The sequence below is a fragment of the Streptomyces sp. NPDC020780 genome, from assembly GCF_044334475.1.
Lineage (GTDB): Bacteria > Actinomycetota > Actinomycetes > Streptomycetales > Streptomycetaceae > Streptomyces.
The window spans coordinates 286,614-342,912 of sequence record NZ_JBIRTB010000006.1; the positions used below are offsets into that span (position 1 = coordinate 286,614).

The following is a 56,299-nucleotide window of genomic DNA, read 5'->3' on the forward strand; positions in this document are numbered from 1 at the left end:
CGTAGGGGCGTTGGGGCTGATGAGGAAGTGAGGGCACGAAACCCAGCATGCCTTGTCCTGCCTTCGTCAGTCCCGTGGAACCCGGTGGTGGCCGGCGGCGGCCAGGAGCCGGCGGGGGTCGCCCGCCCGCCCGATCGCCGCCTCGACCGCCGCGATCCGGTCCGCGAGCAGACCGAGCGCCGCGACCGCGCGGGTCATGGGGTCACCGTCGGGGCCGCCGAGGGCCTGGCCGCGGACGTACGAGGCGGTGATCTCACCCCAGCGGCGCGCCTGTTCGGGGGTGAGTGTGCCGCGCAGGGCGGCCAGCTTGAGCAGGTTGGACTCGGCGCCGGTGGTGAGGGTCTGCGCCTCGCCCGCGTAGTGGTCGGCGATGACGGCGGCCAGTTCGGCCTCGTTCATGACGGGCACGATCCGCTCCGCGATCTTGTTCATGTTGCGGTAGGAGCCCTGCAGCCGGAACGGCGGCTCGGTGCGCGTGTCGTCCGTCCGGGCCGCCGACGCGATGTACGCCGCGTTCACCGCGAGCACCGTGTCCCGGGCGGTGAGCAGATGGCGCAGGACCGCGAGGATCCGGTCGAGCTCGGCCGGGGTGTACGGATGCTCCGGCCGCTCCGTGCGGGCGGTGGTGCCCGGGCCGGAGGCCATCCGCAGGAGCAGGTCGAGGTCGTTCCGTGAGCGGCCCGCGAGCGGGGCCAGGACCGGGTTGGCGGTGAGGGCGTTCTCCACGAAGCTCAGCGCGAAGACGTCGTCCCGGCCGCTCAGGACCTCGCCGAGATTCCATACGTCGGCCCGGTTGGCGAGCATGTCGGGGACGCGGAACACCTCTCCGGACTCGGTGTACGGATTGCCCGCCATGACCACCGCGAACCGCTTCCCCCGCAGGTCGTAGCTGCGCGCCTCGCCGTCCCGTACGCCTTCCACACGGCGGGTGGCGTCACAGAGGGGGATGAACTTCTGGAGCAGCTCGGGCGAGGTGTGCTGGATGTCGTCCAGGTGGAGGAGGACGTTGTTGCCCGCCTCCAGAGCGAAGTTGATCTTCTCGACCTCCTGCCGGGCGGTCACGCCGGGCGCCTGGGCCGGGTCGAGGGAGGTCACCTCGCGCCCGAGGTTGGGGCCGCTGACCTTGACCAGGACCATGCCGAGCCGGTCGGCGACGTACTCCATGAGCGTGGTCTTGCCGTAACCGGGCGGCGAGACGAGCAGCAGGAGGCCCTGCGAGTCGGTGCGCCGGTCCGCGTCGGCGGTCCCGAGCTGCTTGGCGAGGCTGTCCCCGATGAGCGGGAGGTAGACCTCGTCCAGCAGCCGGTTGCGGACGAACGCGGGCATGACGCGCGGCCGGTGGTCCTCCAGCCGGAGCCGGGTCCGCTCCGCGTCGGCCAGGGCCGTACGCATGCGCTGGTAGGCCCGGAATCCGGGTACGGTCCTCGCCCGGAACTCGGCTGTGCGGGCCAGGAGTTCGTCGAGGCGGACGGTGAGCCGCCCCCGGTCGGTGCGCGGGTGGCCGCCGAGGAGTCCCTCCACCGTCGCGGTGAGCGGGGCGTCGCACGCGTACCGCTCGAGACCGGGGCACAGCTCCACGGCGACGGCCTCCGCCAGGTCGCCGTCGTCCGTCCCCCTGCCGCTCGCCGCCGCGTAGGAGGCGAGCCAGCCCTCCACCAGCTGGCGCCGGGCAGGGAGGTCGTCGCTCAGGGCGGCCAGGTCCTCGTCGTACGCCGACGGGCCCGTGGCCCGGCGGAACGCGTCCAGGAACGCGCGGGCCGCCGTGCTCGTGACGAAGCCGGCCGGCCCGCCGGTCAGCTCCTCGAACAGGTACTCCGCCACCGCGTCCCCCGAGCCCATCGCCGCCGCCCACTCCGCCTGGAGGGCGGCGACGGCGGGGGCGGGACCGAACGTGTCACGGGCCCGCGCCAGCGACACCGCCCGCCGTGACCAGGACGCGCGCAGGCCGTCATCGGCGGTGTGCGCCCAGAAGAGCTGGGCCTCGGCGCGTACGGCGGGCGGGAAGCGCAGCAGGCCGGCGCCCGCGTGCAGCCGCAGGAGCACCGCCAGGACGGCGGTGGCGTCCTCGTCGTGCACCCCCCGCTCGTACCCCTCGTCGTACGCCGCCGCGGCGGCCTCCCGGACGAAAGCGGCCAGGTCCTCCACGCCGCTCAGGGTCTCCGCGCCGTGCTCCTCCAGGAGGCGGGCAGCCAGGTGTTCCGCGCGGGCGACGTCCCGCGACTCGGAGGGCAAAACCTGGTCCCAGTACGGGCGGGTCGCGGCGAACGCCGGGTCGGTGACCGGGGCCCGGTAGTCCGTGCCGGTCAACGCGAACGCGAGCCCGTCGCCGTGCGGGACGAGGGTCAGGTCGAACGGCTGGGTGTTCACCGCGAACCGGTGGCGGCCCAGCCGGATGACCGAGCCGCCGTCCGTGTACAGCTCACCCCGGTCCCGCAGCGCCCGCCCCGCCTCCTGCCGGGCCGCCTTGAGCCGGCCGTCGAGCTCCTCGGCGCGTACCGGGTCACCGAGTTCGCGGAGCTCGTCGGCGGTGCGGCGGACCTTGGCGACCATGGGATCGGAGGCGAAGTAGGTGTGGACCGCGTCCAGGTCCTCCAGGGCGGTCAGCCGCCGGGCGACCGTCTCCAGGACCCGGACGGCGGAGTCCGCGAGCCGCTCCGCGCGCCGGGCGCGGGCGTCCTGGAGCGTCTGCTTGCGGGACGAGAAGGCCTCGTACACCTCGGTGCGGCGCTCGGCCAGCCGGCCCAGGAAGTCGTCGTACTCGGCGAACCGCGACTCCAGGTTCTCCAGCTGGAGCAGCACCCGCGCCAGCTGTTCGTCGCAGGCGCCGGGGGAGTCCGCGACGGCCAGGGCACCGGTGACGGCCTGCCCCAGCAGGGCGAACTCGGCGGCGAACTCGGCCCGGCCCTCGGCGGCGAGCAGCTCCGCACGGCGGGCGTCGAGCGTCGCCCTGGCCCGGTTGGCGCTGCCCAGGACCTCGGCGACGCGCTCCAGGACCGACGTACGGACGGTGGTGTCCGCGATGTCGAGCCCGGCGACGACATCGGTGACGGTCCCCAGACCCTCCGTGATCTCCGCGAGCCGCTCCCGGACCGCCGTGGCACCGGCGGTGGTGGTGAGCGCGCCGGCGTCCTCGGTGAGCCGGGCGAGGTCCTCCCGGTACCCGGTGAAGGCGTCCTCGCGGGCGAGGAAGGCGACGGCCCGCCGGGCGGTGGACGCGAGGTCACGCCCGGCCTGCGCGGACAGGGCGGCGACGCGGTCGGTGTCGGCGTACCGTATCTCGCCCAGCGTGGCCAGGTGGCCCCGTTCACGCCGGAGTTCGGTGAGCCGGCCGACCCACTCGGCGGCGGAGCGCGGGGCCTCACCGCGGATGCGGCGCACCAGGGCGGTGAGCCGGTCCTGTGCCGCGTCCAGGGCGTCGGCGGCCTGCCGGGTCAGCTCCCGCACGGTACCGAATTCGGCCAGCACCGCGTCGGCGGTGGCCCGGAGCTTCGCCAACGGCTCCGCGAGCGCGCCCAGTTCGGGGTCGGTGAGCCAGTGGTAGCGGTCGGCCACGCGGGCGCAGTCCGCGACGAGCCGGCCGTACACGGCGGTCGTCGGCGTCATCTCCCGCGCCCCCTGCGCCAGGGCGAGGCAGTCGGAGATGCCGCGTACCAGGTCGGCGTTGCCGGTCCGGGCCAGCGGTCCCGTTCCGGCGGGTCGGGAGGCTGCGTACGTGTCGGAGACGTACGGGGTCTGCCAGCGCTGCAGCGGGTGGACCCGGCCGGGCCCGTCGTCGCCCTTGAGCAGGACCAGGGTGCCGTCGTCGAGGAGTGCGTGCCCCCGGCCGAGCAGCGGCGTGGTGACCTCCTGGCGGATCAGGTTGTACGGGAGGAGCAGGGTGCGGCTGTCGTCCCTGGACCGGAAGACGTACAGGACGTCCTCGCCGTTGGGGGAGCGGACCGCGCCCTCGAAGACCGGTTCGGTGAGCTCCTCGGCGGTGTCGAAGGTCTTCACGGTCCCGGTGGTGAGGTAGTAGCCACCGGGGAAGACGATGCCCTGGTCCTCGGGGAGCCGGTGGCAGGACGGGCCGACGGCGTCGAGGCGCCGCACGTCCGCGAGCAGCGTGTTGTGGACCAGGTACCGCCAGTGCTCCTCCTTGTACGGGCGCACCCGCAGCAGGATCAGCGGCCCGGCCTCGGCGTACTCGACGTCGGCGTCGGCGAGGGACTGGAGCGGTTCGTCGACGGGCTCCTCGTAGATCCCGTCGGGGGACTCGGTGTCGTCGGTGGTCCTGACGGTGAGGGTGCCGCCCAGGGTGTCCACGTACAGGGTGTCCAGGACGGCGATGTGCGGGTGCCGTCCGGGGACGTACGCCTCGCGTCCGACCGGGATCCACTCGAAGTCGTGCGAGGGCGGGAGCACATGGTCCCGGTCACCCCTGGCGTCCAGGAACGCCCCGGGCGCACCGTCCGGGCCGAGCGCCCAGCGCAGTACGCGGATGTCCTCGGCGGTCTCGCCGGTACGGAACACGGCGAGCAGACGGCCGTTGACGCGGCGCAGCCGGATCAGCCGGGCGTCGCGGTAGTACCGGTGCACCCCCGCGAACTCCCGGGCGAAGGCCTCGTCGCCGAGGAAGCCGCCGTCCACCGGCTCCAGGCAGGGCTCCCGCAGGACGAGTACGTCGCCGACCCCCGCGTCACCGCGTGCTCCGGGCCCGCGCTCGAAGCCGAACAGCAGCTGCCCGCCGACGGCCACCAGGTCACGGGCGACGGAGGCGTGCTCAGTGCGCACCTGCTCGGTGGCGAGGAGCCGCAGCCCGGTGGCCCCGAACTCCGCGGTCCGCCGCGTGTTGAGCGCCTCGGCCCGCCGGACCAGCTCATCGGCCTGCGCACCGAGCCGCCGCCGGAGCACCTCGTAGGCGCCGGCGTCGGCGTCGGCGTGAGCCCCGGGACCGGTCCCGTGGCCGAGTCCGCTCCCCGTCTCGGCACCGGAGTCGGCCTCGGTCCCGGGTCCGGCCTCGGTCCCGGCGTCGGTGTGTGTGCTGTCGCGGTCCATGCGTACGGCTCCCTACGAGATCAACAACCAACAACGCGCGGGTGGGTTGGCGGCCACCGGCCCTCCCCGGACTCCGGGCCGAGCCCAGGCCTTCCCGCTTTCCGGCGGGCGGGGAGGGCGCCGGGTGCAGGGCACCCCCGTCCGTCCGCACGGCCGGGGCGGGGTGAGCGGCCCGCGGCCACGCGACGGCCGTGGTGGCAGGGCGAGCGGCCCGCCTGGGTCCAGGACGGAACCCCACCCCCAGGGGCCTGGGTCGAGGGGCGCGCCCCCGGACGGGATCCGGCGGCCCGGACCCGCATCCGGCCACCGGGACCGGGATCCGGCCGCGAGCTGCCCACCCGGCGCCAGGACGGAAACCCCGCCCCCAGGGGCGCAGCCCCCCGGTCCGGGGATCGGCCCCCCCGCCCCCAGGGGATCGGCCCCCCCCGCCCCCAGGGGATCGGCCCCCCGGTCCGGGGACCGGCCACCCGGACCGTCCGGCACCCGGGGGCGGACGGCCGTCCCCGCTATCCGACGACCGCCCCGTTCCGCACGGCCGCGCCCGAGCCGGAAGCCGTACCCGAGCCCGTACCGATGCCCGAGCCCGTACCCACGCCGGAGCCCGCACCCGGGCCCGAGGCCTCCGCCGGCGCCCCGGACGACGCCGCGCCCGCCCCGCCCGCACCGCCTGCGCCCGCCCCGCCCGTGCCCGCCCCGCCCGTCAGCGAGGACACCGTCATCCCGGCGAGCCCCAGCTTCTCTGCCGCCGCGAGCAGCTGCCCGACCTGCCCCGACGCCGTCCCGGAGGACGCCCGCATCAGCTGCGTGAGCAGCGCCGAGACCGTCAGGTTCCGTACATCCCCCGAGGTGACGGACCCCAGGACCCGGGTCAGGTCCTCCGTGAACGATCCGCTCCCGTCCAGCCACGGCCCGGCCAGCGCCCGCGCGGTCCGCGAGTTGTCCACGAATCCGTCCACGCTCCGCCCCAGCGAGACCGACGAGACGAGGCGGTCGAAGAAGACCGAGTCGCCGCCGACGATGTCGATGTCCGCGTGCTCCAGCCCCGTGGCCAGCACCGTCGCCTGCGCCTCGGCGACCTGCCGCTGGACGTCGAACTCCGCCAGCCGGATCTCCTTCTCCGCGGCCAGCCGCAGCCGGTACTCCTCGTGTCCGCGCGACGCGTCGTCCAGCGCCGCCATCGCCGCGGCCTTCTGCGTGAGGCCCTCGGCCTCCGCCTTCAGCTTCTCGCCGATCACCGCCGCGTCGGCGGTGGCCTGGGCCCGTGTACCTTCCGCGACCGCCAGCGCCTTCAGACGGGAGCCCTCCGCCTCCGCCTTGAGCCGGGCCTCCGTGGCCTGCGCCTCGGCGCGGCCGGCCTTCTCCGTGACGCCCGCCTCCGCCTCGCGGACCCGGACCTCCGCCAGCCCTGCCGCGGCGCTCTCCGCCTGGACGCCCTCCGCCAGCCGCAGCTTCGCCCGCGCGTCCAGGTCGGCGGTCTTCAGACGGGCGTCCGCGAGGGTCAGCTGCTCCGCCGCCCGGTGTGTCGCGGCGGCCTCCGCGGCCTCCGCGGCCTTGATGTCCTTGACCAGCTTCTCCTGCGCCTCGGCCTCGGCCGCGATGATGACGGACCTGCGGGTGCGCTCCGACTCCTCGACGGCCCGCAGGGTCAGGATCGACTCCTCCTGCTCGGCGACCGTACGGTCCACCGCGATCCGCTCCCGGATCACGTCGGCGACCTCGCGGCGCTCCGCCTCGACCTCCTTCGTCGCGGCGATCCGGTTGAGCTCGGTCTCGCGCTCGCGGCCGATGACCTCCAGCAGGCGGTCCTTCTCGATGCGCTCGTTCTCCACCGCGATGACCCGCTCGCGGTTCTTCTGGGCGACGGCGACCTCCCGGGCCTGGTTCTCCCGCTGGATGCCGAGCTGCTCCTCCGTACGGATGAACGCGCTCTGCGAGCCGAGCCGTTCCTCCTCCTGCACCCGGGCGGTGGCCGCCTCCTCCCGGGCCCGCAGGGTCTCGACCTCGCGGCGCTGCTTGATCTCGGCCTCGGCCTGCCGGCGCTCCAGTTCGAGGATGGTCTCGCGGGCGTCGACGTCCTGCCGGGTGATCTCCTTCTGTTCGGTGCGCTGGAACTCGTTGGTCCGCACGTGTTCGATCGCCGTCAGCTCCGTGATCTTCCGTATGCCCTGCGCGTCGAGGATGTTGGCGCCGTCGAGCTGCGCCATCGGCGTCTGCTCCAGGAAGTCGATGGCGGCGTCGTCGAGGTGATAGCCGTTCAGGTCGGTCCCGATGACCCGGATGATCCGGTCCCGGAACTCCTCTCGCTTGGTGTAGAGATCGACGAAGTCGAGCTGCTTGCCCACCGTCTTGAGGGCCTCGGAGAACTTCGCGGCGAAGAAGTCCTGGATCGCCACCTTGTCGCTCGCCCGCTCCGTACCGATGGCCTGGGCGACCTTGATGACGTCCTCGACGGTCTTGTTGACCCGGACGAAGAACGTGATGTGGATGTCTGCCCGGATGTTGTCCTGGCAGATCAGCCCCTCGCGCCCGGTGCGCCGGATCTCGATCGTCTTCACCGAGATGTCCATGGTCTCGGCCTTGTGCAGCACGGGCAGGACGACCGCACCGGTGAAGGTGACGTCGACCTTCTTCGTCTTGGAGATGATCAGCGCTTTGCCCTGCTCGACCTTGCGGAACAGGCGGGTGACGACGAGGACCAGGGCGAGGGTGATGAGCAGGACGACGGCGACGAGCACGCCGACGCCCAGGGAAATGGCATCCATGTCAGTCCTTGGCGGCTGGAGGGGACGGAAGTCCGGAAGGGGCGCGCCGCGTCAGGGCGCGCGGAACCACGGGCCCGGGTGGCCCGGAAGGCGGTACGGCGGTAGGGCGGGGGTCGGCGGCCCGGCCGGTCAGCGGGCCTCGCGTGGCAGGGGTCCCGGGGCGAGCGCCGCGTCGTATGCCGCGATCCAGAAGAACTCGCCCTCGGCGTCGTACGCGTACAGGAGCCCCGTACTGCCCGCCGCGAGCACGTCGCCCGGACCTGGTGGACCCGGTGGCTGCCGCACCTGCACGATCGCGGTCGATCCGTCGGCCGCCACGACCTCCGCCTGCCCGAAGTCGGAGCTGACGGAGCCGGTGCGGACCGTGCAGACCTGCCCCACGAAGTCCTGACGCGAGGGCGGGGGTTCCGCCGGGAAGCAGCGGCGGAAGCGGTGCACGACCATGCGGACGACCCCCAGGGCGATCAGCAGCGCACCCGTCAGTACGAGGACGTGGAGCGCGGCCCGAGCGGTACCGGTGACACCGCTGCGGAGCACGAGGACCGACCCCGTCAGGCTGGTGAACCAGGAGACGAGGACGACCAGCGACACGGACACGGCGACCGGGGCCCCGCCGAGACCGACCGAGTCGGCGTCGAGGTCGGTGTCGAAGGAGTCGGGGCCGGTGACGCCGGCCAGCACCAGCAGCCAGAAGCAGACGACGACGACCAGGGCGGCACCGAAGAGGACGGCCGGGAAGGCCAGTGCTGCGGAAAGGAATTCGGTCATCGGGTCCACCCCCTGCGGCCTCGGGCTTCTGCTTACGGCTCCCGGGGGCGGCGGTCGGGCGGAGGCGTCGGAGGGGCACCGGTGCCGCGGGACCGCGAACGGTCCCGCGGCAACCGGTTCTGCTCCCCCGTGTCCCCCGTCATCCCCCGTTGTTCCCCCGTGTGTTGCTGCCCTGATGGTGTCAGCCGGGGCGCTCCCACGCACTGCCGGGATACGGCAGACTTCATGAGGTCGTCCTGCCGGGTACCGGCAACGGTCCGTGGGCGTCGGCGGAACGACGGCGCAGCTGTCGGCAAGGAGGAGTGAGTGGTGGCGGAACCGGAGATCCCCGAAAGATTCCTGGGGGACCATGCCCGCGTACTGGCCGAGGTCGCCGAGACGGGCCGCAGGTTGACCCGTGACGAGCTGGAGACCCGGCGCGCCCTGGGCCGTGAGGCCGCCGAGGCCGGGCATCAGTTGCGCGCCCTGGTGAGCCTTCACCTGTCGGCGACCCGAACCGGCTGGCCGCGCGCCGCCCTCGGGACCGGCACCGTCGAGAACGTGCTGGCCGCCATGGAACAGGCGGTCGACGCCTTCGCCGAAGGCTTCGAGCGGGCGCAGCGGCTCACCGTGCGCCGTGAGGAGGCGGCGCGGCGGGAGTTCATCGACGACCTGCTCTACGGGCGCAGCGACCTGGGCCGGCTCGCCGAGCGCGCCACCCGCTTCGGGCTGCGGCTCTCGCGGGCCCACGCTGTCGCGGTGGCGGCGGGCCCCGAGGCGTACACCGAGAGCGACGCCGCACCCCGCAGCGTGGAGGCGGCCCTGCTCGCCCGCTTCGACGGGCGGAAGATCCTGCTGACGACGAAGGACGGGCGCCTCGTCTGCATCGCACCCGGCAGCCAGCCCGACGTCCTGCGGTACTTCGCGAAGCAGGCGCACGCGGCGACGGACGGCGGCCAGGTCGCGGTCGGCCGCCCCCACCGCGGTCCCGGCGGGGTCGTCCACTCGTACGACGAGGCACTCGACGCCCTCGATCTCGCACAGCGGATGGGGCTGGACGATCCGGTGCTGAACGCCGCCGACCTGCTGGTCTACCCGGTGCTGACCCGGGACCGGCAGGCGATGGCCGACCTGGTGCGCAGCGAACTCGGCCCGCTCAAGAACGCGCGGGGTGGCGCGGAGCCGTTGCTGCGGACGCTGTCCGTGTACTTCGACTCCGGCTACGTGGCCGCGGAGACGGCCCGCCGGCTGTCGCTGAGCGTGCGCGCGCTGACGTACCGGCTGGAGCGCATCCACCAGCTGACGGGCTCGGACCCGGCCGACCCGATGCACCGCTACACGCTGCAGACGGCGGTGATCGGCGCCCGGCTGCTGGACTGGCCGGCGAGCGAGCTCTAGCTAGGGCGTGTATCGAAAGTCCCGCCTGCCCGGCGGCGCCCGGCACGCACACTCGCCGCGTTGTCGGGATCGCCCCGATACATCCAGTATCGGGGCGACCCTCCGCCTTGCGATCGCACGCACCGGACACCGCCGAGCCTGCCCTTCGGGCAGACGGCGCTACTTTCGACACACGCCCTAGGCGTGTTCCGGAAGTCCCGTCTGTCCGGCGGCACCTGTCACGCTCACGCGCCGCGTTGCGGGTCGCCGCGATACGTCCGGGATGGGGGCGACGCTCCGCCCGGCGATCGCACGCACCGGTCGCCGACGGGCCTGCCTGCCGGGCGGACGGTGCTACCGAAACACGCCCCTGCGCGGGCGGGGCGGATGGGAACGAAGGGGTGGCCGGGAGCGCGAAGGGGGGTTGGCGCTCCCGGCCTGCCGGGCGCGGACCGGAGGTGGGCCGGTCCGCGGTCGTCCGGCGGTTCGTGGCGTACGACGTGCGGACGCGGGACGCCGTCGTACCGGTGGGGGTGGTGCCGTACCGGGGCCTGCTTCGAAAGTCCCGGCTCTCCGGCGATGCCTGGCACGCCTGCTCCGGTGGCGCCGGACAGGCACGCCCGCCGCGTGGTCGGGACTCCTCCGATACGTCCGGTGCCGGCGCGATGCTCCGGCTCGCGGTCGCCGGACGCCACCAGGCCTGTCTGCCGGGCGGACGACGCTACCCGCGCGACCAGCCTAGAGGTCGAACTCGTGCGGCGGCAGGTCGAGCGCGTAGCAGGCCTCGCGCACGACAGCCTGTTCCGACTTGTCGAAGTCGCCGTCGGCGCCGCCGATGACGATGCCGATCTGGATGACGGCACGCGCCTCTGCGGGCTTCTTCCTCGCCTTGGCGATCTCCTGGAGCACGCTGACCTTGCCGAAGGCGAAGTCTGCGGTCAACTTGTTCACATAGTCGTTGAACCGGCGCTGGAGGTCGTCCGCGGGAAAGTTCCGCAGGACGTCGTTGCTCGCGATCAGGGCGGCCACGCGCTGCCGCTCGGACGGGTCGATGGAACCGTCGGCAGCGGCGACCAGGGCGCACATGGCCATGCTCGCGTCCCGGAACGCCCCGCTCTTCAGGTCGTTCTTCTTCGCCTCCAGCTGCGTCTGCATCGTCGACGCGGATTCCTTGATCCGATCCCAAAGGGCCATGACGTCTCCATACGTTGCGTTGCCTTGTGGTGCGTGCGCCGCGTGCGTACCCGCAGCCGCGACGGGTGGTACCCGCGGCGCGGGAACCAGTCGAACTCTACAGTCGTGTAGAAGTTAGCAGGTATGCCGCCCGCCGGGCCGGGAAACCGGGCACTCAGTAGGATGCGGCGATGGACAGGCCCACAGGCGCGGACAGCCGCGACACGCCGCACAGCCCGCGGCTGCCCAGGCGGGGCCAGGGGCAGCTGGAGTCCCAGGTCCTCACGGTGCTGCGGTCGGCGGACGGCCCCGCGACGGCGGGCTGGGTGCAGGAACACCTCGACGGCGACCTCGCCTACACCACCGTCATCACGATCCTCTCCCGCCTCTACGCGAAGAACGCCGTGACCCGCACCCGCCAGGGCCGCTCCTACGTCTGGACCCCCGCGTCCGACGAGGCGGGCCTCGCCGCCCTGCGGATGCGCCGTGTCCTGGACGGTGAGCGCGACCGGGAGGCCGTCCTCGCCCGCTTCGTGTCGGCGCTCTCGCCCGGCGACGAGGCCCGGCTGCGCGCACTCCTCTCCCGCGCCACCGGGCCGGGCGACGCCGGTGAGCCCGGCCCGGAAGACTGAGGGCGCTGCACACCATGGGTGTCTTCGTCTACCTCCCGCTCGTGCTGCCGCTGACCGCCCTGCCGATGGCCCGCCTCGCCGAACAGCACCTGCATCCCAGGAGCGCCACGAGGCTGCTGGCCGCCGTCGGCACGACGCTGGCGCTGTGCAGCACCCTGTGCCTGGCCCTGCTGATGGTGGTCGGCACGGCCCAGCTCCCCGGCAACCCGCTGCCCGACGGCTGGTCCGACCCGGAGGTGCGCGCCGCCGTCCCCTACGAGGAGAAGGCGGGCCTGGTCGCCATCGGCGTCCTGGGAGCGGTGGTGGCCGCCTGCGGCGCCACTCTGGTCCGGCACGCCCGGACCCGGATCCGCGCAGTCCGCGCCCTGCCGCCGCCGTCCGCGGGGCACACGGCGATGCTGCGGGCGGAACTCCCGGGCAACCCCGCGCCTCCCCGGCACGCGGACGCGGTGGTGGCCGGGGTGGTGGACGCGGCGTCTGGCGTGGCGGTGGACGGGTTGGTGGACGGGGCACCGGACGTGGCGGTGGTCGCGTCCCCGGACCCGTACGCCTACGCCCTGCCCCGTACGCGCGGCCACGGTGGTCGGGTCGTCGTGTCCACCGGGATGCTGACGTGCCTGGACGGCTCCGAACGCCGCGCGCTCGTCGCCCATGAGCGCGCGCACCTGGCGGGCGGCCACCACCGCTACCTGCTGGCGGTCCAACTGGCCGCGCGGGCCAACCCCTTCCTGCTGCCGCTCCGTACGGCCGTGACGTACAGCACCGAACGCTGGGCGGACGAGGAGGCGGCGCACGCGGTCGGCAGCCGCCGGACCGTCGCCACGGCGGTCGGCAAGGCGGCCCTGTTCTCGAACCGCCCGGCGGGGCCCGACGCCGCCCGGGCCCCCCTGCCCGCCTTCGCCGCGGCCGGCCAGGTGCCGCGCAGGGTCGCCGCGCTGCTCAGCCCCGTGCCCTCCACCGGGCTGTGGCCGCCGCCCTCGGCGCACCTGGGAATCGCGGCGATGCTCGCGACCGTGGGGACCGCGGCCTCCGCTCTGTCGTCGCTCAACGCGACGGTGATGCTCGTACGCATCCTGCACGCGGCCACGCCGCTCTGAGTCCGAGCGGTCCGGCCCCCGGCCGGCCTGCCGCTCCACGGAACGGACACCAGCGCGACGAAGGGGATCGAGACACCCGTGGTGCCCCGGGTGACACCGGACGGCCGCCGCCTCATCGCCGACGTCACCGCAGGCCGCCGGAGGGAGATCACCGCGATCGTGGAACGCCTCGCACCCGCGCGGCGCACGGCCTTGGCCGACGCGCTGACGGCCCTCACCGGAGCGGCCGGCGAGGCACCGCACCCGAGATCCACTCCCTCGTGCGGACGTAGGCCCGGCCGGGGACCAGTCCGGCACGGTCGCGGAGCCGAACCGGAGGGGCCTGACGGAAGGGCCGGCGGGGTCCTGAAGGCTGTTCCGCAACCCCCGGCGGGCGTGCGGCGTCAGCTACGGCACCTGCCGCGTGGTCGGGACGTCCCCGCGTGTCCAGACAGACCCTCCGCCATGCGCTGCAGCGTGTCGGGCGCCCCCGGGCTGATCCATCGGGAACCGCGGGTCGATCCTCAGGTCCGCTTCCCGTCCCGCCCCGCGGGCTCGGGCGTGAGCCCGTCGTGCGTCGGCACCGAGTCGTCGTGCGTCGGCGTGAGCCCGTCGTGCGTCGGCGTCGGATCGCCGGTCGACACGGGCAGGGTCGGCTTCTCACCGGCCCCGTTGCCGTTGCCCTTGCCCTTGCCCGCGAGCACCGCCTGCACCCTGGACGCGACCGGCTCGGTCCACCGGGCCGTGAGCGGCCCGACGATGACGAGGATCAGCACGTATGCGGTGGCGATCGGCCCGATCCGCGGCTCCGTCGCCACGGCCAGACCGGCGATCACGATCGAGAACTCACCGCGCGCGACGAGCGTGCCGCCCGCGCGCCAGCGCCCACGCGGGCCGATCCCGGCCCGCCGCGAGGCGTACCAGCCGGTGCCGATCTTGGTGAAGGCGGTGACGATCGCCAGCAGCGCGGCGGGGAGGAGCACCGGGGGTATCTCCGCCGGGTCGGTGGACAGTCCGAAGAACACGAAGAAGACGGCGGCGAACAGATCCCGCAACGGCGTCAGCAGCTTGCGGGCGCCCTCAGCGACCTCACCGGACAGGGCGATGCCCACCAGGAACGCACCGACCGCGGCGGACACCTGCAACTGCTGTGCCACACCCGCCACCAGGACGGTGAGGCCGAGGACCACGAGCAGCAGCATCTCCGGGTTGTCGGACGACACCGCCCGGCTGATGAGGCGCCCGTGCCGCAGCGCCAGGTACAGCACGAAGCCGACGGTCCCGAGCGCGATCAGCAGGGTGATACTGCCACCGGCCAGCCCGGCGCCGGCCAGCATCGCGGTGAGCAGCGGCAGGTAGACGGCCATCGCGAGGTCCTCGATGACGAGGACACCGAGGATGACGGGCGTTTCGCGGTTACCGAGCCGCCCCATGTCCGTCATCACCTTCGCGATCACGCCGGACGACGAGATCCAGGTGACCCCGGCCAGCGCGACCGCCCCCACGGGCCCCCACCCGAGCATCAGTCCGGCGGCGGCGCCTGGGGTGGCGTTCAGCGCGAAGTCCACGGCCCCGGACGGGTACTGCGTCTTGAGGCTGGTGACGAGTTCGGAGGCGCTGTATTCGAGTCCGAGCAGGAGCAGGAGGAGGATGACGCCGATCTCCGCCCCGATGGCGGTGAACTCCTCACTTGAGCCGAGCGGAAGGAGTCCGCCCTCCCCGAAGGCGAGTCCCGCCAGCAGGTAGAGGGGGATCGGTGAGAGACCTATCCGCCCGGCGAAGCGTCCGATGATGCCGAGCCCCAGGATGAGGGAGCCCAGCTCCACCAGCAGTGTGGTCGTGTCGTGCACGGTCAGCCCTCCGCGATGATCTCGGAGAGCGTGTCGACGCCCTCACGCGTTCCTACGGCGACGAGCGTGTCCCCGATGGCCAGCCGGAAGTCCGGCCCGGGCGACGGATGCGCGCTGTGGGTACGCAGAACGGCCACGATGGACGCCCCGGTGCGGGTCCGCGCCCGGGTGTCCCCGAGCATCCGCCCGCCGTAGGGGGACCGGGCCCCGAGCGGAATGTGCTCGGTGACGAGGTCGATCCCCTCGGTCCGCACGGCATCGATCGGCGCGGCGTCGATGAGATGCGCGAGTCCGGTGGCCTCCGCCGGGGTCAGGGGTACGGAGAGGCGGCACGAATCAGGATCGTCCTTCTCGTAGAACCCCAGGAACCGGCGTCCGTCGTGGTGCACGACCACGGAGATGTGCTGTCCCGACTCGGTGGTGTAGTCGTACTGGACGCCGACTCCCGGCAGCGATGTGCGGTGGGTCCCCATGGTTTCCTCCCCAGGAGCGCGGCGATACGCGACGCGTTTTGGTGATTTCTTTAGCTCCCCATTACCCTAACCGGCCCCCTCTCGCCCCGGGTGCTTCGCGCTGTCGGCGGTAGGAAACGGACAACCGGATCATTTGTGACCTGGGGCTTTGCGGGTAGACCCTGTCCGTGATCACACACCGACGAGGCGCCCGCGACGCAGCGGGGCCCGGCGGGAGGTGTGGATGTCCCGCCGGGCCCGGTTGGAGCGGAGGGGTGGCTCAGTCCGTGACCTCGATCGTGCCGGCCGCGGCTCCCGACCCGTTCGCGGCACCCGACCCGGCCGCGGGTACGGCTGCTGGTCCCGGCGTGGGGGTACCGGCCGCCTTGCCCCGGAGGTTCTGGAGCAGGGCGGCGAGGTCGACGCCCGTGGTGGAGCTGAGGAGCTCCATGCCCTGGGCGACGTTGTCCGTGACCGTACGGGAGAGCTGGCTGGCGCCGTCCGTGGAGATGACCGTCATCTTGTCGATGGCGCTCAGCGGCTCGGACGCCTTGGCGACGACGTGCGGGAGCACCTCGACCAGCATCTGGAGGACGGCGGCGTCCCCGTACCGGGCGAAGGCATCGGCCTTCTTCTGCATGGCCTCGGCCTCGGCGGCGCCCTTCGCCGCGATGGCGGCGGCCTCGGCCTCACCTTCTGTACGCACGGCGTCGGCGAGGGCCGAGCGGTGCAGCTTCTCGCCCTGGCCGGTGAGGCGGGAGCGCTCGGCGTCCGCCTCGGCCTCCTTGACCTGGGCGATACGGCGGGCCTCGGCCTCCTGCTCCGCCTGGTAGCGGGCGGCGTCGGCGGGCTTGCGGACCTTGGTGTCGAGCTCGCGGTCCGTCAGGGCGGCCTGGCGCTGGGCGACCTTCTCCTGCTCCGCGAGGACCTCCTGCTGGCGGGCGGCCTCGGCGAGGGGGCCGGCGGCGTTCGCCTTGGCGGCCGCAGCTTCCGTCTCGGCCTTGATCTCGGCCTGCTTGAGGTAGAACGTCCGCTCGGCGATGGCTATCTCCTCGGCCGCCTTCAGCCGGGCCTGCTCCGAGGCGCGCCGGGCGATGGCCTCGGCGATGTCGGCCTCCTGTTTGGCGCGGGCGGCCTCGGGCCGCCCGAGGTCCTCGAGGTAGGAGCCCTCGGTGGTGATGTCCTGGATCTGGAAGGCGTCCAGGATCAGGCCCTGGCCGGACAGGCTGGCCTCGGCCTCCTCGGCGACCTGCCCGGCGAACGCGGCACGGTCACGGATGATGTCCTCGACCGACATGCGGCCGACGATCGCGCGCAGGGCACCCGACAGCACCTCCTGGGTGAAGCCGACGATGCCGTTCTGCTGCTGGAGGAAGCGCTGGGCGGCGGCGCGGATGGCGTCCTCGCTGCCACCGACCTTGACGATGGCGACGCCTTCGAGGTTGGACTTCACCCCGCGCAGGGTGACGGCCCCGCGGACGGCGACGGGGATGTGCCGGCTGGAGAGGTCCAGGGTGAACTTCTGCTGGACGAACGGCACGACGAAGACGCCGCCGCCGACGACGACCTTCTGGCCGCTGTTGTCGATGCTGGTGCGCCCGGTCACCGGGTCGGTGGACTTCTTGCCCCGTCGGCCCGTGATGATGAAGGCCTGGCTGGGGCCCGCGACCTTGTACCGGGTGATCACGGCGAGGGCCAGGAGAACGACGAGAACGACGACGCCGACGATGGCGGTCACTACTGGACTCATGAGGTGTGTCCCCCCTGCCTCCCAAAGGGGCGGCAGTTGTTCGAACTGTGCGGACTGCGGACAGGCGTGCGGATCGGCGGTGGGCGGTCAGCGCTCGACGGGGCGGACCGTGACCGAGGTGGTCGACAGGGTGGCCTCCACCCAGACTTCCGCGCCCCGCTCGACCGGCACCGCGCTCTTCGCGGAGAACTTCACGGTCTGGCCCGCGAGTCGCAGCAGAACCTCGCCGTAGCCGTCGGCCGGGATGGGCGTGACGACGGACCCGGAGGTGCCGACGAGGTCCTCCCCGCGCGGAGTCGCCGTGGTCTGATCCCGCATCAGGGCCTGACTGAACTTCCAGGTCAGCCACGCCGCGACGACTCCGGCGGCGGCACCGGCCGCGACGGCCGCAGGCGTGCCCACGCCGGTCGTACCGAGGACGATCGCGCCACCGAAACCGAGCATGGAGAGGAAACCGGCGATGACAGGAAGGGAGAGCAGGCCGTCGAAGAAGCCGTTCAGCACGCCGCCCAGCGCGTCGCCGAAGAGTCCTTCGAGGAGTCCGTCGAAGATCAGGGAGAAGGTGAGAAGAGCGATGCCGGCCATGCCGAGACCCAGCAGAACGGTCACGTGATCACTCCCCCTGGTGCTTCGATCTCCCCCGAGATATTTCCGCCGAACTGGTTGAATGGTCCCATAGGCGACCCGCGAGTGGTACTGCCGGAACCCGGCAGTCTTCAGGCGGTCTTGATGCCGGAAAGCTTCTCGGCGAGCGTGTCGGACGACTGGAACGTCGCTCCCAGCAGGGCGACGTGCTTCCACCGCAGCACACCGTCCGGCCCGATCACGAAGACGGAGCGCCGTACGCCGATGCCGGGCGCCGCGACACCGTACGCCCGGGCGGTCTCCCGCCCCGTGTCGGCCAGGAGCGGCATGCGCAGACCGTGGGCGCGGGCGAACGACTCGTGGCTGTCCACACCCTGGGGGCTGATTCCCCAGACCTCGGCGTCGAGCCCTTCGAACACGTCGAGCCCCGAGGAGTAGGAACAGAGCTGCTTGGTGCAGACGGCCGTGTTGTCACCGGGGTAGAAGGCGAGGACGACGTTGCGTCCGCGCGCGGCGGAGAGCGCGTAGTCGCGCCGCTCGAAGGCGTCGCCGTCCAGGACGCCGCCGGGGAGGACGAAATCGGGTGCCAGGTGGCCGGGCCGGGGTCCTGATGCCATATCGGGCTGCTCCTCAATCCGTACGCGCGAGGGCGCGTGACTCGTACAGTGAACGGCACTTTCCGCGTATCGACACATCCGACCCATCCGTACGCCGTTCGGCACCGAACCAGGGGGAGAGGGCCGGAGTCCCGGTCCGGACCCGCAGAGGAGGCATGTGTGACCGGACGACCGCTTTCGGCAGCGGTGCTGATCCTCCACGGTGGCTACGAGACGGGCATCGCCCCGCCCGCGCCCGGCGTCCTGAACCTGCCGGGCCTGCGGATGGTGCCGATCACCCGTGCGGTGGCCCGAGCCGTCCGGGGTTCCGGCGTACGCATACGGGTGCGGGCAGTTCGCTACACGCACCGGGGATGGAACGGGACCCGCCGGGACCCACTGCACGACACCGTCCGTGCGCTGGACGCCCTGCGGCAGGAGGCGGGCGACATCCCGGTGGTCCTCCTCGGCCACTCGATGGGGGCCCGCGCCGCCCTCCAGGCAGCCGGCCATCCGCTGGTCCGCTCGGTGGTGGGCCTGGCCCCGTGGTGCCCGCCCGGAGACCCGGTCACGCAGCTCGTGGGACGTGACGTCGTGCTGCTGCACAGTACGCGGGACCGGGTGACGAGCCCCGACGCCTCCCAGGCACTCACGGCCCGGGCCCGGCACGCCGGTGCCCGTACCTGCCTGGTCACGGTCCCGGGCAGCGACCACGCGATGCTCCGCCGGGCCCCGGCCTGGCACCACCTGACCACCACACTCGTCCGCGGCCTGCTGGGCCTCAGCGCCCTCCCGGACGCCGTCGACGCGGCGCTGCGGCTGCCGGTCGACGCCTTGCCGGCCGACGGCACGATGACCTTGGACAGCCTGCCCACCGGACCGGGCGGCAACGCGCCGCGCGGGGCTGCCCCGCGCTGAGCTCCGGGCGGGGACACGACGGGACGGCGGACGGCGCGACGGCGCCTGGCCGGACCGCGGGGGTCTCGGGAGCGGCGCGGAGATGCGGCGCGCGGGGCGGCGGCCGACCATGGGACGAAGGGCGGCCGGGCCGCCCACGGACTCGATCGCCTCCGCCGGCCGAGCCCACCCGTCCCGGGAGGTTCCCTTGCAGGGTGTGGAGGACACCGAGGCTGACCCGCCGCCGCTCGACCCCGCCCCGCTCGACGTCCTCCTCGGAGGCACCACGGCAGGCGTGGGGGTGCTCGACACGGAGCTGCGTTTCCTCTACGTCAACCCTGCACTCGAGCGGCTCGACGGACTTCCCGCCCGTGAGCACCTGGGCAGGCCCATCGGCGAGGTACTCCCGGAGGTCGACGCCCGTGAGGACGTACTCCGGGCCGTGCTGAGGGACGGCCGCCCGCGCGAGGCCGTGTCCAGCGGACAGACCTGGGCGCCCTCGGCGCTCGAACGCCGGTACTGGCACGGGGCGTACCACCGCTTGGAGCAGAACGGGCGGATCCGGGGCGTCGTCGCACTCGTGCTCGAGATCAGCAAGGCCCAGCACCAGCAGGAGCAGCTGGAGCGCGCCAGGCGTCACCTGGCGTTGCTGGACACCGCGGCCGTCAGCATCGGAACGACCCTCGACATGGACACCACCTGCCGGGAGCTCGCCGAATTCGTCGTGCCGGCGCTCGCCGACCTCGCCGCCGTCGAGGTGTGCCCGTCGGAGATCGGGCACACGGTGCGCAACGCGCCGCCCGGTGTCCTCCGGCTGAGACGGTCCGCCCTCGTGGCGGTCCCGGGACTCCAGTCGGCAGCCGATCAGTTCGGGCGCGCCGGGGAGTACATCGACTACGAGGAGGACGCGCCGGTACCACGTTGCCTGGAGGCGAACCAGCCGCGGATCGAGGATCTCGGCAGCGAGGACCAGCTCACCCGTTCCGAGCTCACCAGGAAGCGGGTCGAAGCGGCCCGTGCCGTCGGTATGCACTCGGCGGTCATCGTGCCGCTCACCGTGCGCGGTCGTCCGCTGGGCTGTCTGAGCCTCGCCCGGGCCGAGGGTTCGCCGCCCTTCACCGACGAGGACGTGCTCGTCGCGCGGGAACTGGCGGGGCGGGCGGCCGTCGACCTCGACCACGCCCGCCGCTACGCCCACGAGCACACCATCGCCCGCGAGCTCCAGAACTCCCTGCTGGCCGAGCCGAGAGGGCCCCAGCCGCACGTCGAGGTGGTGACCCGCTACCTGCCGGCCGACCAGGGCGCGCTGGTGGGCGGCGACTGGTTCGACGTCATCCCGCTCCGGGGCGGGCGCCATCTGAAGGCGATGGGCGATGTCATGGGCCACGGCGTGGAGGCGGCCGTCGCCATGAGCCACTACCGCTCGCTGCTGCGTCTGCTGGCCGAGGACGACCAGCCGCCGCACCTGGTCCTGGAGCGGCTCGACAAGGCGGTGGAGCGCTCCGGGGTGGACCGGGCGGCGACCTGCCTGCTCGCGGTCGTCGACCGCTCCGAGGGGCTCTGCCATCTCTCCAGCGCCGGCCATCTGCCGCCCGTGTTCATCGACCCCGGCGCGTCCGCCGCGCGGATCGCCGAGCTGTCGGCCGGCCCACCGCTCGGAATGGGCTTCGGCACGTACGCGACGACGACGGTGCCGTGCGGTCCGGGCACGGTGCTCCTGATGTACACCGACGGGCTGGTGGAGCGCCGGAACGAGGACATCGACGTGTCCGTCGGACGGCTCGCGAGCGTCACACTCCCGCCGAGCGGGCAGCTGGACGACCTGCTGGAGGAGGTCATCGGCAGGTTCGGCCAGCACGCGGAGGACGACATCGCCGTCCTGGCCTCACGGATCAGGGACGGGAAGAAGACCTGAACGGGTCCCGCCGCGTCAGTCAGTACCCGGGCCACGACCGCCGGAACCCGGGTATCAGCGTCGATGTCAGTGCCTGCTGAGACCATCACAGGCATGGAACCCCTCCTCCTCGCCGACATCGAAGCCGCCGTCCGCAGCAGTTGGGACGCGGACACCACCACGCCCGAGCACCGGCCGCGGTGGAATCCCGGCAATCCCGCCCGGGACCAGTGCGGAGTCACCGCCCTCGTGATCAACGACCTGCTGGGCGGCGAACTGATCCGCGGCGAGGTGCACGTCGACGGGGAGCGCGTCGACTACCACTGGTGGAACCGGCTGGGCATGGGCATCGAGATCGACCTGACGCGCGAGCAGTTCGCCCCGCACGAAATCATCTGCGCGGGTGTGGTGATCGAACGGCCTGCGCAGATCGTACGGCTCCGCGAGGAGTACGAACTGCTGCGAGACCGGGTGCTGGAGCGGCTGCGCGGCCGGATACGGACCGGAGCGGCGGGCCGGGCGGCCTGACTGCCCGGGACTGTCCGGACCGTCTCGAACCGCCCGGGAGGGCGCTCCGGATCAGCCGAGTTCGAGGCTGGTGATGCCGAAGATGCCCGCCCGGTCCATGTCGGGTACGGCGTCCGTGTACATCCGTGCCGTGTCGAACGACGGCGTCAGGCCGAGTTGCTCCGCGAGGCGGACGGCCTGCGGGTTGATGTCGGGGACGTCGATCGCGACGGCTCGCTCCGGAGCCGTGGCGGCGAGCGTGCTGACCAGTGCGGCGGCCACGCCGGGTGAGTCGGCGTGCACCGGCCCGATGCGCGAGGCTTCCCTGCACTCGCGCAGCACGGCGAGGCCCACGGGCTTTCCGTCACGCACGGCGGCGAGAGCGGTGCGCCGGGGCGTGGTGATCCAGGCGGCGAGGAAGCTGTCGCGTGCTGCGGGGAAGAAGCGCCGGTCGTACGCGGTGAGGAGGGCGAAGGGCAGGGTCCTGGCATCGGTCAGGGTGACGCCCGAAGGCGGCGCGATGTCCTGGGGGACGGCGCCCTCGTAGCGGGCGTTGCTCCAGGCGACCCGGAAGCCGGACCTGCGGTAGTTGTCCTGCTGGGCGGGCACGCCGTCGAGGCCGACGGTGCGCCCCTGCAGCCGCGCCATGCCCGCCTGCCAGGTCCGGAGGCCGTACCCCCTGCCTCGCTGCGCCGGCCGGGTCAGGTAGAAGCCCAGGAATCCGAAGTCGGCGCCGTACCGCACCACGGAGACGGAGCTGACGGGCTCGCCGTCGAGACGTCCGACGAGGAAGCCGCACGGATCGGCGGCGAAGAACGCCTGCCCGTCGGTGAGGCCCGGATTCCATCCCTCGGCGTGGGCCCACTCCCCCAGCAGCGTGATGTCGTGGGCACTCGCGGTGGTGATCTCGAAGTTCGGCACGGGACGTCCGTACCCGGTACCGGACCGTTTCAATGACCGTGCCGGGCGGAGCGTCCGCGCAGCCTGCGCAGCACGATCAGGGCGGAGATCACCAGGGGCAGGAGCCCGGCCACGGTGTTCGCGGTGCTCAGCCCGTCCTTCGTGCCCCGGCCCCGGCGCATGTGCCGCAGGGTACGGACGACAGCGACCGCGCTGCCGGCCGGACTGAAGATCAGGCCGAATGCGGAGCTCTTCGGTGTCCTGGACATCGGATGACCTCCTGCTAAGGGCTGACCCGCCAGCCCTCGAGGGTCAGGGCGCGGCGTCGGACGCGGTCCGTCTCACGGCGGAGGGACATCCGCATACCGGATGTATGTGGCGGCAACGCGGTGAGTCGCCGAGCTGTCGTCGCGCGTCCGCCGGGGATTCGCGGGACAAGTCATGGATACGTGCGCGGCCCCTCCGTCCACGTAACCGGCTGCGGGGCGGGACCGCAATCGGGGCCGTGCGGGTGAGCGGTGGCCCCCTCCGGTGGAACCGCCGGCCGGGACGAGGCGGAAGGCCGCCGACCGGGGCGCCGCCCGCGACGCGCCGGTGACCGTCCGGTGGCTGCCGCTCCGTGCTCCGCGTGCCGTCCCGGTCCGTGTGCCGTCCCGGTCCCGGCGCCGTCCCGGTCCGGGCGCCGGTTCCCGGGGCAGGGGCCGGGCATGTAAGTAGCCCTTCACGACGGGGGATGCGTGAAGGGCTACCTGTGCAGTATGACCGCTCACGGGTCCCCCGACAACTGACCGGCCGGTCAGCCGTGGGGTGCGGACCGGCAGGTCGGGGGCGGCGCGGCGCCCCCGGTCGACAAAGCGCGCGCCGCAGGAAGGGTGTCCGATGCGCCGGGAACCTGGTATAGCAGCGATAGACATGACCTACCCGTACGCCTAGGCTTTCTTGTGCAGCCAGGCCATACCGGTGGCCGGTGCGCAGCAGAAGAGGTGCAAATGCCCCCGGAGATCTCCTCGCACGCCACGGATCGTCTCGATGACGACGACTACCCCGCTTTCACCATGGGGCGAGCCGCGGAGATGATCGGCGCGACGCCGGGTTTTCTCAGGGCGATCGGTGAGGCCCGCCTGATCACGCCCTTGCGTTCCGAGGGCGGCCACCGCCGCTACTCGCGCTACCAGCTCCGCATCGCCGCCCGTGCCCGCGAGCTGGTCGACAGCGGCACGCCCATCGACGCGGCCTGCCGCATCGTCATCCTGGAGGACCAGCTCGAGGAGGCCCTGCGGCTCAACGACGAACTCCGGCTCGACGAGGAACCCCGGCGGCCGAAGGCGGGCCGGAGCGGTACCGATTCCTGACCGGCGGACGGGTGCATATCTGATTCCGTCGGCACAGAATTGCGCGCAATGAGCGATGAGAGTTTATGCCGTAAGCGGTGGAGTGCCGCCGGAGTGATATGGCGTACAGCCCGCCTCGGCCCGAATCGTGCTACGGTTGGGACCAGTTGCAGTTGTGGTTCCCAAAACTTCAAGTGCTCTCGCCGGTTTCACTCCGGTGAGCGCACTTTTGTATTTCCGGTCTCTTCCGGACGGGGCAATCATTTGCGGCGACGTAGGGCCCGCACAGTGTGGGCCCACGGGCAACGCCCCGAAGGAGATATGACATGGCTACTGGCACCGTGAAGTGGTTCAACTCGGAAAAGGGTTTCGGCTTCATCGAGCAGGAGGGTGGCGGCGCTGACGTCTTCGCCCACTACTCGAACATCGCCGCCCAGGGCTTCCGTGAGCTGCAGGAAGGCCAGAAGGTGAACTTCGACGTCACGCAGGGCCAGAAGGGCCCGCAGGCCGAGAACATCACCCCCGCCTGATCACCATCAGGCGTACTGCGTAGCTGGGGCCCGCACCTTGGGGTGCGGGCCCCAGCTCGTTGTGTTTCCCCGACCACGGCCAGCGCTGGACCGGTAGGCAATACCGGGCGGGCGCCGGCCGGGTCGGAGCAGTGAACTGCAGTCATGCTGAAGCATCGCAACGGGCCGGTTCATCCGGCGGGCGGGCTTCGCTTTTCGTTATTTCACCGGCTCGTTCTTGCGATTCTTGGCGCCTCACATGGCTGCAGCCGCCCGGAAAGAATCCCTCGACACGTGCCATTCGAGGGAAGGTTCTCCATTGAACCGCGATCGCACAGCTCGCACGAACGACCGATTTTCCCGGACCCGCTCCGGCGGTGTCTCCGGTAGCCGTACCGCCAACGGATTCCGTTCCCAGGGATCCGCCCGCCAGGCCGCCCCCGGCTTCCAGGGCCGCTCCGGCGGACCGAAGCGCTCCGGTGGTTACGGGCGCCGCCCGGCCGCCGTCACAGGTGAATTCGCCCTGCCGGTGACCATCACCCCGGCCCTTCCCGCCGTGGAGACTTTCGGCGACCTGGACATGCCCGCCCCGCTGCTGGCGGCCCTGGGTGCGGAAGGCATGACGGTGCCGTTCCCCATCCAGGCGGCCACCCTGCCCAACTCGCTCGCCGGCCGTGACGTCCTGGGCCGCGGCCGGACCGGATCGGGCAAGACGCTCGCCTTCGGACTGGCACTGCTGGCCCGCACCGCGGGCAACCGCGCCGACGCCCGCCGTCCGCTGGCCCTGGTCCTCGTCCCCACCCGGGAGCTCGCCCAGCAGGTCACCGACGCGCTGACCCCCTACGCCCGGTCCCTCAAGCTGCGGCTGGCCACGGTCGTCGGCGGGATGTCGATCGGCCGACAGGCCAGCGCGCTGCGCGGGGGCGCGGAGGTCGTGGTCGCCACCCCGGGCCGGCTGAAGGACCTCATCGAGCGCGGCGACTGCCGGCTCGACCGCGTCGCCATCACCGTCCTGGACGAGGCCGACCAGATGGCCGACATGGGCTTCATGCCCCAGGTCACCGAGCTGCTCGACCAGGTCGGCCCCGGCGGACAGCGGATGCTGTTCTCGGCCACCCTGGACCGCAACGTCGACCTCCTCGTCCGCCGGTACCTGCACGACCCGGTCGTCCACTCGGTCGACCCGGCCGCCGGTGCGGTGACGACGATGGAGCACCACGTGCTCTACGTCCAGGGCGCCGACAAGTACGCCACGACCACGGAGATCGCGGCCCGGGAAGGCCGGGTGATCATGTTCCTGGACACCAAGCACGCCGTGGACAAGCTCACCGACCACCTGCTGAACAGCGGGGTCCGGGCCGCGGCGCTGCACGGCGGCAAGTCCCAGCCGCAGCGCACCCGCACCCTGGACCGGTTCAAGACGGGCCATGTCACGGTGCTGGTCGCCACGAACGTCGCCGCCCGCGGCATCCACGTCGACAACCTCGACCTCGTCGTCAACGTCGACCCGCCCAGCGACCACAAGGACTACCTGCACCGCGGCGGCCGTACCGCCCGCGCCGGCGAGTCCGGCAGCGTCGTCACGCTGGTGCTGCCCAACCAGCGCCGCGAGATGACCCGTCTGATGGCCGACGCCGGGATCACGCCGCAGATCGCCCAGGTCCGCTCCGGCGAGGCCGAGCTCAGCCGCATCACGGGGGCTCAGGCGCCCTCCGGTGTCCCCGTCGTCATCTCGGCCCCGCCGACGGAGCGCGCGAAGAGCGGTTCCGGGCCCCGGGGCCGGCGTGGCGCCCGGCCCGGCCAGGGCCGCCGCTCCAACGCCGGTACGCCGACACCGCAGGCGCGGGCCGCCGCGACGCAGCGCCGGTCCAACCGGGCCGCGTAGTCACCGGGCCGCCGGTCCGGCGGGCCCTGTCCGGTTTTCTCTACGACCCTGTTGAGGCACCATGCGCTGTGTCATCGCCCGCTTCCCCTTCGATCTGTTCAAGAACGAGGTGGAGGATTCGATGAAGGGCATCAAGCCCGAACCCGTCACCGGTGACGCCGTGGTCATCAGCCGCCGCGTCTATCCCGTCAAACAGGTGGGTGAAGTGATCACCCGGCAGGACCGCCGCGACTTCAGCGCGGCCGAGGTGACCCGGGCGCTGACGCGACTCGGCTTCACCTGCCGGCCCGCGGAGCTTCCCGCCCCGGTGGTGCCGCCGACCCCGCTGGAGACCGCGTCGGCTCTGCTCGGCACCCCCGGGCCCGCCTGAGCGGAACGATCTCGACCCGCACCCCCGTGCCCCGTCAGGGCCGGGGGTGCGGTGTGTCGCGGAGCGGCCCGGGGTGTACGGCTTCGCGTACGGCCGTGCTCACGGTGTGTGCTCAGGGGCGCAGGACGACCTTGCCGACCGTCCGGCGTGCCAGCAGGTCCGCATGGGCGCGCCGGGCCTCGGCGAGCGGATAGTCCGCGCCGGTCACGGGCTTCAGCCGGCCTGCCGCGACCAAGGCGAGGAGTTCCTTGAGCGGCCCGTCGACGGCGCCGGGCACGGCCAGCGTGGGGCGTAGCCAGAACCCGACGACGGAGGCGTTGAGGCGGCCGAGCCGGGCGGGGTCGACGGGGGTGAAGCCGGTGCGGGCGGCGCTGCCGTATGTCACGAGGCGGCCGAAGGAGGCAAGCGATCCGAGCGCCTGGTCGAAGAGTGCGCCGCCGACGGCGTCCAGGATGACGTCGGCCTTCTCCTGGAGGGGGTAGGCGACCACCGCGTCCGCACCGAGGTCCAGCACCAGCCGCTCCTTGGCCGGGGTGGAGACCTGTGCGAGGACCCTGCCCGCCCCGAACTCCCGGGCCAGCTGGACCGTCAGGCTGCCCACGCCACCGGCTGCCGAGTGCACGACGACGGTCTCGCCGTCACGCAGGCGTGCCGAGGTGCGCAGCAGGTGCCACGCCGTCAGCCCTTGCACCATGAGGGCCAGCGCCTCGGCCGCGTCCAGGGTCTCGGGTATCTCCTGGAGCGAGGACTCCTTGGCGAGCACCTGCTCCGCGTATCCGTGGGAGACCCGGGCCAGGACCCGTCTGCCGTCGGGGGTACGGCCCACGACCTCGCTCCCCGGGACGTACGGGAGAGCGTCGGCATCCAGGTAGGAACCGTCCACCTGGTGGGTGTCCGCGAAGTTCACCCCCGCCGCCTCGACGGTGAGGAGAATGTCACCCGGGCCGGGGACGGGAGTGGGCAGCTCAACGGGATTCAGGACTTCGGGACCACCGAAGTGGTCGAACTGGATGGCGAGCATGCCGCACGCTACCGCGTGGGCTCGGGCGTCGGGACCGGCGTCCGGTGGAGCGCCCGGCCGAACGGCCGACCAAAGCATCCCAAAACGGCACAAGCGGTCGGTTATTGCGCCGGCTGCGGGAAGGCGCCCACGAACACGGGATGCGGACTGATCCCGTTCGAGGCGCCCCCGAGTCCGGGCGCCGCGTGCGAGCCGGGCGTCGGACGGCTGCCGATGACGTTGTCCACAGGGGTTGTCCACAGGCGTGGTCGCGACCGGACATGCCTGCGAGACTGCGCGCATGAGCGATCTCCTGAACGGCAAAGTCGTCCTCGTCACCGGGGCGAGCAGCGGTATCGGCGCGGCTGCGGCGCGCGTGTTCTCCCAGGAAGGAGCGACGGTCGTGCTGGCCGCGCGCAGGGAGAACCGGCTGGCCGCGCTGGCAGGCGAGTTGAGGGACAAGGGGGCGAAAGCGTCGCACGTCACCTGTGACGTCAGGGTGGCCGAAGACGCCGCCAGGGCGGTGGAGTTCGCGGTGGACACCTACGGGCGTCTCGACTGCGCCTTCAACAACGCGGGGCTCGGCGGAGACCGTACCCCCTTGCACCTCATGGGAGACGACGTCTACGACGCCGTCATGGACACCAACGTGCGCGGGGTGTGGAACTGCCTCCGGCACGAGATAGCGGCCATGCTGGCGGGCGGCGCGGGCGGTTCCATCGTGAACACCACCAGTGTGGGCGGGTTGGTGGCGATACCCGCCGCCGCCCCCTATGTAGCGGCCAAGCACGCGGTGGTCGGCCTGACCAGGGCCGCGGCGGACGAATACGCCCGGCAGGGCATCAGGGTCAACGCCGTGGCCCCGGGCACCACGCGCAGTGAGATCACGGCCGACTGGTTCGGCCGCAACCCGGGTCTGGAGGAGATGGTCAACAGCATGACGCCGCAGGGGCGCACGGCCGAGCCGGAGGAGATAGCGGCGGCGGCGGCCTGGCTGCTCAGTGATCGCTGCCCGTTCCTCACGGGTACGGTCCTGCCGGTGGACGGCGGCTTCGTCAACCAGTGAGCCGGCGCGCCGTGCGGCCGGCCGTCAGCCGTACGGGCCGCTCAGCCGGCCCCGGAAGACCGTGCTGCCGTCCTGCACTCCGGTGACCAGTACCGCCGTCTCACCGGGGGTGGCGGTGGGCACGGCCTCCGCCTCGATCCAGCAGGGGCGGTCGAACTCGGTGTACCGCTCGAAGGCCGTGGCGACCGTGGTCGCCTCGAAGGGAGCGGGGTACAGCGTCGCGTGTGCCGCCTGATAGGCGGCTTCGATCAGGACGAGCCCGGGGACGTGGTCGACGGGGTGGTCGAAGAGCAGGACGTTCTCCACGTCGTTGCGCAACTGCCAGGAGCGGGGCCGGTCGCCGGGGGCGAGCACCACATCGGTGCGCGTGGCACGGCCGACAGTGCGGGGGGCTACCGGCTCGGGGAGGGGCCAGGTGTTCCAACCGGTGCTCAGTCGGGCGCCGCGCAGCCGGCGATAGGCGGCCGGGGATATCCAACCGAACTGGCAATCCGCCCGGGCCACCATGGAGTTGTCATGGAAAACGCGGATATCCATTCCCAGGGAACTGACGGACCGGCCACGTTTCTTCGGTTCCGCGAGGGAGATTCTGACAGTCAGGGGGCAGGATTGCCGGGGGGAGGCGGACACGCTGAATCCGGGGGTGACGGTGAAGTCGAAGGAGTCCAGGAGCGTGTGATGGGAAAGGGGGACGCCGTACTCCGCGTGCGCTATGGCGAGACCGCTCTGCCGGATGGTCTGTACGAGCACCCGGGGGTCGTACGGCAGCCCGTCCTGCGGTGCCGGCCAGTGGGCGGTGAGTGAGAACTCGCCATCTTCCGGACGGCCCCAGCCGGTGATCACAACCGCGTCGGCACGGCTGAGGTGGACGTATTCCTTGGGGACACCGGCCTCATGTCCCGCCCCGCCGCGCGGTGTCTGCGGGAAAGAAGGTACGTCGGGCACGATCCCCCCGGACATGACGCAAAATGGGCAGTGTGGCGCTGATACGGTACCGGTTCACCGGTATTTTTTGAAGAAGCGTCCATCCACGGCCAAGGGGAGCGCGAGTTGGCACGACAGCAACGGGCGATCCGCACGCGCAGAATCTTCCTGGAAGCCGCCGCTGAGGTTTTCGACGAGCACGGCTACGACGCCGCGACGATCGCCGCGATCCTTGACCGCGCCGGTCTCACGAGGGGCGCGCTCTACTTCCACTTCACGTCGAAGGAGGAGCTGGCCCGCGGTGTCCTTCAGGAGGCGGTGACCGTGGACGGGGTCACTCCGCAGACGTTCAAGCTGCAGGAGTGGGTGGACATGGCACTCCTGCTGGCCTACCGGCTGCCCAGGGAACCCCTGCTCAGCGCCTCGATACGCCTGTCGGTCGACCCGCGGGCGCGCAGCCTCTTCGGTACGCGCTGGCCGGACTGGATCGTGATAGGCGCCGAGCTTCTCACCGAGGCGAAGAAGCGCGGCGAGCTGCTTCCGCACGTCGATCCGGTCGCCACGTCGCGTCTCCTGGTCGGGGCGTGGACCGGGGTTCAGCTGGTGACGGAGTCCATGGCCGATCCGCCGGACCTCGTCACCGAGATCTCGGCTCTCTTCGAGCTCATCCTCCCCAACACGACTGTGCCGGGGGTGCTGGCCCGGTTGGACACCTCCCCGCACCGGGCCGAACGCATCATCGAGCAGAACAGGACAGCCGCCGCCGCGTCCTGAGCCGATCGGCCTCACGGCCACGTACCACCCGAATGGGTGCCCTCGTCTGCGTCGTGGCTGGTGGGGCGGCATGGTGGCTCTATGTGGGTTCGCCGAACAGCCCTGGGTGCCATGGTTGTGCCGCTGACGCTCCTGGTCTTCCGGGACGCGCCGGTACGGCTCGCCGCGCCCGATCCGGCCACGGTGAAGCCCGAGACGGAGAGCGGCGCCCCGCGGCCCCCGATCGTCAGCCGGTCCGCGTGGCACGCGGACGAGGGCCTGGTCAAGGAGAAGGCGGTCTACACGGGGGGCGTGAAGGTCGTCTTCGTGCACCACACCGGGCACACCAACCGGTACGACTGCGCCGACGCCCCCAAGATGCTCCGGGCCATGGAGGCGCAGCACGTCAGGGGCGAGGGGTGGGACGACATCGGCTACAACTTCGTCGTCGACCGCTGCGGGACCATATACGAGGGCAGGGCCGGCGGTGTCGGCCGTACTGTGCGCGGAGCCCACGCCACAGGGTTCAACGCGCACAGCGTGGGGGTGGCGGCCCTGGGCACCTTCGGCCCTGGAGTCCCGGTGCCCAAGGCGCTCATCGAGGGCATCGCGAAGGTGGGAGCGTGGAAGCTCCGCCGGGAGATCGACCCCCGGGGCACCGTACGGATGGTCTCCACGAACGGCGAGAGCCTCTACGAGCGGGGCGAAGTGGTCCATCTCCAGGCGGTGTCGGGCCACCGTGACACATACCGGACGGATTGCCCCGGGGAGGCGTTGTACGCGCAACTTCCGGCGATCCGGGCCGAGATGGTGAGGATGCGGGCGGACCGGCCCTGAGGCGCTGGGGGCCCGCGTCCGTGGACCAGCCGGCCCGCGTCTGCCGGCCTGCGGCCGACCGCAGGTGCCGACGGGCGCACGGCGACGGCTTCTGCGCCTCGTCGCGCCTGTCGAAACGTCTCCCTGCGTCCAGTGCGCGGACCTCCCACCCCCCCCTGACGCGCTGCCTTGTGACGCACTGCCTTGTGAGCACCGCGTCCGGCGCGGCGGGCCGATCCACCGGAAAGGTCGGGACAGTCCTCAGCGGGCGACGAACTGGGTGAGGATCGCCTGCACTTCGTAGATGTCGACGCCCTTGGTGAAGGTCTTCTGGATCGGTGTCGCGCTGCCGGAGATCCAGATCTTCAGTTCGGCGTCCAGGTCGAACGTCCCGGCCGTCTCGACCGCGAAGTGCGTGATGCTGCGGTACGGAACGGAGTGGTACTCCACCTTCTTGCCGGTGATTCCCTGCTTGTCGACGAGAACGAGCCGACGGTCGGTGAACAGGATGGTGTCGCGGATCAGCAGGTACGCGGCGTGTACCTGTTCGCCCTGTCCGAGCAGCCGCGCGTAGTCACGCTGGGCTGCGGCCGGATCGACGGTGTGAGCGTTGCCGAACAGTGCCATGAGAGAGCCTCCACCCGAGTGAATGTGCGGACTTCGAGCGCGTCTAAGTCCAATAAGCAGCTTATCGGCGGCTTATCTGTTCGTGCCCTTGCACACCTCTCGGAGCACAGCGGAGGAATACCGTCATGCCGACATCACCCCTCGCCAAGCGGCCCGTCGAATCGGCGCTCGCCCTTCTGCTGGTCCTCCTGAGCGTGCTGGGCCTCGCAGGCCGCAGCGCTGCCGATGCCCCGGCGCAGGCAGTCCCCGCCCAGGCAGCACCCGCCCAGGCGGCCCCCGCCCAGGCCGTGATCGCTCCGACCGTCGTCGCGGGCACCGACTGGGACCGTATCGCCGAGTGCGAGAGCAGCGGCCGCTGGAACATCAACACCGGCAACGGCTACCACGGTGGCCTGCAGTTCTCACCCTCCACCTGGCGGGCGTACGGCGGCGAGCAATACGCCCCTCGCGCCGACCTGGCGACCCGGTCCGAGCAGATCGCGGTCGGTGAACGTGTGGCCCGCGGCCAGGGTCTCTCCGCCTGGCCCACCTGCGGACGCCTCGGAGCGAACGGCACCTCGTCCTCGGGAAACGGCACCGCGGCGGCACCCGAGCCTCAGTCCAACAGCGGTTCGAGCAGCGGTTCGAGCAGCGGTTCGAGCAGTGAGGAGCACGCTACGGGGGGCAGCGGAACCGCGAGCGGCGGCACGGGAAGCAGCGCAGACAGCGGCACCGGTCACACCTCGGGCCAGGCGTCCGAAACGGCTGAGGCGACCGACTCCGCGGACTCGTCCGAGCTCGCCGGCCAGAACACCTACGTCGTCGAGCCGGGCGACTGCCTCTCCGTGATCGCCGACCGTGCCGACGTGCCTGGTGGCTGGCACACGCTGTACGAGCTGAACCGTGCCCTGCTGGAGGAGGGGCCGCACCGCATCTACCCGGGGCAGCGCCTCACCCTGGCCGCCTGACCCGCCTGACCCGCCTGACCCGCCCAATCGCCTGAACCGTCCGAGCGCTCGGCCCGCAGGACCGGCGCGAGAACCGAACCGGTTACATCGCACGAGCAGCCGGATCACACGAAACGTAGGAACCGCACGAGCAGCCGGAACCGCACGAGTAACCGCACCGCACGGAACAGCACGAGCAGCAGGAACCGCACGAGGAGCAGTGCCGCGCGGAACAGCAGGAACCGCACCGTAGAAGCCGCCCAGCAGTACCGGCAGTGATGGCTTTACCGTCCTGGCAGTGCCGGGACGTCGTCCCGGAAACGCGGAAGGGAATCACCGCAGCCGTGCAGACCACCGAGTGCCTCGTTGTCGTTGGCCCAGCCACAACCGGAGTCCTCAGCACGCCCGGCCATGATGCCTGCCGGTTCGCCGGGGATGCAGTGCGCGTGGTCCGCCGAGCGGCGGAAGCGCCAGGCGAGTCCGGTGTGGTGAGAGTTCAGGAACCGCCACATCGTCCGGGTACAGCCGATGGCGACGGGAAAGATCTCCAGGCGGTGTCCTCCGTGAACTCGAGCGGTGTGTCGAAGGGCGTCCCCGCAGAAGCCGCAGGTGCTTCCCCGTGGAGCCGGCGGTGCGTATGTCCAGTCGTGAAGAACGCGCCAAGAACGCGCCACACCCCCCCACGGTCTCGAAGACGGCCCGGCCGACTGCACGGTCTGTGCGGCAGAACAGCCCACCGGAACGGCCCGTCCCCACTCCGTCCCGCTGTCGGCAACGCCAGGGCGGCAATCTGCCCCGATCCGGCTACCCGGGCCAGATCCCGTCCCCGCCCTGAGCGCCCCGGACTACCGCTCGGCCGTCTCCATGCGTTTCTCCGTCTTTTCCGCATGACCCGGGCATTCGGGATTCCGGCACGAGCCGGGGCCCCACTCCGGTACGAAGATGCCGAGGGTCTTGTGCCGCGTCACCACGGTCGCTACGGGGTGCTTGCAGACCGGACACACGTGTGCGGCCCGCCGGTTCTGTGGAAGCTCGGTTCTGGCCATACGTCCACGGTAGATCCGTGAACGACCAAGTGATACTCCTGCCCCTTCCTGCCCCATGGGCGAGAAGGGGCAGGACGCAGCGGATACCTGGTGCCATGGAAAGGGGGAACGCCTTCGACGAAGGGACGACCCGGTCATGGCAGCCGCGCCGTCGCTGACCGCAGTCCTGCGCTCGGTACACGCAGTCGTCTTCGACACGGACGGGGTGATCACCGACTCGGCACCCCTGCATGCTGCGGCATGGAAACAGGCGTTCGACGCCTGCCTGGCGGTCCACGAAGGGCAACCGCCCTTCGACGCGGACGAGGACTACCGGCGTCACGTCGACGGAAAGTCGCGCGTGGACGGGGCCGAGGCCTTCCTCGCTTCCAGAGGGATCATCCTGGCCGAGGGAAACCCCGACGACCCGCCGGGGACGGCGACCGTGCGGGCGGTCGCAGCGAGCAAGGACGCGGCGTTCACGGAGGGCCTGCGCGCCCACCCGGTCGCCGTCTGGCCGGGCACCGTGCGCCTCCTGCGCGTGCTGCGCGACGAGCGGATTCCGTGCGCCGCCGCTTCCGCCTCCCGGCACGCCACCGAGCTGCTGGCGGGTGCCGGACTGCTGGATCTCTTCGCGGCCGTGGTCGACGGGAACGAGGCGCGCCGCCTGGGCCTGCCCGGGAAACCCGACCCGGCCCTCTTCGTGGAGGCGGCACGCCGGCTGGGGCCCCCGGTCGAGGAGACCGCCGTCGTGGAGGACGCACTTGCGGGGGTAGAGGCGGGCCGGCGCGGCGGCTTCGGTCTGGTCGTCGGCGTCGACCGGACCCGCGGCCCCGACAGCGCGGCGGACCTGCGCCGCCACGGCGCCGATCTGGTGGTGTCCGATCCCGGCGACCTGCTGCTCCCGGAGGAGGACTGATGGCGGTGCGGGCATGGACCTGGTCGTACGAGGGGTACGAGCCGCGGAAGGAGCGCCTGCGGGAGGCCCTGTGCACCCTGGGCAACGGTTACTTCGCCACCCGGGGCGCCGCGCCCGAGACATCCGCGGGCGAAGTCCACTACCCGGGCACGTACGTGGCCGGCTGCTACAACCGGCTGACCTCCTCCGTCCAGGGACGGCAGGTCGAGAACGAGGACATGGTCAACCTCCCCGACTGGCTGCCGCTGCGCTACCGCCTCCACCCGGCGGGAGCCGGCAGTCCCGGCCCGTGGCTCTCACCCGACGACCCCTCCCTCGTCGCCCACCGGCAGTCGCTCGACCTGCACGGCGGAACGCTGACCCGCCGGTCCGTGTACGAAGACGGGGAAGGCCGGCGCCTGACGGTGGAGCAGGAGCGGCTGGTGCACATGGGGGACCCTCATCTCGCCGCACTGCACACGACGTTCACGGCCGAGGGCTGGGAGGGGGAACTGGAGGTGGAGTCCGGGATCGACGGGGACGTCCGCAACAGCGGTGTCGCCCGCTACCGGGATCTGGCGAACCGGCACCTGACGGGATGGGAGACGGGCATCGAATCAGGGTCCACGGTGTGGCTGCGGTGCCGGACGGTGGAATCGGACATCGGTGTCGCGCTGGCCGCCCGTACCGTGGCCACCGCCGTTCCGAAGGGTAACGGCGGTGGCCACCGGGCCGAGCCCCGGCAGCTGCCCCGCGTGGTCCAGCAGACCCTCCGGCTGCCCATGGCACCGGAGGTCACGGTGGCCGTCACGAAGACGGTCGCCCTGTACACCTCCCGTGACGCGGCGATCGGAAGCCCCCTGCGGGCCGCCGTCTCCGCGGTGCGCCGTGCCCCGGCGTACAGCAGGCTCCTGGCCTCGCACCGCCGGGCCTGGGCGAACCTGTGGCAGCAGATCAAGCTGGAGGTGCCCGGCGAGCCGGGCCGCATCCTGCACCTGCACCTGTTCCACGTGCTGCAGACGCTCTCCCCGCACACGGCGGAACTCGACGTCGGCGTACCGGCCAGAGGACTGCACGGGGAGGCGTACCGGGGCCATGTCTTCTGGGACGAGCTGTTCGTGCTGCCGTTCCTGAATCTGCACCTGCCGGAGGTCTCCCGGGGCCTGCTCGACTACCGGCACCGGCGGCTGCCGGCAGCCTGCCGGGCGGCGCGGGAGGCGGGCCGGGCCGGCGCCATGTATCCGTGGCAGAGCGCGGCCGAGGGACGCGAGGAGACCCAGGAGGTGCACCTCAATCCGCGCTCCGGTCGCTGGCTGACCGACCGCTCACGACTGCAGCACCACGTCGGCTCGGCGGTCGCGTACAACGTGTGGCAGTACTGCCAGGCCACCGGCGACACGGAGTACCTGTACTCCAAGGGCGCCGAGATGCTGCTGCAGATCGCCCGGTTCTGGGCCGACAGTGCCGCCTGGGACCCGGCCCTCGGGCGGTACCGGATCCGGCACGTCATGGGGCCGGACGAATACCACGACGGCTATCCCGACTCCGACGTGGCGGGGCTCGACGACAACACGTACACCAACGTCACGGCGGCGTGGGTGCTGGCACGGGCCGGCGAGCTCTGCCGTGCCCTGCCCGGGAGCAGGTGCAGGCGGCTCCTGGAGGAGCTCCGGCTCGTCCCTGCCGAACTGGCCCGGTGGGAGGACATCTCCCACCGGCTGCACGTGCCCTTCCACCGGGGTGTGATCAGTCAGTTCGCGGGCTACGGCGACCTGGCCGAACTCGACTGGAGGGGGCTGCGGGACCGCTACGGGGACATCCGGCGGCTGGACCGGATCCTGGAGGCGGAGGGCGACACCGTCAACCGCTACCAGGCGTCCAAGCAGGCGGACGTGCTGATGCTCGGCTACCTGTTCTCACCGCGGGAACTCGCCGGCCTGTTCCGGCAGCTCGGCCACGAGCTCGACGACGACACCTGGCGGGCCACCACCGACTACTACCTGGCGCGCACCAGCCACGGTTCGACCCTCAGCTCCCTCGTCCACGCCTGGGTGCTGGCCAGGACGCGGCGTGCCGACGCGTGGGCGTACTGCGAGGAGGCGCTGATCAGCGACATCGCCGACATCCAGGGCGGTACGACGGAGGAGGGCATCCACCTGGGAGCGATGGCCGGCACGCTCGACTTCGTACAGCGCGGGATGACGGGCCTGGAGACACGCGACGACGCCCTCTGGCTCTCCCCGGCCACCCTGCCGCAGCTCTCCAAGTTCAGGATGCGCCTCCGCTTCCGCCGCCACTGGGACGTGGACCTGCGCTTCCGGGCCGAGCGCGTCAGGGTCGCCGTCCCGGACAACGGCAAGCCGGGGCTCACGGTCGTGCTCGACGGCCGGACGTACGAGGTGCCCACCGCTACGGCGCAGTGGCTGGACCTGCCCTCCTGACACGTCCTGCCCGTCCGGCGTGACCCAGCGTGGTCCGGCGCACCCCGCGTGCCCGCGGTGTCCCGCGGGCGGAGCGTTCAGGAGGGCCGGGACGAGACCAGCACGCCGATCTTGTCGATCCGGTGCTCCGGATTGTGGTGGGCGTCGCGCCAGTGGTTCCCGGCCGCGTCGTCCTCGGGGGTCGCGCAGGTGGACAGGGTGATCATCGCCCGGGTCGGCTTCTCACCCGGCGCGCCCGGCACCTCCGCCCGCTGCTCGGCCAGGGAGCGCGCGGACCGGAAGGACGTCTGCCGCGTCCCGGTGATCCGGTACTCGTACACCGTGCCCTGCGACCTGACGAGGACCCGGTCGCCCGTGCCCAGCGACGGCACGTCGTGGAAGGGACCGCCGGCGGAGAGCCGGTGGGCGGTCACGAGGTAGTTCCCGATCTCGCCGGGCCGGACGCCGCCGTGTTCACCGTAGGGACTCGCGGCCAGGCCCCGGTCCTGGATCCGCGTTCCCGGCCCGTCGTCGGTCGTCCCCTCGTACGGCACCACGCGCAGGTCCGTCAGGCCGATCGCAGGAATGGCGAGCGTGGCGTTCGCGGTACGCGGGTCGGTCCTGTCGGCCGGGAACGGCGCGGCGGCGGGGGCGGCGGCCGGAGCCGCGGTGACGGCGACGGCCGGTGCGGGCCGCGCGGCCGCCGCCGTCGTACAGCCGGCCGCGAGGACGAGGGCGGCGGCCACGCCGGCGAGTGCCCGGGTTCCGTCGCTGGTTCCGCTTCCACGGTGCATGAGGGGCTTCCGGATCAGTAGCCGGTCGGTTCCGGTCCGCGGGCCCGGCACCCGGCCCGCCACTTTCCAGTACACCACCGGTGGCCCCTCAGCCGCTCGCTCCGGGGGAGTCGAGCAGCTCACGCACCTTCTCGGCGGTGGTCTCCGTGAGGTCCTCGCCGACGAGCAGCCAGCGGGTGATGCCGGCCGACTCGAGGAAGACCAGGTCGTGGCCGGCGATCAGCAGCGCGCCCTCGTAGGCGTGGAGCGCGGCCGTGAGCTGCCGGACCCCGGCCACGTCCAGATTGTTGGTCGGCTCGTCCAGCATCAGCAGCTGCGGGGCGGGGGCGGCGAGCATCGTCGCCGCGAGCGCGGCACGGAAGCGCTCCCCGCCCGACAGGGTGCCGGCCGGCTGGTCGGCGCGGGCCCCCTTGAACAGGAAGCGGGCGAGCTGGGAGCGGATCCGGTTGTCGGTGACGCCGGGCGCCAGCCGGGCCACGTTCGCCGCCACGCTCAGCTCCTCGTCCAGCACGTCCAGGCGCTGTGGCAGGAAGCGCAGCGGTACGAACGTCCTGGCCTCGCCGGACAGCGGCGCGAGCTCACCGGTGAGGGTGCGCAGCAGCGTCGTCTTGCCGGCGCCGTTGCGTCCGATCAGCGCGATGCGTTCCGGCCCCCGGACGTCGAGTTCCCCGTCGCGCAGCAGGCCGAAGCGGGGACGCAGCCCCCGTACGCTCAGGACCGTGCGCCCTGCGGGTACGGCGGTGTGCGGGAGCTCCACCCGGATCTCCGCGTCGTCACGGACGGCGTCCGCCGCGTCGTCGAGCCGCTCCCTGGCCTCCTTGAGCCGGTCCTCGTGCAGGCCCCGGAGCCTGCCCGCCGACTCCTGGGACGACCTCTTGTGCTCGCCCGCGACGATCCTCGGGGCGCGCCGCTGGGCGTCCATCTTCTTGTTGTGCCGCTGGCGGCGGGCCACCTTGGTCTGCGCCTCGTCCAGCTCGCGCTTCTGGCGGCGTACGTCCGACTCGGCGGCCCGCAGCATGCGGCCGGCGGCCTCCTGCTGGGTGGCCAGCGCCTCCTGGTAGGCGGACCAGCCGCCTCCGAACCAGCTCACCGAGCCGGTGTGCAACTCGGCAACGCGGTCCACCCGTTCGAGCAGGTCACGGTCGTGGCTGACCACGACGAGCACGCCGGAACGCCAGGAGTCGACGGCCTCGTACAGGCGGCGGCGGGCGAACACGTCGAGGTTGTTCGTCGGCTCGTCGAGCAGCAGCACGTCGGGGCGCTCCAGCAGCAGGGCGGCCAGGCGCAGCAGGACGGTCTCGCCGCCGGACAGCTGCCCGACGGTGCGGTCCAGTCCGACACCCCCGAGCCCGAGGGAGCCGAGGGTGGCGAGGGCCCGCTCCTCGACGTCCCAGTCGTCGCCGATCGTCTCGAAGTGCTTCTGGGAGACGTCCCCGGACTCGATGGCGCGCAGCGCGGCCCGCCGCTCGCCGATGCCGAGGGCCGCGTCGACGCTCAGGCCCGTGTCCAGGGTGAGGTTCTGCGGCAGGTAGGCGAGGCGGCCGCCGACGGTCACCGACCCCTGGGCGGGGCGCAGTCGGCCGGCCAGCAGGCGCAGCAGCGTCGACTTGCCGGAGCCGTTGGCGCCGACGAGCCCGGTGCGGCCCCGTCCGATGACGAGCGAGAGGCCGTCGAAGAGTTCGGTGCCGTCCGGCCACCGGAAGGAGAGGCCGGAACAGGTGAGGGAAGCCGGGGGCGTGAGGGGCTGGGGCATGGTGGTCCTCGCAGTCGCAAGCGTGTGAGACAGGGGCTTCGTATGCGAGCACCACGCGGCGACCCGGCCGGGGAGAAAGGGGGGTGCGGTCCTCCGGAGGGCGGGGGACGGCTCATGCACCGAGGTCGCATCCACGCGGGAGTCACGGGGCGGCAGGAAAGCCGGCGGGAGCGTGACGGGTTACGGCAGGGGCCGTACCGCGCGGTGGTCGCGGACCTCAGATGCGCAACGTCCACCTCTATCGGAGACGACAGGACGCCGAAACTCTACAGCGGGTGCCCGCCCCCTGCCCGGAATTTCGCCGGGGCCGGCCCCGGCGGGGGCGGCCGGGCACCGGTCCGCGCCGCCAACCCCCCGGTCATGGCCCGGTCAGCGCAGGGAGCCCAGCATCTGCGCGGCGAACGGCGTGATGTCCTCGGTGCGGCCGCCCAGCGTCTTCGCCACCCAGGTCGCCAACACCCGTCTCCCTTGCCGGAGTCCCGCGGGGACCGATGTGGCCGAGATCTCCCCGGTGCCGCACCGGTGCCCCCGAGGGCGATCGTGGTGAGGGAAGGGCCGGGAATACCGGACATGACGCCTGCGTTTTCGTCCGCACCTTCACCGCGACCGGGTGACGCCGGACGGCTGTCAGTCCGCCAGGCGGGTCCCCCTGCGCCAGACGGCGCGTGTGTTGAGGGTGTCGCTGATGGTCCGGGTGGGGTCGCCGTCCACCAGGAGGAGGTCGGCGCGGAGCCCTTCGGCCACACGGCCCCGGTCGCTGAGGCGGAAGCGGCGGGCCGTGGTGGCCGTGGCCGCGCGCAGCGCCCGGGAGGGCGTGAGGCCGGCTGCCACGAGGTACTGCAGTTCGTGGTGCAGGCTCGCTCCGTGTGCCAGGCCCCCGAAGAACGTCTCGGCCATGGAGACGTCGGTGCCGGCCAGCAGATCGACACCGGCGGCGTCCAGGGCGCGCACGGTGTCGTACACGTCGTCGAGCTTGCCCTGCGGGTACCGGTTGTAGCTGGACCGCAGGGTCCGGTCCCACGCGCTGTCGAGGCGGGCGGCCACGCGGGGGTCGTCGGCGAGTTCCCCGGCGGTGATTCCCATCATCGAGGCGTTGAGACTGATGCAGGGGATGACGAACATGCCCGCGTCCTTGATGAGGTCGATGATCTCAGCGGTGTGCGGTTGATCCATGAACACGTGGGTGAGGCCGTCGATGCCGGCTTCGGCGGCCATCCTGGTGGCGTCCACGGTCAGCGCGTGGGCCACGGTGAGGGCCCCGTACTTCCTGGCCTCCGCCGCGCCGGCGTTCACGGTGGCCCGGTCCAGCGACGGCAGCCCGGGGTGCCCTTCCACACTGCCGTCGTCAATCATGAACTTGATGAAGTCGGATCCCCGCGAGAGGAGTTGGGGGACGAAGGCGGCCGCCTCCTGCGGCGTGGTGGAGAACGGCATCAGGGGCATCACCGGGGGCAGGTCCCACTTCGGCCGGAATCCCTCGGGCATCAACTCGCTCGGGTGTCCCCCGGGCGGTGTGATGCCGAAACCGGCGGAGCGCACGTCGGCCACGGTGTCGTCGTCGGTGACGGCTCCCCGGTTCTCCCGGGTGTTCATCCCCTGCATCTCCAGTTCGGTCGTCACCCCGAACCGCAGGGCGAGCGCCAGGGAACCCGGAGCGGAGTGCACGTGGGCGTCCATGAGCCCCGGCAGCAGTGTGGCGCCGCGCCCGTCGACGATCTCGCTGCCCGCAGGGACGTCACCGCCGACGCGAGAGATCCTTCCGCCGTCGATGACCACGGTCTGTACACCGACCGACTTCTCCCCGTCGAAGACCCGGGCACCGGTGATCGCGGTGAGCGTCATGGGAGTTCGCCTCGTTTCCTTGCTCGGCACTTTGTATACCCAATGCTATGCAGATGATCCTGGGTATGCAAACAGGCGGATCCGGGCTTAGAATCAGGCACATGAGTAGCGCGCCTTCCTCCGAGCAGCCGCCCGACGAGTCGGCGCTGGACCAGATCGGCCCGGCGCTGTCACGTCTGCGGCGACGCGCACCCGCTTCGGGCAAGGACCTTTCCCGCAACCTCGTACTCAACGTGATCGCCGACGCGCCGGGTGAGACGACCGTCGGCGCCCTCGCCACTGAGATGGGTGTCGCCCAGCCGGTGGCCAGCCGGACCGTCGCCGCGTTCATAGGGGAAGGGCTGCTGCGCCGGACGGCGTCCCAGGCCGACGGGCGCCGGAGCGTACTCGAACTCACCGAGCACGGAGAGGCCGAACGCAGCCGCTTCGCCGCAGAACAGCGAAGAGCGTTCCTGGAGATCACCGCTTCCTGGGCGCCGGTGGAACAGGTCCAGTTCGCACATCTCTTGGCCCGGTACGGCGCCGACGCCACCGCGTGGTCGAGGAAACAGGCCACGAGCCGCGGCTGAGCGGGGCGGCGGGCCGAGGCTGACGCGCCGCCGGCTCACGGCGCCGCGACGCGCGCCGGGGGAGACCGGTGGCCGGCAGGCGGGTACGCGGGTATGCGGTATGTGGAGGGCCAGGATCCGGAGACGAGCGCCCCGGAGTTCGGTCATGTCGGCGCCGCAGGACATCGACAGCACGAGCGGCCTCGGCCGGCGTGCCGCGTCGGCGTGCGGGTCCACCGGCGCCCGAGAGGGCCCGAGTCCACCACCCGTCCGGTTCCGAGGCCGGCACCGTCCCGGCCCGCTTCCGCGGCCCGTCCGGGCCCGAGTCCGCCGCCTTCGCCGACGTCATGCCGAGAGGGTTGCCTCCCCGCATCCGTCGCGGAACCTCTGCGTTTGTCGCCGGTCCCCTGCGGAATTGTCCATGCTCGGTAACGGAGGCATCCCGCAGAGCCGTTCGTGTGTCTTCATGGGCGCACGGCATCGGGGAGACGGCAAAGGGGCGGGCGGACATGGCACGGCACAAGGAAAGGGCGCGGCACGGCCGGCTTCTCGGAGCGGCGCTCGCGGTGACCGCGTTGGCGGCCGCCACCTCGGTGTGGACCGCGCAGGCCGGCACCGCCGGCAGCGGGCCGCAGGCAGGTGTCTCGGCGCCGGAGGTCCGGCCCGAGGACCAGGTGACCAAGGTGGCGGCGGACATCGCACACGCCTCGGACCGTGGCGACCGGGGCGTCAACATCACCATCGACGACGGACCGGACCCGGTCTGGACGCCGCAGGTGCTGCGGCTGCTGAAGGACAGCGGTGTGAAGGCGACGTTCTGCATGGTGGGCACGCAGGCCGAGGCGTACCCGGACCTGGTCAAGAAGGTCGTGGCGGACGGCCACCGGCTGTGCAACCACACCGTCTCCCACAACACCGCCATGGACACCCGGTCCGAGGCCTACCAGTCCCAGGAGATCCTGGACGCCGAACGCATGATCACCAAGGCGTCCGGTGGCGTCCGGCCGCAGTACTACCGGGCCCCGGGCGGCGCCTTCACCCCGTACAGCCGGCACCTCGCCGCCTCCCGGGGGATGCGGCCGCTGGGCTGGAACGTCGACTCCAAGGACTTCGAGCGTCCCGGTGTGGACACCATGGTCGCCACCGTCAAGACCGAGATCTCCGACGGGCCGACCGTCCTCTTCCACGACGCGGGAGGCGACCGCTCCCAGACCGTCGCCGCCCTGGGCGAGGTGCTGCCCTGGCTGAGGGAGCAGGGGTACTCCTTCGGCTTCCCCGTACGGTGAACGAGACCCGGCCTTACCGGTGAACCGGGCCTTCCGCGAGCGCGTCAGTCGTGTCCCGGGGAGAAGGGGGAGTGTGGTGGAGAGCGGGCGGGTGCTGAGCGACAAACCAGGTCGACGTGGTGCGGTGCGGTATCCGATCATGTGTCCATGCCCCTGAGAGAGACCCTTGCCCGAGTCGATGCGGACCTGGCCGTCGGCCGGGTTCCCGTCGCGCGCCAGCGTCTGCGTGGTCTCGTCTCGTCCTTCCCGTACGACCTGACGCTCCGTCGGCGTCTGGCCGAGGTGTACCGGCTCTACGGCGACGCGGCCGAGGCCGGACGCTGGATGTACCTCGAAGAGGACCGTGACGCCGACGAGACCGCCGCCTTCGAAGCGCGGTACGGGTCCCCGGGGGTACGGATGAGGGCCCTTACCTGGCGCGGTGCCGAGGCGATGGCTGCCACCGCCTTCGCGGAGGGGCAGTTGGCCGCAGTGCGGACCACCTGCGCCGAGGAGCTGGGGCACCCCGTCGACTGGGACGACCCCGCCTCCTACCGGGACGACTCGGAGCAGAAGTGCGAGGCGCCCTCCGCACCGTGGACGGCCGGCGGCGTCCTGGCGGGCGCCGGCTGCCTGGTGGGGGCTCTGGCGTTCCTCGCGATCTGGGTGAACGGAGTCGTTGCCCTCTTCGACTGATCCGGGTCACCGAGGCTGGTGAGGGCAGGGAGGAGCGCCGCTCAAGGCCCCACCGCTGGGCACGGACGGGCACGCACCCTGGCAGCGCGAAGGAACCTGCCAGGGTGCGTGCGTCGGGAGAGCCGGTGGGTCGGAGCGGGATGATGCGGACCCGGTAGAGGCCAGAGGTCGGAGGGTCATCCAGTGCGGGAGCGAGGCATCGGCGTCGATTCCCCGGAAGTACGGGTCTTCAGCCGTGATCAGTTCCGCACGGGCACTCATGACCAGGTCACTGCCTTCGGCGGGCATGTTCTGGAAGTCGTGGTGCGCCTGCTTCGTCCAGTCCATTTGCCAAGGCGGCCGGAGTGGTTCGTCGATCACTCTCCGGGCTTCCTCTCAGCGGCTTCGTGCCGGAGGCGGCTGTACTCCTCCAGAAGCCGGATGGACTCCTCGGGGTCCTCGGACTTGGCGGCGCGGGCTTCGAGGTCGCGAAGGTGCGAGTCGAGGACGGGATTCCGGGCGATGGCGTACTGCGTCCACCACAGGCGCATGAAGGCGGGCACGGGCGTGATGTCGAAGGCGTCGCCGATGACGCGCTTCCGCACCGTCGGTGCCAGGCAGGCCGCGCCGGAGCCGACCACGGGCAGGTGCGCTGAAGGATCCACCACGTCGGAAGCGGGAAGGCGGTGCGTCGTTCTGTTGGTCCCCCTACGGCTCGACCTTCGTTGGAACCTTGACTGGCACGCCGAGAACGGCCCGGACGCACTGCTGTTGGTGGGAAGAAGGGCAAGCCGTTTCGCCGGTCCACCTTGGGGCGGAAGCGACGTGCGGCTCGTTCGAAGACGGATCTTCCCGACGGCTTCTCCTTCTGCGATCTTCGTCATACCGGGCACACCCCGACGACCCGGTCCGGCCTCACGCTCCAGGACACGATGGTGCGCGCCAGGCAGCCGACCGAGCGGGCCGCGCTCATCTAGCAGCACTCGGACCTCGAGCGGTGGCGTGAGTGGCGGCCGGCCTCGACGTCGTCCGGGCTCGGCGCGAAACCGCTGATGACCAGGCATCCAGCACGGATATGGCACGAGATACCTGAACTGGTCCAGACAACAAAGAAGCCCCCGGCCATTGGCCTGGGGCTTTTTCATGGAGCGGGTGACGAGAATCGAACTCGCGCTCTGAGCTTGGGAATCAACGGTTCTTGGGCTGCCAGACGGGCTATGACCTGTGCTTTCCCATGAGGGAGCTTGGGGTTCCATGGTCTCTGGAAGCTGTACCTGACCGCTGTTGTCCGCTCTGCTGGGCACGGATGGGGCACGAGGTCAGCAGAGCTGCGGACGCTGCCAGGGGGTGCTCCGGGTGGGCCGGCGCGTCAGAGAGGGATGATGCGGACCTGGTCTCCGCAGAGTTTGGTCATGTCGTCGCTGTCGGAGGTCAAGAGGGCGACGGGTTTCTGCTGACGCAGGGCGACCTCGGCGACCGTGGCGTCGATGGCGTACTTGTGTCCGTGCAGCCCAGCCCCTTTGAGGAGTTCTGCTGCCGCCTTCGCCGCTTGTTCGGTGACCGGCTCCACCTTGACGCGGGAGAGGGCCCAGTGCAGACGGGGCATGTTGGTGCGGGAGTGAGTGACTTCCACGATGGTGTTGGCCCCGATCACCAGGTCGGCGCCCATGTCGTGGAAGACCTGAAGCATCGCTAGGAGCTTGCGGTCCTGCGCGATCCAGGCGGAGAGCCCTTCCGAGTCAAGGACGACGGTTTCGATGCGCTCGCTCACGCGGCGTCCGCGTTATCGGAGGAACCGGCGGCACCGAAGATCTTCGAGCGGGCCTCGGCAAGCTCCTCGTCCCTGAAGGGTCCGTGTTCTTCCTCATGGCGGCGGAGGTCGTCGCCCAGGAGCTGGTGCCGGATCTGGCGGGCTACGGCCTCCGCCACGTAGCCGGAGACGTTGTCCGTGAGCTTGCGGAGCTCCGCCACCTGGTCGCTGGGGAGCGTGACGGTGATGCGAGTCGTCGATGACATACTCAGAGCATACCGGAGTATGCGCGAAGTCGGCCGTGATTGCTGTCCAGGTTCCGACCGAGTGGCTGCGGAGCCAGTTAAGTGTTAACGCTGATGCATCTGTGAGTTCGCCGCGAGGGGGACCTGTGCTTTCAAGAGCCGATGAGGTGCGTAAACGGTGTGCCCAGGTCTCCCTGCTGGCGCCGTAGCGTCAGGCTGAGGAGTTGAGTACTGCAAGTACTCATAGAGTGTTCTCGAGAGGGGCGCTCTACGCTCACACCCAACGAACGGCCCGCCAGGGCCACTTCGAAGGGATGTCGGACGAGATGAAGAAGAGCACCGATGAACATGAGGGCACGCGCCTGCTTACCCGCATGCAGATCGCGGGACTGGCAGGGGTGACACGGGCTGCGGTCACCACCTGGGAGCGGCGTGCTGCAGACTTTCCCTCCCCTAGGCGGACATCTGGCCAGGACTTCTTCCTTGAGTTCGAGGTCCTGAGCTGGCTCGACGGGCGACGTGTGCCCTCGCACCGGCGTGCGCAGGGGGAGGACGAGTTCATCACCTACGGTGTGCGTGCCCGGCGGCGCAGAGCGTCCGGCTCCGTCGCGGCCCAGCCTCAGCCCACGTCCCTGCTCCCGCCCGGACCCGGTACTCGGGAAGACCTCGGCACGAGGGACGCCGAGATCATCGGCAACCTCATGGGCCCGTTGGCCGAGAGGGTGGGAGGCCCGGACAGGGAGGTTGCCTACCTGAACCTGCTCGCGGCTCTGCACTTCCTGCATGTGACGCAGCCCTCCAGCTGGCAGGCGGTCAAGGACTACGCCACATCCAGCGGCGATCGGCGGTCGAGCAGCGACCTGCTCAGGCTGGTCGGCTCGCAGACGGACAAGGCACTGCACGCCATGGGATCGCTGCCGGAGACACGGGACGCCTTGGTGCGCCTGGAGCCCAGAAGGTTCGAGGACATCGTGGAAGCCGTGCGGTTGGTCGGCTTGCTGAGCCCTCGAGCCTTTCAGTTGATCGTGGAAGGCTACGAGGAAACGGCGCGGCTGGGCAGTCGTGAATTCTTCACTCCGCTCCCTGTGGCACAGCTGATGGCGGGGCTGGGGCTGGCCGCACGAAGCTCCTCTGCCACGAGCGTGTACGACCCCTACCTCCGCGGCGGCGAGCTTCTTGGCGCGGCGGTGGACATGTCGGTGCGGGCAGTGAGCGGAAACGTCCTTGACGGTGCGCCTTTGCCCCGGCTGCTCGGACAGACACCCAGGCGTGCGACCTTGCCACTGGCGAGCATGAACCTGGCGTTGCGTGGGGTCCGGTTCGCGCTTCAGCTCAGAGCAGGTGGGCGGCCGTGGGAACGGGCATGGCCTCCGGAGCCGGTCGACCTGGTGCTCACGAATCCTCCCTTCAACATGAAGGATTCCCTGCAGGAGACCACACGTACAGGAACCTGGAGGTACGGGGCCCCGCCGGTCGGCAACGACAACTTTGCCTACCCGCAATACGCCTTGTCCGTGCTTGCCGAGGGCGGACGTGCCGCCGTGGTGATGCCCAACAAGGCCGGTAATTCAGGGAATGTGGCAGAGGCGGCGATCCGTGGAGCGATGGTGGAACAGGGTGTCGTGGAATGCGTTGTCGCCCTGCCCGACAAGCTCTTCTCGGGAACCTCCGTGCCGGTGTGCGTCTGGCTACTGCGCCACCCGGCCGACGCCGGGGACGACGTCTTGTTTTTGGATGCACGTGACCTGGGTGCTGTACAGCGCGGTGGACGACGCGTGCTCGCGGACGACGACGTCCGCTCCGTCCTCGACGCATACGAGGGCCACTGGGGGAGAGGGGCTGTCGACCTGCGTGATTCTCACGCGACGGCCGTACCCGGTACCCGGGTCGGCAGAGAAGCCCTGCGCGATGCCGGGTATTCCCTCAACCCGATCGATCACATGGGAGGCCCGGTTCAACGGGCGATCGGTCAGACAAGCCGTGCAGCGGAGACGACCTGGACCGAGGTGGCTTCGCTGACCGCACGGTGTCGGCAAATGGACGAGCGCACCGGTCAGCTACAGGCCCGGCTCAACACTGATCGTGTGCGTCGGGCGACCTGGCGCAGCGTGACTTTGGCGGAGTTGTGCGACATTCAACTCGGCGCGTCCCACGCGCTGTTGGCACCTAAGGACAGAATTCCTGACGGCACAGTGCCCGTTGTCTCACCCAAGCACCTCCGGGATGGGCGGTTGAGCGACACCATTGACGAACGGGTCTCGCCGGACCGTGCCGCCCGGCTGGATCCCTACCGGCTTGAGGCTGGGGACATCGTCTGTGTCCGTGCAGGTGCCATGGGCCCGCCGGCCATGGTCACCGAGGCACAGACCGGGTGGCTCATGAGCTCCAACGTGATCAGGCTCCGCTGTCGCGAGGGCGCCGGCGGTCTGCCCGACTACCTGCACGCCGCCCTGGGGCTCCCGGAAGCCGTCGGCTGGGTCAGGGACCGCGCGGCAGCCACCGCCGCTCCGTTCATCACCAAGGCCGCGCTGGGACGTCAGGAAGTGCTGTTGCCGCCCCTCGACGTGCAGGCGGAATTCGCAGCACTGCTGGCCCTCCTCCACGAAAGGTCCGCCGTCCACCGGGAGCTGTCGAGAGCCCTCACTCACGCCAAAGGGCTGGTCCTACGGCAGCTCTCGGACATGTCCGACTCCAGCCCCTCCACCGTCTGACCATCCGCCGACCCGGCCTCCAGAGGCTGCGAAAGGAAGACCAGGAATGACCACCTCCGATGCCACGCGCCCGTCCGCAACGGTCACGAGGGTGCTCTGGCTGCTGATCATCGCTCTCTTCTCCATGCTGGTTGCCACCTGCGTGGCCGCGTTGAAGCACGCGGCTGGCGAAGGCACCCCTGACGTGATCCTGTCCGCAGGAACTGCATTCGGCGCAGCAGCAGGACTTTGCTTTGCTGCAGTGGGAACGGTTTCGGCCCTACGGAGGTAGGCAGCAGGAACCAGGACATCAATAAAGCCCCAGGCTCCTGGCCTGGGGTTTTGTCTGGAGCGGGTGACGAGAATCGAACTCGCGCTCTGAGCTTGGGAATCAACGGTTCTTGATCGGCTGTAGTGGCTCTGGCCTGCATGTTTGGCTGGAGGGGTCGAGGGTGGTGTGGTCTGTGGGTGCCGTGCTTGACCGCTATTGTCCGCTCTGAAGGGCACGGATGGGGCACGAGGACGATCGATGCCGCCGTGCCGTGGGTGGGGAAGTTTCACCGCGCTGGATCATGCGCTCGCCATCGTGCGATTTCACCCCTGGCGATCTGCCCCAAGGTGAACCCGGTCGGCGGTCATCGATCCGGCTCCGTAGTACCGGCGGTCGACGTGCTGCGTCTCATTGCGGTCACCAGCAAGGAGCCTCATCGTGAGGTACTAAGGTACCGTGGATGCGGAGGTGGGATTTATGACCACGGCTTCGAAGCCACCCCGGCAGTCGCCGCTCAAGGTGGATCCGGCGACGGATAAGTTGATCAGCCAGGGCGCGCATTTCCTGGGCCTGACGAAGAAGGATCTGGTCGCGGAGGCGGTACGGGTTTACCTGGACCAGCGGCGTGAGGATCTGCGTGAGGGCATGGTGGAGGCGCTCAGCGTCCTGGACGGCTCCCTGAAGTCGGACGTCATGCTCCTGACCGGTCTGACATCGGAGGAGATCGACGCGGTCGGCGGGATCGACGAATGACCGGTCTCGCTGCGATGCGGCCCGCCAGGCCCACCTTGCGATGCCTGCGCGATGACCTCGGACTCCCCCTGCCAGCGGTGACCGACCCCTTGGACGAGATCGAGCACCCGACCCTGGCGAAGACCGCTGAGCAGTTCGCGGCGGACGATGCCAAGCATGAGCGCATCCGCGCTGTCGATGACCAGGTGTTGTTCAAGGTGAAGGTCCAGCGTTGGCGCGGGGCGGTCTGGGTGGACGCCGACCTTCCGTGGCTGGTGGCAGCCGGCCGCCGCGAGGACGGCTCCACCGACGACTTCTATGCCGCTCTCGAAGCCGACGGCAAGACTGCCCGAACCCGCTACAACGCCGGCAACGCCGACGCGCTCAAGTCCGCCACGTACACCGCTCACTTGCTTCCCGCTCGCGAGGACCACGTCCGCTATCGCGCCGAAGCTGGAGTCCGTTTCGTCCGGCGGCTCCGGACCACGGTTCTGACTCTGAGCCGTGCCACCCTCCGGGACGGTCAGGAGCACACGGTGGACTTCGACACCTTCACCGTCGGCCTTCAGGTCCGCGCCGACGACGGCCACGAGACCTACCTCGCGGTGCGGATCACGGGTTCGGTCCCGCCGAACCTCACGACATTGATTCTGCGCAACGTTCCCGGCTGCGAGGCCGACGGCTGGTACCCCGAATACGCCCTGCCGGAGCGGGACCTGCTCCCCGCGGAACAGGCCTGGTCCAACCTGATGGACCCTCGTGAGGCCGCCCGAGTCCTCGACACGGAGCCGTAGCAGCCGGAACAAGAGAAAGGCCCAGGTCATTGACCAGGGCCTCCATCGAAGAGCGGGTGACGAGAATCGAACTCGCGCTCTGAGCTTGGGAAGCTCATGTTCTACCATTAAACTACACCCGCGAAGTGCGCCGGTATCGGCAGTGCATCGCCGCACACTCTACCCCATGCCAGGCCCCCGGTGCGTGCGCCGTGGGGTCCGTGTGTCGTGGTGCGGCGTGGACGCGGGTGTGGCGGGCGGGAGTTGGGGGCGTAGCGTAGGGGGGCGGAGTGCCGCCTGGAGTGGCGTCCTGTTCATCCCCTAATGTGGCGGTCTCGTCCATGGCTGGTTGGGGAAGGGACTTGATGGAGTCGATGGAGCGCACCGTCGTCCGCTGTGCCGAAGGGCATGTGTTCGCTACCTCGTCGTTCCCGATGCAGCAGCTCGGGTCCGGCCGGATCGGCCCCGGGCGGTTGCTGCGCTGTCCGCGGTGTGCGCGGTTGAGGCAGGCCGTGCCGGTGGTGTTCGAGCGACGGTAGGGAGTGGCGGGGCAGGCGCGCGGGCGGTCCGGTTGGGGCGGGCTCGCGCGTTCTGCGTATCCTCGGGACGTGCTTCTCTCAGATAAGGACCTCCGGGCCGAGATCGATGCCGGGCGGGTTCGCATTGACCCGTTCGACGCGTCGATGGTGCAGCCCTCGAGCATCGATGTGCGGCTGGACCGCTACTTCCGGGTGTTCGAGAACCACCGCTATCCGCATATCGACCCCGCCGTCGAGCAGGTGGACCTGACCCGTCAGGTGGAGCCCGACGGCGATGAGGCGTTCATCCTCCACCCCGGGGAGTTCGTGCTGGCGTCGACGTACGAGGTCATCACGCTGCCCGATGATCTCGCTTCCCGGCTGGAGGGCAAGAGCTCGCTGGGGCGGCTCGGGCTCGTGACGCACTCGACGGCCGGGTTCATCGACCCCGGGTTCTCCGGCCACGTGACGCTGGAGCTGTCGAATCTGGCGACGCTGCCGATAAAGCTGTGGCCCGGTATGAAGATCGGGCAGCTGTGCATGTTCCGGCTGAGCTCCCCCTCGGAGTTCCCGTACGGCTCCGAGCGGTACGGATCCCGTTACCAGGGCCAGCGGGGGCCGACCGCCTCGCGTTCGTTCATGAACTTCCATCGGACGCAGGTGTGATGCGGCATGGCTGGTGAGACGCGGGAGAACCTGACGTACGAGGCCTTCGGGCGGGCCGTGCGGGAGCTGGCGCAGGCGGTCGCGGACGACGGCTACGAGCCCGACGTGGTGCTGAGCATCGCGCGGGGCGGGGTCTTCGTCGCGGGCGGTCTGGCGTACGCGCTGGACTGCAAGAACATCCACCTGGTGAACGTCGAGTTCTACACCGGCGTCGGCACCACGCTGGAGATGCCCGTGATGCTGGCGCCCGTTCCGAACGCCATCGACTTCACGCGGAAGAAGGTCCTGATCGCCGACGACGTGGCGGACACCGGCAGGACGCTGAAGCTGGTCCGCGACTTCTGCGTCGATCATGTGGCCGAGGTGCGCAGCGCGGTCATCTACGAGAAGCCGCAGTCGCTCGTGAAGTGCGAGTACGTGTGGAAGAAGACCGACCGGTGGATCAATTTCCCCTGGAGCGTCGAGAAGCCCGTCGTGCGCCGGGAGGGCCAGGTCTTCGACGCGTAGGCGGCGGGGTCCCGCACGCACACGTCGAGGGACACGGACACACGCACAGGAGGAGGGCCCCGGGGCCCTCCTCCTGTGCGTGTGCGGTCAGATGGTGCCGAGCTTGATGATCGAGAGCAGCGCGATCAGCTGGATCGCGGAAGCGCCCAGCGCCTTCGGCCAGGGCAGCTCGTGCGACTTGCTCACCATCGAGGTGAACAGCGCGCCGGCGGCCAGCCAGGTGACCCAGCCGAGGAGCTGGACCAGGGTGTTCTCGCCGCCCAGGAACAGGGCGAAGACCAGGCGGGGCGCGTCCGTGATCGACATGATCAGCATGGACAGGCCCACGGTCGGCTGCCAGGCCCCCGTGCCGCCGAGCTGGCGGGCCAGGGTGTGGGTGACGGCGCCGAGGACGAGACCGCCGACGACGAAGCCGATGCCCGTGAAGACGACGTACGGGGCGGCCGTCGAGACCTCCGCGTGGATCGCCTCGTCGCGGGCCTGGTCGAAGCCGAAGAGCGCGAGCAGCCCGTACACGAACGTGACGGCGATCGCGGGGCCCCAGACGGGGTAGTCGCGCATCTGCCAGAACGTCGGTCCGGGGCGCAGCACCACGCCGCTCAGCAGCTGCTTCCAGGGCAGCCGGGGGCCGGCGGGCTGGGCGGGGGCCTGGCCTGCCTGGTAGGTGTTCCCGTCGCCGTACGGGTCCTCGTGGATGCTGAACGCCTGGGTGTGGCCCGGGGCGTTGGCGTACGGATCCTGCTGCGGGGGCTGGTGGTAGGGGTCGCCGAAGTACTCCGGCTCGCCGTGTCCGCCGCCCTGCCCGCCGCTCCCGTGCCCGCCTCCCCCCGGGTGTCCGCCGCCCCCGTGCCCGCCGCTGTACGGGGCGCCCTGGGGGCCGCCGTACGGTGCGCCGCCGCCGCCCGTGGGAGGCCACGACTGGCGGCCGTACGGCGGCGGTGGTGCCTGCGTGCCGTACGGCTGTTGCTGCTGCGGGTGTTGTTGCGGTGTGCGGTTGTCCCGGCCGCGTCCGATCCTGAATCCAGCCACGTGTCGAACGTACCTGGTCCGCGCGGACGCGGTGTGGGGGCCGGGGGAACAAGCGGCCCATTGCGGCCTAGCTGTGACATCCCCTAGGGGGACCCTGGGGGGTCTGCCCGCCCCCGGTGGTGGTCCTGGCCCGCGCAGCCGGACCCGTACCCGCGCCGCACACGCGGAAGCGGCCGGTCCTGCCCCCGAGGCAGATCCGGCCGCTTCCGTGCGGGTGGGAGGGACTACTTGACGGGCTCGGGCTCCGGCACGTCCGCCGTCTCCGCCTCGCCCGAGGGGTCGGCGGGTGTCTTCACCGACTCCAGCAGCAGCTGGGAGACGTCGACGACCTGGACCGACTCCTTCGCCTGGCCGTCGTTCTTCTTGCCGTTGACCGAGTCGGTCAGCATGACGAGGCAGAACGGGCAGGCCGTGGAGACGATGTCGGGGTTGAGGGAGAGGGCTTCGTCGACGCGCTCGTTGTTGATGCGCTTGCCGATCCGCTCCTCCATCCACATCCGCGCGCCGCCGGCGCCGCAGCAGAAGCCGCGCTCCTTGTGGCGGTGCATCTCCTCGTTCCGCAGACCCGGCACCTTCGCGATGATCTCGCGCGGGGGCGTGTAGATCTTGTTGTGGCGGCCCAGGTAGCAGGGGTCGTGGTAAGTGATCAGACCCTCGACCGGCGTCACCGGGACCAGCTTGCCCTCGTCCACCAGATGCTGGAGCAGCTGGGTGTGGTGGATGACCTCGTACTCGCCGCCGAGCTGCGGGTACTCGTTGGCGATCGTGTTGAAGCAGTGCGGGCAGGTGGCGACGATCTTCTTCGCCGACTTCGCCTTCTTCGTCGAGTCGTCCTCGTCATCCTCACCGAACGCCATGTTCAGCATCGCGACGTTCTCCTGGCCCAGCTGCTGGAACAGCGGCTCGTTGCCCAGGCGGCGGGCGGAGTCACCGGTGCACTTCTCGTCGCCGCCCATGATCGCGAACTTGACGCCCGCGATGTGGAGGAGCTCCGCGAAGGCCTTCGTCGTCTTCTTGGCCCGGTCCTCGAGGGCGCCCGCGCAGCCGACCCAGTACAGGTAGTCGACCTCGGCGAGGTCCTCGACGTCCTTGCCGACGATCGGCACCTCGAAGTCGACCTCCTTGGTCCACTCCACACGCTGCTTCTTGGCGAGCCCCCAGGGGTTGCCCTTCTTCTCCAGGTTCTTGAGCATCGTGCCCGCCTCGGACGGGAACGCGGACTCGATCATCACCTGGTAGCGGCGCATGTCGACGATGTGGTCGATGTGCTCGATGTCGACGGGGCACTGCTCCACGCACGCACCGCAGGTGGTGCAGGACCACAGCACGTCCGGGTCGATGACACCGTTCTCCTCGAGCGTCCCGATGAGGGGGCGCTCGGCCTCGGCCAGGGCGGCCGCGGGGACGTCCTCGAGCTGCTCGGCCGTGGCCTTCTCGTTGCCCTCCATGTCCTTGCCGCCGCCGGCCAGCAGGTACGGGGCCTTGGCGTGCGCGTGGTCGCGCAGGGACATGATCAGGAGCTTCGGCGAGAGGGGCTTGCCGGTGTTCCAGGCGGGGCACTGCGACTGGCAGCGGCCGCACTCGGTACACGTGGAGAAGTCGAGGATGCCCTTCCAGGAGAACTGCTCGACCTGGGAGACACCGAAGGTGTCGTCCTCGCCCGGGTCCTCCCAGTCGATCTCCTTGCCGCCGCTGGTCATCGGCTGGAGGGCACCCAGCGCCGACGAGCCGTCCGCGTTCCGCTTGAACCAGATGTTGGGGAAGCCGAGGAAGCGGTGCCAGGCGACACCCATGTTGGTGTTCAACGACACGGTGATCATCCAGATCAGCGAGACGCCGATCTTGATCATCGCGACGAAGTAGATGAGGTTCTGGAGGGTCCCGAGCGCGAGGCCCTTGAAGGCGAGCACCAGGGGGTACGAGACGAAGTACGCGGCCTCGTAGCCCTCGACGTGGTGGATCGCGCCCTCGAGGCCGCGCAGGGTCAGGATCGCCAGGCCGATGGCGAGGATGACGTATTCGACGAAGTACGCCTGCCAGGCCTTGGAGCCGGCGAAGCGGGACTTGCGGCCGGCGCGGGAGGGCAGGTTCAGCAGCCGGATGGCCATCAGCGTGACGATGCCGAGCACCGTCATGATGCCGATGAACTCGATGTACAGCTCGAACGGCAGCCAGCCGCCGACGATCGGGAGTACCCAGTCGGCCTGGAAGAGCTGTCCGTACGCCTGGAGCAGCGTCGGCGGCAGGGTCAGGAAGCCGATCGCGACGAACCAGTGTGCGAAGCCGACGATGCCCCACCGGTTCATCCGGGTGTGGCCGAGGAACTCCTTGACCAGGGTGATCGTGCGCTGCTTGGGGTCGTCGGTGCGGCTGCCTGCCGGGACCGGCTGTCCGAGGCGGACGAACCGGTAGATCTGCGCGACGGCTCGGGCGATGAGCGCAACGCCGACGACGGTCAGCACCAGCGACACGATGATCGCGGCGAGTTGCATGTGGGGCTCCTCGGGCCTGCGAGGGTGGGATCCAGCGGAACAAGCGATTACTAAGCAGTAACTTAATCAGTCTGTGCTGACACTATCCACTTATTCCGCCACGCTGTAGTTGGGCAGGCGGTGATCTGTGTCGCTCAGGCGGGCTTTTCCCCGCCGGGCCAGGGTGCGGAACTCCGTGCGCAGGTGGATCCGCACGGACCGCGCCATGATCGCCAGGTCCAGCCATGTTCCATGATGCTCCGCGTAGTGCGCGTCGAGCAGGGCGGGCTCGTCCCAGGGCATACCGGAGCGGGCCCGCACCTGCGCCAGGCCGGTCAGGCCGGGGCGCAGTTCCCGGCGCCACCGGCCGGCCGCCGCCTCGAGAAGAGCCGGATCGTCCGGGCGCAGGGGCGGCGGGCCGACCAGTGAGAGCTCTCCGCGTACGACGTGGACGAGCCGGGACAGCAGGTCCAGGCGGAATCTGCGGGTGTGCAGCGAACGCAGCTCGAAGGGGTGTCCGCCGAGGCCGGCCCGAATCTCGCGGCGCAGTACGCCGCCGCGGCCGCGGGGTCGCCGGACGGCGAGGGCGAGGGCGGCGAGGGCGAGCGCCGGGGCGGCGAGGGCCAGGAACGCCGATCCGAGTACGAGGTCGAGGGACCGCTTGACGGTCACCGCCTCCAGGGCTTCGGTGACGCGGCCGAGGGTGCGGCCGACCGCCCGGACGGCCGCCTGTGCGGCGGGGTGCCGTCTCCTTCGTGGCGCAGTCTGCTTCGGGTTCCGCATGGGTGCCTGCCCGTGATCGGTGACGTGCCGTTATGACCGTCTCGCTGCAATTTGTGACAGAACGATCCCACGGTGCGAAGGTGGGTGGGGGGCATGGGCCCCACCGTGTGCCGGGTGTCGCGATCAGGTGCCCGTCCCCAGCGTCGCCGGGCTTGTACCGCCGGGCCTGAAACTCGGGAAACGGCTGTTCGCGGCGGGTGCGAGC

Annotated in this window: 50 protein-coding genes and 1 tRNA gene (1 of these 51 running past the window's edge); 25 read left to right on the top strand and 26 right to left on the bottom strand. The window is 71.0% G+C overall.

Features of this window, described 5'->3' with window-relative positions:
* From ACH4VO_RS14100 to ACH4VO_RS14115, 4 genes are all read right to left on the bottom strand, one after another.
* A protein-coding gene (locus tag ACH4VO_RS14100) for an NAD-binding protein (protein ID WP_360998219.1) crosses the window boundary here: on the bottom strand, positions 1–49 show its 5' portion. 1,961 nt of this gene lie to the left of the window's left edge; only the first 49 of its 2,010 coding nucleotides appear in the window; it begins with the start codon at positions 47–49; its stop codon lies off the left edge, out of view.
* A 17-nt stretch (positions 50–66) separates the two neighbouring features.
* Complete coding sequence (locus ACH4VO_RS14105; protein ID WP_360998218.1) at positions 67–5,034, bottom strand: DNA repair ATPase; 4,968 nt, start codon at positions 5,032–5,034, stop codon at positions 67–69.
* 506 nt (positions 5,035–5,540) lie between these two features.
* Entirely contained in the window at positions 5,541–7,796 is a 2,256-nt protein-coding gene (locus ACH4VO_RS14110) for a flotillin family protein (protein ID WP_360998216.1), read from the bottom strand.
* 129 nt (positions 7,797–7,925) lie between these two features.
* Complete coding sequence (locus tag ACH4VO_RS14115; protein ID WP_360998214.1) at positions 7,926–8,564, bottom strand: hypothetical protein; 639 nt, start codon at positions 8,562–8,564, stop codon at positions 7,926–7,928.
* Positions 8,565–8,873: 309 nt separating this feature from the next.
* Here ACH4VO_RS14115 and ACH4VO_RS14120 point away from each other — a divergent pair, with 309 nt between their 5' ends.
* Positions 8,874–9,941: a helix-turn-helix domain-containing protein gene (locus ACH4VO_RS14120; protein ID WP_360998241.1), complete on the top strand. Its 1,068-nt coding sequence runs from the start codon at positions 8,874–8,876 to the stop codon at positions 9,939–9,941.
* 717 nt (positions 9,942–10,658) lie between these two features.
* Here the strand turns inward: ACH4VO_RS14120 and ACH4VO_RS14125 are convergent.
* On the bottom strand, positions 10,659–11,114 hold the full coding sequence (locus ACH4VO_RS14125; RefSeq protein WP_360995835.1) for a TerB family tellurite resistance protein: 456 nt from the start codon (positions 11,112–11,114) through the stop codon (positions 10,659–10,661).
* A 170-nt stretch (positions 11,115–11,284) separates the two neighbouring features.
* Between ACH4VO_RS14125 and ACH4VO_RS14130 the strand changes: the two genes are divergently transcribed.
* Together ACH4VO_RS14130 and ACH4VO_RS14135 are read left to right on the top strand one after the other, a co-directional pair.
* Complete coding sequence (locus ACH4VO_RS14130) at positions 11,285–11,725, top strand: BlaI/MecI/CopY family transcriptional regulator (RefSeq protein ID WP_360995838.1); 441 nt, start codon at positions 11,285–11,287, stop codon at positions 11,723–11,725.
* Positions 11,726–11,739: 14 nt separating this feature from the next.
* Entirely contained in the window at positions 11,740–12,822 is a 1,083-nt protein-coding gene (locus ACH4VO_RS14135; RefSeq protein ID WP_360995841.1) for a M56 family metallopeptidase, read from the top strand.
* A gap of 503 nt (positions 12,823–13,325) precedes the next feature.
* Here the strand turns inward: ACH4VO_RS14135 and ACH4VO_RS14140 are convergent.
* From ACH4VO_RS14140 to ACH4VO_RS14160, 5 genes are all read right to left on the bottom strand, one after another.
* Positions 13,326–14,651, bottom strand: a complete 1,326-nt coding sequence (locus ACH4VO_RS14140; protein WP_360995843.1) for a cation:proton antiporter — start codon at positions 14,649–14,651, stop codon at positions 13,326–13,328.
* Positions 14,652–14,653: 2 nt separating this feature from the next.
* Complete coding sequence (locus tag ACH4VO_RS14145) at positions 14,654–15,124, bottom strand: cation:proton antiporter regulatory subunit (protein ID WP_069171732.1); 471 nt, start codon at positions 15,122–15,124, stop codon at positions 14,654–14,656.
* Positions 15,125–15,383: 259 nt separating this feature from the next.
* On the bottom strand, positions 15,384–16,853 hold the full coding sequence (locus ACH4VO_RS14150) for an SPFH domain-containing protein (RefSeq protein ID WP_360995847.1): 1,470 nt from the start codon (positions 16,851–16,853) through the stop codon (positions 15,384–15,386).
* Between the two features lie 87 nt (positions 16,854–16,940).
* A complete protein-coding gene (locus tag ACH4VO_RS14155; RefSeq protein WP_360995849.1) occupies positions 16,941–17,462 on the bottom strand; it encodes an NfeD family protein in 522 nt (173 codons plus the stop codon).
* Between the two features lie 107 nt (positions 17,463–17,569).
* Positions 17,570–18,055 carry a peroxiredoxin gene (locus ACH4VO_RS14160; protein WP_360995852.1) on the bottom strand — a complete coding sequence of 162 codons (486 nt, stop codon included), beginning with the start codon at positions 18,053–18,055 and terminating at the stop codon, positions 17,570–17,572.
* A 159-nt stretch (positions 18,056–18,214) separates the two neighbouring features.
* On the opposite strand from ACH4VO_RS14160, the gene ACH4VO_RS14165 reads away from it, so the two are divergent.
* From ACH4VO_RS14165 to ACH4VO_RS14175, 3 genes are all read left to right on the top strand, one after another.
* Entirely contained in the window at positions 18,215–18,952 is a 738-nt protein-coding gene (locus tag ACH4VO_RS14165; RefSeq protein WP_360995855.1) for an alpha/beta fold hydrolase, read from the top strand.
* Between the two features lie 82 nt (positions 18,953–19,034).
* Positions 19,035–20,846 (top strand): SpoIIE family protein phosphatase, encoded by a 1,812-nt coding sequence (locus ACH4VO_RS14170; protein ID WP_360995858.1) that lies wholly within the window; start codon positions 19,035–19,037, stop codon positions 20,844–20,846.
* A 93-nt stretch (positions 20,847–20,939) separates the two neighbouring features.
* Positions 20,940–21,353, top strand: a complete 414-nt coding sequence (locus tag ACH4VO_RS14175; RefSeq protein WP_360995861.1) for a hypothetical protein — start codon at positions 20,940–20,942, stop codon at positions 21,351–21,353.
* 51 nt (positions 21,354–21,404) lie between these two features.
* Here the strand turns inward: ACH4VO_RS14175 and ACH4VO_RS14180 are convergent, their stop codons facing one another.
* Both ACH4VO_RS14180 and ACH4VO_RS14185 read right to left on the bottom strand, forming a co-directional pair.
* A complete protein-coding gene (locus tag ACH4VO_RS14180) occupies positions 21,405–22,253 on the bottom strand; it encodes a GNAT family N-acetyltransferase (RefSeq protein WP_360995863.1) in 849 nt (282 codons plus the stop codon).
* 29 nt (positions 22,254–22,282) lie between these two features.
* On the bottom strand, positions 22,283–22,501 hold the full coding sequence (locus tag ACH4VO_RS14185; RefSeq protein ID WP_360995866.1) for a hypothetical protein: 219 nt from the start codon (positions 22,499–22,501) through the stop codon (positions 22,283–22,285).
* A 720-nt stretch (positions 22,502–23,221) separates the two neighbouring features.
* Between ACH4VO_RS14185 and ACH4VO_RS14190 the strand changes: the two genes are divergently transcribed.
* The 4 genes from ACH4VO_RS14190 to ACH4VO_RS14205 all read left to right on the top strand — a co-directional run bounded on the left by ACH4VO_RS14190 (position 23,222) and on the right by ACH4VO_RS14205 (position 26,327).
* Positions 23,222–23,584, top strand: coding sequence for a MerR family transcriptional regulator (locus tag ACH4VO_RS14190; protein ID WP_360995869.1), 363 nt, complete (start codon positions 23,222–23,224; stop codon positions 23,582–23,584).
* Between the two features lie 305 nt (positions 23,585–23,889).
* Positions 23,890–24,093 carry a cold-shock protein gene (locus ACH4VO_RS14195; protein ID WP_014155340.1) on the top strand — a complete coding sequence of 68 codons (204 nt, stop codon included), beginning with the start codon at positions 23,890–23,892 and terminating at the stop codon, positions 24,091–24,093.
* Positions 24,094–24,391: 298 nt separating this feature from the next.
* A complete protein-coding gene (locus ACH4VO_RS14200) occupies positions 24,392–25,957 on the top strand; it encodes a DEAD/DEAH box helicase (protein WP_360995870.1) in 1,566 nt (521 codons plus the stop codon).
* A gap of 61 nt (positions 25,958–26,018) precedes the next feature.
* Positions 26,019–26,327, top strand: a complete 309-nt coding sequence (locus ACH4VO_RS14205; RefSeq protein ID WP_360995872.1) for an SCO5918 family protein — start codon at positions 26,019–26,021, stop codon at positions 26,325–26,327.
* Positions 26,328–26,439: 112 nt separating this feature from the next.
* Here the strand turns inward: ACH4VO_RS14205 and ACH4VO_RS14210 are convergent, their stop codons facing one another.
* Positions 26,440–27,348 (bottom strand): zinc-binding dehydrogenase, encoded by a 909-nt coding sequence (locus ACH4VO_RS14210; RefSeq protein WP_360995875.1) that lies wholly within the window; start codon positions 27,346–27,348, stop codon positions 26,440–26,442.
* A gap of 280 nt (positions 27,349–27,628) precedes the next feature.
* On the opposite strand from ACH4VO_RS14210, the gene ACH4VO_RS14215 reads away from it, so the two are divergent.
* Positions 27,629–28,393 carry a glucose 1-dehydrogenase gene (locus ACH4VO_RS14215; protein WP_360995877.1) on the top strand — a complete coding sequence of 255 codons (765 nt, stop codon included), beginning with the start codon at positions 27,629–27,631 and terminating at the stop codon, positions 28,391–28,393.
* 24 nt (positions 28,394–28,417) lie between these two features.
* Here the strand turns inward: ACH4VO_RS14215 and ACH4VO_RS14220 are convergent, their stop codons facing one another.
* Positions 28,418–29,353, bottom strand: a complete 936-nt coding sequence (locus tag ACH4VO_RS14220) for a ScbA/BarX family gamma-butyrolactone biosynthesis protein (protein ID WP_360995880.1) — start codon at positions 29,351–29,353, stop codon at positions 28,418–28,420.
* Positions 29,354–29,443: 90 nt separating this feature from the next.
* Here ACH4VO_RS14220 and ACH4VO_RS14225 point away from each other — a divergent pair, with 90 nt between their 5' ends.
* Together ACH4VO_RS14225 and ACH4VO_RS14230 are read left to right on the top strand one after the other, a co-directional pair.
* Entirely contained in the window at positions 29,444–30,091 is a 648-nt protein-coding gene (locus ACH4VO_RS14225; protein ID WP_360995882.1) for a ScbR family autoregulator-binding transcription factor, read from the top strand.
* A gap of 81 nt (positions 30,092–30,172) precedes the next feature.
* A complete protein-coding gene (locus ACH4VO_RS14230; protein WP_360995886.1) occupies positions 30,173–30,907 on the top strand; it encodes a peptidoglycan recognition protein in 735 nt (244 codons plus the stop codon).
* Positions 30,908–31,147: 240 nt separating this feature from the next.
* Here the strand turns inward: ACH4VO_RS14230 and ACH4VO_RS14235 are convergent, their stop codons facing one another.
* Positions 31,148–31,513, bottom strand: coding sequence for a PH domain-containing protein (locus ACH4VO_RS14235; protein ID WP_360995889.1), 366 nt, complete (start codon positions 31,511–31,513; stop codon positions 31,148–31,150).
* Between the two features lie 125 nt (positions 31,514–31,638).
* Between ACH4VO_RS14235 and ACH4VO_RS14240 the strand changes: the two genes are divergently transcribed.
* Positions 31,639–32,460 carry a transglycosylase family protein gene (locus tag ACH4VO_RS14240; protein WP_360995892.1) on the top strand — a complete coding sequence of 274 codons (822 nt, stop codon included), beginning with the start codon at positions 31,639–31,641 and terminating at the stop codon, positions 32,458–32,460.
* Positions 32,461–32,564: 104 nt separating this feature from the next.
* Here ACH4VO_RS14240 and ACH4VO_RS14245 read toward each other — a convergent pair whose 3' ends face one another.
* Positions 32,565–32,687, bottom strand: coding sequence for a hypothetical protein (locus tag ACH4VO_RS14245; RefSeq protein ID WP_360995894.1), 123 nt, complete (start codon positions 32,685–32,687; stop codon positions 32,565–32,567).
* Positions 32,688–33,621: 934 nt separating this feature from the next.
* Here ACH4VO_RS14245 and ACH4VO_RS14250 point away from each other — a divergent pair.
* Entirely contained in the window at positions 33,622–34,383 is a 762-nt protein-coding gene (locus ACH4VO_RS14250) for an HAD-IA family hydrolase (RefSeq protein WP_360995897.1), read from the top strand.
* Positions 34,383–36,803 carry a glycosyl hydrolase family 65 protein gene (locus tag ACH4VO_RS14255; protein WP_360995900.1) on the top strand — a complete coding sequence of 807 codons (2,421 nt, stop codon included), beginning with the start codon at positions 34,383–34,385 and terminating at the stop codon, positions 36,801–36,803. Before ACH4VO_RS14250 ends, ACH4VO_RS14255 begins: the two co-directional genes overlap by 1 nt.
* 77 nt (positions 36,804–36,880) lie before the next feature.
* On the opposite strand, the gene ACH4VO_RS14260 is transcribed toward ACH4VO_RS14255, so the two are convergent.
* The 3 genes from ACH4VO_RS14260 to ACH4VO_RS14270 all read right to left on the bottom strand — a co-directional run bounded on the left by ACH4VO_RS14260 (position 36,881) and on the right by ACH4VO_RS14270 (position 41,171).
* The gene (locus ACH4VO_RS14260) at positions 36,881–37,576 is read right to left on the bottom strand and encodes a class E sortase (protein ID WP_360995903.1); all 696 of its coding nucleotides are present in this window, start codon (positions 37,574–37,576) and stop codon (positions 36,881–36,883) included.
* Between the two features lie 88 nt (positions 37,577–37,664).
* The gene (locus ACH4VO_RS14265; RefSeq protein ID WP_360995906.1) at positions 37,665–39,329 is read right to left on the bottom strand and encodes an ATP-binding cassette domain-containing protein; all 1,665 of its coding nucleotides are present in this window, start codon (positions 39,327–39,329) and stop codon (positions 37,665–37,667) included.
* Between the two features lie 627 nt (positions 39,330–39,956).
* Complete coding sequence (locus tag ACH4VO_RS14270) at positions 39,957–41,171, bottom strand: amidohydrolase family protein (protein WP_360995909.1); 1,215 nt, start codon at positions 41,169–41,171, stop codon at positions 39,957–39,959.
* A 101-nt stretch (positions 41,172–41,272) separates the two neighbouring features.
* On the opposite strand from ACH4VO_RS14270, the gene ACH4VO_RS14275 reads away from it, so the two are divergent.
* From ACH4VO_RS14275 to ACH4VO_RS14285, 3 genes are all read left to right on the top strand, one after another.
* Positions 41,273–41,740: a MarR family winged helix-turn-helix transcriptional regulator gene (locus tag ACH4VO_RS14275; RefSeq protein ID WP_360995911.1), complete on the top strand. Its 468-nt coding sequence runs from the start codon at positions 41,273–41,275 to the stop codon at positions 41,738–41,740.
* Positions 41,741–42,228: 488 nt separating this feature from the next.
* Complete coding sequence (locus ACH4VO_RS14280) at positions 42,229–43,005, top strand: polysaccharide deacetylase family protein (protein WP_360995914.1); 777 nt, start codon at positions 42,229–42,231, stop codon at positions 43,003–43,005.
* A gap of 147 nt (positions 43,006–43,152) precedes the next feature.
* Positions 43,153–43,680: a DUF6584 family protein gene (locus ACH4VO_RS14285; protein ID WP_360995917.1), complete on the top strand. Its 528-nt coding sequence runs from the start codon at positions 43,153–43,155 to the stop codon at positions 43,678–43,680.
* A 356-nt stretch (positions 43,681–44,036) separates the two neighbouring features.
* Here the strand turns inward: ACH4VO_RS14285 and ACH4VO_RS14290 are convergent, their stop codons facing one another.
* The 3 genes from ACH4VO_RS14290 to ACH4VO_RS14300 form a co-directional block, all read right to left on the bottom strand.
* A complete protein-coding gene (locus ACH4VO_RS14290; RefSeq protein WP_360995919.1) occupies positions 44,037–44,327 on the bottom strand; it encodes a hypothetical protein in 291 nt (96 codons plus the stop codon).
* 701 nt (positions 44,328–45,028) lie between these two features.
* Entirely contained in the window at positions 45,029–45,430 is a 402-nt protein-coding gene (locus ACH4VO_RS14295) for a PIN domain-containing protein (protein ID WP_360995921.1), read from the bottom strand.
* Positions 45,427–45,675: a type II toxin-antitoxin system CcdA family antitoxin gene (locus tag ACH4VO_RS14300; RefSeq protein ID WP_277333093.1), complete on the bottom strand. Its 249-nt coding sequence runs from the start codon at positions 45,673–45,675 to the stop codon at positions 45,427–45,429. The genes ACH4VO_RS14295 and ACH4VO_RS14300 overlap by 4 nt, the downstream gene beginning before the upstream one ends.
* A 305-nt stretch (positions 45,676–45,980) precedes the next feature.
* Here ACH4VO_RS14300 and ACH4VO_RS14305 point away from each other — a divergent pair, with 305 nt between their 5' ends.
* The 4 genes from ACH4VO_RS14305 (at position 45,981) to ACH4VO_RS14320 (ending at position 50,141) form a co-directional block, all read left to right on the top strand.
* A complete protein-coding gene (locus ACH4VO_RS14305; RefSeq protein WP_360995925.1) occupies positions 45,981–48,365 on the top strand; it encodes an N-6 DNA methylase in 2,385 nt (794 codons plus the stop codon).
* A 46-nt stretch (positions 48,366–48,411) separates the two neighbouring features.
* Entirely contained in the window at positions 48,412–48,636 is a 225-nt protein-coding gene (locus ACH4VO_RS14310) for a hypothetical protein (protein ID WP_360995928.1), read from the top strand.
* 456 nt (positions 48,637–49,092) lie between these two features.
* A complete protein-coding gene (locus ACH4VO_RS14315; protein WP_030595208.1) occupies positions 49,093–49,368 on the top strand; it encodes a hypothetical protein in 276 nt (91 codons plus the stop codon).
* A 77-nt stretch (positions 49,369–49,445) separates the two neighbouring features.
* Complete coding sequence (locus ACH4VO_RS14320) at positions 49,446–50,141, top strand: hypothetical protein (protein WP_360995931.1); 696 nt, start codon at positions 49,446–49,448, stop codon at positions 50,139–50,141.
* Between the two features lie 51 nt (positions 50,142–50,192).
* On the opposite strand, the gene ACH4VO_RS14325 is transcribed toward ACH4VO_RS14320, so the two are convergent.
* Positions 50,193–50,263: transfer RNA gene (locus ACH4VO_RS14325), tRNA-Gly, on the bottom strand.
* 465 nt (positions 50,264–50,728) lie between these two features.
* Here ACH4VO_RS14325 and dcd point away from each other — a divergent pair.
* Both dcd and ACH4VO_RS14335 read left to right on the top strand, forming a co-directional pair.
* Positions 50,729–51,304, top strand: coding sequence for a dCTP deaminase (gene dcd / locus ACH4VO_RS14330; RefSeq protein ID WP_360995934.1), 576 nt, complete (start codon positions 50,729–50,731; stop codon positions 51,302–51,304).
* Between the two features lie 6 nt (positions 51,305–51,310).
* Positions 51,311–51,811, top strand: a complete 501-nt coding sequence (locus ACH4VO_RS14335; protein WP_360995936.1) for a phosphoribosyltransferase — start codon at positions 51,311–51,313, stop codon at positions 51,809–51,811.
* Between the two features lie 87 nt (positions 51,812–51,898).
* Here ACH4VO_RS14335 and ACH4VO_RS14340 read toward each other — a convergent pair whose 3' ends face one another.
* The 3 genes from ACH4VO_RS14340 to ACH4VO_RS14350 all read right to left on the bottom strand — a co-directional run bounded on the left by ACH4VO_RS14340 (position 51,899) and on the right by ACH4VO_RS14350 (position 56,094).
* Positions 51,899–52,840, bottom strand: coding sequence for a Yip1 family protein (locus tag ACH4VO_RS14340; protein WP_360995938.1), 942 nt, complete (start codon positions 52,838–52,840; stop codon positions 51,899–51,901).
* A 224-nt stretch (positions 52,841–53,064) separates the two neighbouring features.
* A complete protein-coding gene (locus ACH4VO_RS14345; RefSeq protein ID WP_360995940.1) occupies positions 53,065–55,332 on the bottom strand; it encodes a (Fe-S)-binding protein in 2,268 nt (755 codons plus the stop codon).
* A gap of 90 nt (positions 55,333–55,422) precedes the next feature.
* Entirely contained in the window at positions 55,423–56,094 is a 672-nt protein-coding gene (locus tag ACH4VO_RS14350) for a sugar transferase (RefSeq protein WP_360995942.1), read from the bottom strand.
* Positions 56,095–56,299: the final 205 nt, after the last annotated feature.

What these genes read in the sequence shown, in the direction of transcription:
- ACH4VO_RS14185 (WP_360995866.1), bottom strand. Translation starts at nt 22,501, where the DNA reads ATGTCCAGGACACCGAAGAGCTCCGCATTCGGCCTGATCTTCAGTCCG.
- ACH4VO_RS14240 (WP_360995892.1), top strand. Translation starts at nt 31,639, where the DNA reads ATGCCGACATCACCCCTCGCCAAGCGGCCCGTCGAATCGGCGCTCGCC.
- ACH4VO_RS14130 (WP_360995838.1), top strand. Translation starts at nt 11,285, where the DNA reads ATGGACAGGCCCACAGGCGCGGACAGCCGCGACACGCCGCACAGCCCG.
- ACH4VO_RS14300 (WP_277333093.1), bottom strand. Translation starts at nt 45,675, where the DNA reads ATGTCATCGACGACTCGCATCACCGTCACGCTCCCCAGCGACCAGGTG.
- ACH4VO_RS14160 (WP_360995852.1), bottom strand. Translation starts at nt 18,055, where the DNA reads ATGGCATCAGGACCCCGGCCCGGCCACCTGGCACCCGATTTCGTCCTC.
- ACH4VO_RS14125 (WP_360995835.1), bottom strand. Translation starts at nt 11,114, where the DNA reads ATGGCCCTTTGGGATCGGATCAAGGAATCCGCGTCGACGATGCAGACG.
- ACH4VO_RS14135 (WP_360995841.1), top strand. Translation starts at nt 11,740, where the DNA reads ATGGGTGTCTTCGTCTACCTCCCGCTCGTGCTGCCGCTGACCGCCCTG.
- ACH4VO_RS14250 (WP_360995897.1), top strand. Translation starts at nt 33,622, where the DNA reads ATGGCAGCCGCGCCGTCGCTGACCGCAGTCCTGCGCTCGGTACACGCA.
- ACH4VO_RS14220 (WP_360995880.1), bottom strand. Translation starts at nt 29,353, where the DNA reads ATGTCCGGGGGGATCGTGCCCGACGTACCTTCTTTCCCGCAGACACCG.
- ACH4VO_RS14265 (WP_360995906.1), bottom strand. Translation starts at nt 39,329, where the DNA reads ATGCCCCAGCCCCTCACGCCCCCGGCTTCCCTCACCTGTTCCGGCCTC.
- ACH4VO_RS14105 (WP_360998218.1), bottom strand. Translation starts at nt 5,034, where the DNA reads ATGGACCGCGACAGCACACACACCGACGCCGGGACCGAGGCCGGACCC.
- ACH4VO_RS14170 (WP_360995858.1), top strand. Translation starts at nt 19,035, where the DNA reads ATGCGGCGCGCGGGGCGGCGGCCGACCATGGGACGAAGGGCGGCCGGG.
- ACH4VO_RS14260 (WP_360995903.1), bottom strand. Translation starts at nt 37,576, where the DNA reads ATGCACCGTGGAAGCGGAACCAGCGACGGAACCCGGGCACTCGCCGGC.
- ACH4VO_RS14280 (WP_360995914.1), top strand. Translation starts at nt 42,229, where the DNA reads ATGGCACGGCACAAGGAAAGGGCGCGGCACGGCCGGCTTCTCGGAGCG.
- ACH4VO_RS14110 (WP_360998216.1), bottom strand. Translation starts at nt 7,796, where the DNA reads ATGGATGCCATTTCCCTGGGCGTCGGCGTGCTCGTCGCCGTCGTCCTG.
- ACH4VO_RS14195 (WP_014155340.1), top strand. Translation starts at nt 23,890, where the DNA reads ATGGCTACTGGCACCGTGAAGTGGTTCAACTCGGAAAAGGGTTTCGGC.
- ACH4VO_RS14230 (WP_360995886.1), top strand. Translation starts at nt 30,173, where the DNA reads ATGTGGGTTCGCCGAACAGCCCTGGGTGCCATGGTTGTGCCGCTGACG.
- ACH4VO_RS14285 (WP_360995917.1), top strand. Translation starts at nt 43,153, where the DNA reads ATGCCCCTGAGAGAGACCCTTGCCCGAGTCGATGCGGACCTGGCCGTC.
- ACH4VO_RS14205 (WP_360995872.1), top strand. Translation starts at nt 26,019, where the DNA reads ATGCGCTGTGTCATCGCCCGCTTCCCCTTCGATCTGTTCAAGAACGAG.
- ACH4VO_RS14210 (WP_360995875.1), bottom strand. Translation starts at nt 27,348, where the DNA reads ATGCTCGCCATCCAGTTCGACCACTTCGGTGGTCCCGAAGTCCTGAAT.
- ACH4VO_RS14235 (WP_360995889.1), bottom strand. Translation starts at nt 31,513, where the DNA reads ATGGCACTGTTCGGCAACGCTCACACCGTCGATCCGGCCGCAGCCCAG.
- ACH4VO_RS14270 (WP_360995909.1), bottom strand. Translation starts at nt 41,171, where the DNA reads ATGACGCTCACCGCGATCACCGGTGCCCGGGTCTTCGACGGGGAGAAG.
- ACH4VO_RS14175 (WP_360995861.1), top strand. Translation starts at nt 20,940, where the DNA reads ATGGAACCCCTCCTCCTCGCCGACATCGAAGCCGCCGTCCGCAGCAGT.
- ACH4VO_RS14145 (WP_069171732.1), bottom strand. Translation starts at nt 15,124, where the DNA reads ATGGGGACCCACCGCACATCGCTGCCGGGAGTCGGCGTCCAGTACGAC.
- ACH4VO_RS14310 (WP_360995928.1), top strand. Translation starts at nt 48,412, where the DNA reads ATGACCACCTCCGATGCCACGCGCCCGTCCGCAACGGTCACGAGGGTG.
- ACH4VO_RS14255 (WP_360995900.1), top strand. Translation starts at nt 34,383, where the DNA reads ATGGCGGTGCGGGCATGGACCTGGTCGTACGAGGGGTACGAGCCGCGG.
- ACH4VO_RS14275 (WP_360995911.1), top strand. Translation starts at nt 41,273, where the DNA reads ATGAGTAGCGCGCCTTCCTCCGAGCAGCCGCCCGACGAGTCGGCGCTG.
- ACH4VO_RS14190 (WP_360995869.1), top strand. Translation starts at nt 23,222, where the DNA reads ATGCCCCCGGAGATCTCCTCGCACGCCACGGATCGTCTCGATGACGAC.
- ACH4VO_RS14315 (WP_030595208.1), top strand. Translation starts at nt 49,093, where the DNA reads ATGACCACGGCTTCGAAGCCACCCCGGCAGTCGCCGCTCAAGGTGGAT.
- ACH4VO_RS14305 (WP_360995925.1), top strand. Translation starts at nt 45,981, where the DNA reads ATGAAGAAGAGCACCGATGAACATGAGGGCACGCGCCTGCTTACCCGC.
- ACH4VO_RS14150 (WP_360995847.1), bottom strand. Translation starts at nt 16,853, where the DNA reads ATGAGTCCAGTAGTGACCGCCATCGTCGGCGTCGTCGTTCTCGTCGTT.
- ACH4VO_RS14345 (WP_360995940.1), bottom strand. Translation starts at nt 55,332, where the DNA reads ATGCAACTCGCCGCGATCATCGTGTCGCTGGTGCTGACCGTCGTCGGC.
- ACH4VO_RS14350 (WP_360995942.1), bottom strand. Translation starts at nt 56,094, where the DNA reads ATGCGGAACCCGAAGCAGACTGCGCCACGAAGGAGACGGCACCCCGCC.
- ACH4VO_RS14115 (WP_360998214.1), bottom strand. Translation starts at nt 8,564, where the DNA reads ATGACCGAATTCCTTTCCGCAGCACTGGCCTTCCCGGCCGTCCTCTTC.
- ACH4VO_RS14335 (WP_360995936.1), top strand. Translation starts at nt 51,311, where the DNA reads ATGGCTGGTGAGACGCGGGAGAACCTGACGTACGAGGCCTTCGGGCGG.
- ACH4VO_RS14215 (WP_360995877.1), top strand. Translation starts at nt 27,629, where the DNA reads ATGAGCGATCTCCTGAACGGCAAAGTCGTCCTCGTCACCGGGGCGAGC.